The following is a 57,671-nucleotide window of genomic DNA, read 5'->3' as shown; positions in this document are numbered from 1 at the left end:
TGGTAGTAGTTGCAGCAGACGTGATAGTAATACCACGCTCCTGTTCCTGAGCCATCCAGTCCATGGTAGCGGAACCGTCATGAGTTTCACCAATCTTATGAGTTAATCCTGTATAATAAAGAATACGCTCAGAAGTTGTTGTTTTTCCGGCATCAATATGAGCATGATACCGATATTACGCGTCAAATGTAAATCTTGCTTTGCCATTTTATAAATTCCTTTACCTTAAGTTCTTAAATTATATAGTATTTAGCTTATAGTATTAGAATCTGAAATGTGCAAAAGCACGATTTGCTTCAGCCATTCTGTGCATATCCTCTTTACGTTTGAACGCGCCACCTTGCTCATTAAAAGCATCCATAATCTCAGCAGCCAATTTATCAGCCATTGATTTACCTCCTCTTTTACGAGCATACATAATCAGGTTCTTCATAGAAACTGATTCTTTACGGTCTGGGCGGATTTCGGTAGGAACTTGGAAAGTAGCCCCACCCACACGGCGAGATTTTACTTCCACTTGCGGAGTTACATTATCCAAAGCCTTTTTCCAGATCTCAAGAGGCGTTTTTTCCTCATTAGAAAGTTTTGCCTTCACAGTTTCCAAAGCGGCATAAAAAATCTCATATGATGTATTTTTCTTGCATCATACATAAGATGGTTTACAAACTTAGAAACTTTTTGATCATTAAACACGGGATCCGGAAGAATCACGCGTTTTTTTGGTTTTGCTTTTCTCATTTGTTTGAAAATAATGTTTTTGTTCTTGGTTGTCTACTTCTTGACTTCTTCAACTCTCCCTCCGGAGAATTTACTCAACCTATTAGCATCTCCAACAAACTAAAACGAAAGTTATTACTTAAAATTAAATTAGATTATTCTTATTTCTTCTTAGCAGGAGCAGCTGGTTGACCTGGTTTCGGGCGCTTAGCTCCATATTTAGAACGTCTTTGAGTACGTCCGGCAACACCAGCTGTATCAAGTGTACCACGTACGATATGATAACGCACACCCGGAAGGTCTTTTACACGACCACCACGCACCAATACGATGGAGTGTTCCTGCAAGTTGTGTCCTTCTCCTGGGATGTAAGAGTTCACCTCTTTCTGGTTAGTCAAACGTACACGGGCAACTTTACGCATTGCTGAGTTCGGTTTCTTCGGAGTAGTAGTATATACTCTCACGCAAACGCCACGTCGTTGAGGACATGAATCCAAGGCTGGAGATTTACTTTTCTCCACCAGCACTTCGCGTCCTTTTCTTACTAATTGCTGAATTGTAGGCATTTTAATTCTTTTTTTAATTTATATTATTGTTTATATTAATTTCGTAAGTATACATTTTGGGCTGCAAAAATACGAATAATATTTGAATAATCAATGCACTACGTTTATTTTTTATTTTTTAAAGTTTGCACATCTAATTTACGCCTCTCCCTGTATTCCCCCAATCGGCGGGAATGATTGCTCGTCAGATGTGCGGATTTTACCGAACACTTGCTCATATTTTGCGATATTATCTTCTAATGCACGCAACAATCTTTTTGCATGTTCAGGAGCTACAATTATACGCGACTGCACACCGGCTTTGGGAACGCCCGGCATAACTCTTACAAAGTCCAGAATAAACTCGGAACTAGAGTGAGTGATTATAGCCAAATTAGCGTATGTACCTTGAGCTACATCTTCTTTTAATTCAATTTGAAGTTGTCCATTGTTAGATTGATCATCCATGTCTTAATTCGTTTAAAAGTTATTCTGCAAAATAACACATTTTTTCTGAATATCACACGTTTTATACCGCGGTGTTTTCCAAACAGACAGAAAGCCCTAGCAAGCGGACAACAAAGTAAGTGCGCTTAAAAAAAATATTCAAAAAAAAGAGGAGCGAATGTCGCATGCGACAATCACTCCTCTTTCATATAGTCAATTGAATTGTATTATTCTACTTCATTGTAGTCAAGTACCGTTTTCTTGTTAGCCAAGATCCGATCATACTCCTCTTTAGAGCCGACTATAATTTTTTCAAATTCACGTTGTCCAGTACCTGCAGGGATTAAATGTCCACAGATCACATTCTCCTTCATACCTTCCAGCTTATCGATCTTACCATTAATAGCAGCTTCGTTAAGTACTTTCGTTGTTTCCTGGAAAGAAGCAGCTGACATAAAGCTAGATGTCTGCAAAGCAGCACGAGTAATACCTTGAAGTATCTGAGTAGACGTGGCTGCAACAGCATCACGAACCTCAATCGGTTTCAAGTCACGGCGCTTCAGCATACTATTCTCATCACGCAACTTACGGGCAGTTACAATCTGACCACGCAGTAAGTTCTGAGAATCACCTGCATCCAGCACAACTTTCTTGCCCCAAACACGATCGTTCTCTTCCATGAACTCAAGTTTATCTACCACTTGCTGTTCCAAGAAACGAGTGTCGCCCGGCTCTTCAATCTGTACCTTACGCATCATCTGACGAACGATAATCTCAAAGTGCTTATCATTGATCTTCACACCTTGTAGACGGTATACATCCTGTACTTCATTTACAATATATTCTTGTACAGCTGTAGGGCCTTTAATAGCCAAGATGTCAGCAGGTGTAGTCGCACCATCAGATAATGGAGTACCAGCACGTACATAGTCGTTTTCCTGTACCAGAATCTGTTTAGACAATGCAACTAAATACTTCTTCACCTCACCAGTCTTGGAAGTAACAATGATCTCACGGTTACCGCGCTTAATCTTACCCATTGCAACCTCACCATCGATTTCAGATACGACTGCCGGATTGGATGGGTTACGTGCTTCAAATAATTCCGTAACACGAGGAAGACCACCCGTAATGTCACCCGCCTTACCTACTGCACGCGGGATCTTCACAATTACTTCACCCGCTTTTACCTTCTGGCCATTCTCTACAATAACGTGACCACCTACCGGCAAGTTATATGTACGAATCAGTTCGCCTGCTTCAGAGAATATATGAGCAGAAGGAACCTTGGTCTTATCTTTAGATTCAATGATGATAATTTCACGAAGACCTGTTGCTTCATCAGACTCTACTTTATAGGTCACATTCTCAACAACACCTTCAAATTCGATCTTACCAGTTGCTTCACTGATAATAACCGCATTAAATGGGTCCCACTTGGCTATCAATTGATCTCTTTCAACCAAATCTCCATCGGATACATATAAGGTAGATCCGTAAGGCACATTATGCGTAGAAAGAACGATTCCAGTATTTACATCCACAAAGCGAACTTCAGCCAAACGGCCTACTACTGCTTTTGCTGCTTGTCCTGATCCATCAACCGTGTCTACCGTACGAAGCTCTTCAAATTCCAGACGGGAATCATTCTTAGCAATGATTGTAGCATTAGCTGCAATATTTGCAGCAGTACCACCGGCGTGGAAAGTACGCAGAGTCAACTGTGTACCCGGCTCACCAATAGATTGAGCGGCAATAACACCAACTGCTTCACCTTTCTGAACCATTCGGCTTGTAGCCAGGTTACGTCCGTAACACTTAGCACAAACTCCCTTCTTCGATTCGCAAGTCAATACAGAGCGGATTTCCACACTCTCAATCGGAGAGTTTTGAATTTTCTTAGCAACTTCTTCCGTGATCTCTTCTCCGCCAGTAACCAATAGTTCACCAGTAGTCGGATGAATAATATCATGAACGGAAACACGACCTAAGATACGTTCGTATAGTGTAGCAATAACCTCATCATTGTTTTTCAAGTCAGCACATACTAAACCACGAAGTGTTCCACAGTCCTCTTCCGTAATAATTACGTCGTGAGAAACGTCAACCAGACGACGAGTCAAATAACCCGCATCCGCTGTTTTCAACGCTGTATCCGCCAAACCTTTACGAGCACCGTGGGTAGAGATAAAGTACTCCAACACGGAAAGTCCCTCTTTAAAGTTCGACAAAATAGGGTTTTCAATAATCTGTCCGCCTTCAGCACCTGCTTTTTGCGGTTTAGCCATCAAACCACGCATACCGGACAACTGACGAATCTGTTCTTTAGAACCACGAGCTCCAGAATCCAACATCATATACACAGAGTTGAATCCTTGATCATCCGATGAAATAGTCTTCATCAAAATATTCGATAATTCTGAGTTCACATGCGTCCAGATATCAATTACCTGATTATAACGTTCATTATTGGTAATGAAACCCATGTTATAGTTGTTCACGACCTGCTCAACTTCATCATATCCTTTTTGAACGAGTTTTTCTTTCTCCTCCGGAATAATGATATCACCTAAGTTGAAGGACAGACCGCCCTTAAATGCGGTTTGATAACCCAGATTCTTGATACCATCCAAGAAGTCAGCAGCTTTGGCAACACCACACACTTTAATAACATTACTAATGATATCGCGTAGTGATTTCTTGGAAATAATCTCGTTGATATATCCTGCTTCAGGCGGTACAATTTCGTTCACAATTACACGTCCAACAGATGTTTCGCGCATAATATCTACAATTTCGCCATTCTCATCAAGGTCTTTCACTACAACTTTTACTGGAGCATGAATATCCACTCTACCTTCATTGTAGCAATCAGAGCTTCTTCCGGGCCGTAGAAAGTCAAACCTTCACCTTTAGCGCCAAAACGTAGTTTTGTGATATAGTATAATCCGAGAACCATATCCTGTGCAGGTACGGTAATCGGCGCACCATTCGCCGGATTCAGAATATTATGTGATTGAAGCATCAACATTTGAGCTTCAAGAATAGCTTCATTACTCAAAGGCAAGTGAACAGCCATCTGGTCACCGTCAAAGTCAGCATTAAATGCCGTACAAGCCAACGGGTGTAACTGAATAGCCTTACCTTCAATCATTTTAGGCTGGAATGCCTGAATACCTAAGCGGTGAAGTGTCGGGGCACGGTTTAACAAGACCGGATGTCCCTTCATCACATGCTCAAGAATATCCCAGATAACCGCTTCTTTGCGATCTACAATCTTCTTTGCAGATTTCACAGTCTTAACAATACCACGTTCTATCAACTTACGGATGATAAAAGGTTTGTAAAGTTCAGCAGCCATTAACGTTGGAATACCACATTCTCCCATTTTCAATTCCGGGCCAACGACAATTACCGAACGTGCAGAATAGTCCACACGCTTACCTAATAAGTTCTGACGGAAGCGTCCTTGCTTTCCTTTCAAACTATCAGATAAAGATTTCAGTGGGCGGTTGGCATCTGTTTTCACTGCGCTTGATTTACGTGAGTTATCAAACAGTGAGTCAACTGATTCCTGAAGCATACGTTTCTCATTACGCAAGATCACTTCAGGTGCCTTAATCTCGATCAATCGCTTCAGACGGTTATTACGAATAATTACCCGACGGTAGAGATCATTCAAGTCGGAAGTGGCAAAACGGCCACCATCCAATGGAACCAATGGACGCAATTCCGGCGGAATAACCGGTACAATACGTACAATCATCCATTCAGGTTTATTACGCCCACGTGAAGCACGGAACGATTCTACTACCTGCAGACGTTTCAATGCCTCATTCTTACGCTGTTGCGATGTGTCATTGCTGGCACGGTGACGCAAATCATAAGACAGTACATCCAAATCCAGACGGGCTAATAAATCATAAATAGCCTCTGCACCCATCTTAGCGATGAATTTGTTAGGATCTGTATCTTCCAGGTATTGATTATCTTTCGGAAGTGTATCCAAAATATCCAGATATTCTTCTTCAGAAAGCAAATCAAATTCAGCTACTCCGTCTTCAGCCTTTACACCCGCCTGAATCACGACATAGCGTTCGTAATATATGATAGAATCCAGTTTCTTTGTTGGCACTCCCAGCAAGTAACCTATTTTATTGGGAAGCGAACGGAAATACCAGATATGTGCTACAGGCACAACTAGCTGAATATGCCCCATACGTTCGCGACGTACCTTCTTCTCGGTAACTTCCACACCGCAACGGTCGCATACAATACCTTTATAGCGAATACGCTTATACTTACCACAATGGCACTCATAGTCCTTGATCGGACCAAAGATGCGCTCGCAGAATAAGCCATCACGCTCAGGCTTGTAAGTACGGTAATTGATGGTTTCAGGCTTCAAAACTTCACCACTCGAATTCTCTAGAATTTCTTCCGGAGAAGCCAGTCCAATTGAGATCTTCGAGAAATTACTCTTCGACTTATTTTCTTTTCTAAAAGCCATACTCTATATTTAATTGAAAATGGAAAATTAAAAACTAAAAATTAAAAAACCAGCGAAATGAAAACTGCAAACTAAAACCAAATTCGTTTTTCATTTTCAATTTTCATTTCTCAGTTTGTTAATTATTCGAGGTTGACGCTTAGTCCAAGACCTCTCAACTCATGTAACAATACGTTCAAAGATTCCGGAATACCAGGTTGTGGCATTGGTTCACCCTTCACGATCGCTTCATAAGCCTTCGAGCGTCCAATCACATCGTCAGACTTAATAGTCAAGATTTCTTGCAAGATATGAGCGGCTCCAAAACCTTCGAGTGCCCATACCTCCATTTCTCCGAAGCGCTGACCACCAAATTGCGCCTTACCACCAAGTGGTTGCTGGGTGATCAAAGAGTACGGACCTATAGAACGAGCATGCATCTTGTCTTCAACCATGTGGCCTAACTTCAACATATAAGTTACACCTACAGTAGCAGGTTGGTCAAACTGTTCACCCGATCCTCCATCACATAAGTATGTTTTGCAATAACGAGGTAAACCAGCTTTATCAGTCCACACATCCAAGTCTTCCATGGTAGCACCGTCAAAAATTGGCGTGGCAAATTTCACACCCAAAGTTTTACCGGCACGGCCCAGTACAGCTTCAAAGATCTGTCCAATGTTCATACGAGAAGGTACACCCAACGGATTCAGCACAATGTCTACCGGAGTACCATCGGGCAAGAACGGCATATCTTCCTGACGTACAATACGCGATACAATACCTTGTTACCGTGCGACCAGCCATCTTATCACCTACACCAATCTTACGTTTCTTGGCAATATATACTTTAGCCATCTGAATGATACCGGCGGGAAGTTCATCACCAATCGTGATCGCAAACTTCTTACGCTTCAGTTCAGCATCCAGTTCTTTATATTTTTTGATATAATTCATGATCAAGTCACGAATCATACTATTCGCACGCTCATCGCTCGTCCAGCCACTCAGTTGAATAGCGGTAAAGTCGAAAGTATCGAAATCAGAAACAGTGAATTTCGCACCCTTAGCAATGACCTCGGCACCTAAATAGTCTTTAACTCCTTGAGAAGGCTTTCCTTCTGTCAGACTTACCAACTTCTTAACCAAGATACGTTTCAGGTCAGCTACCTGTGATTCGAATTCATCATCTATTTTCGGAAGCAATGCCTTATCAGCTAACTTCGAGCTACGGTTCTTGACCACACGCGAGAATAACTTCTTATCAATCACTACACCTTTCAAAGAAGGAGAAGCTTTTAAGGAAGCATCTTTCACATCACCGGCTTTATCACCGAAGATGGCACGAAGTAGTTTTTCTTCCGGAGATGGATCAGATTCACCTTTCGGCGTAATCTTACCAATCATAATATCACCCGGTTGAATACGAGCACCGATTCTTACGATACCGTTTTCGTCCAGATCCTTAGTTGCTTCTTCACTTACGTTCGGAATATCAGAAGTCAATTCTTCCATACCTCGCTTCGTTTCACGAACTTCAAGCGAGTATTCTTCAACGTGAACAGAAGTCAACAAGTCTTCGCGAACTACGCGTTCGTTCAATACAATTGCATCCTCATAGTTGTAACCTTTCCAAGGCATGTATGCAACCAGCAAGTTTTTACCCAACGCCAATTCTCCATTCTCAGTAGAATAGCCTTCAGTTAAAATATCGCCTTTGCTTACACGTTGTCCTTCCGCACAAATAGGGCGCAAGTCAATGGTCATGTTCTGGTTTGTCTTGCGGAACTTCGGAATTCTGTATTCTTTCAGAGCAGGTTCAAAGCTTACAAACTCTTCATCTTCTGAACGATCATACAAAATACGAATAGTTGTCGCATCGACATATTCAATAACCCCATCGCCTTCCGCTGTAATTTGCGTACGTGAATCTCTCACCAATTGGTGTTCAATACCTGTACCAACGATTGGAGCTTCACTCCGCAACAATGGAACTGCCTGACGCATCATGTTCGAGCCCATCAGCGCACGGTTCGCATCATCATGTTCGAGGAACGGAATCAAAGAAGCCGCAATTGAAGCAATCTGCTGAGGAGCAACGTCCATCAAGTCTACTTCCGATGGTTCTACAACCGGGAAGTCTGCATCTTGACGAGACTTAACACGCATACGTACAAATGTACCGTCATCATTCAGCGGAGCATTCCCCTGAGCAATAACTTTATCTTCTTCTTCTTCAGCGGTTAAGTAGATTAACCCCTTTTCAGTAAGGTCTACTTTACCACTCTCCACCTTGCGATAAGGAGTTTCGATAAACCCTAGGTCATTGATCTTCGCAAAGACACACAATGAAGAGATCAAACCAATATTCGGACCTTCCGGTGTTTCAATTGGGCAAAGACGGCCATAGTGTGTATAGTGTACGTCACGAACCTCAAATCCGGCACGTTCACGAGAAAGTCCACCAGGACCTAGAGCAGACATACGGCGTTTGTGCGTAATTTCCGCCAACGGGTTTGTCTGGTCCATAAACTGCGACAAAGCATTTGTACCAAAGAATGAATTAATTACGGAAGAGATAGTCTTCGCATTAATCAAATCGATTGGTGTAAATACTTCATTATCGCGAACGTTCATACGCTCACGAATTGTACGTGACATACGAGCAAGTCCGACAGCAAACTGGTTAGAAAGCTGTTCGCCTACTGTACGAACACGACGGTTGCTCAAGTGGTCGATATCATCTACATCTGCTTTTGAGTTAATCAACTCAATCAGATATTTGATAATTTCAATAATATCCTCCTTTGTGAGAACGCGTACATCCATTTCAGTCGTCAAGTTCAATTTCTTATTGATTCTGTAACGGCCTACATCACCAAGGTCATATCTTTTTTCAGAGAAGAACAGGTTGTTGATAACCTCACGAGCACTTGCATCATCTGCCGGGTCTGCATTACGCAACTGACGGTAAATGTAAAGCACAGCCTCTTTCTCAGAGTTACTCGGGTCTTTCTGAAGCGTATTATATATAATTGAATAATCGGACTGATTCGGTTCCTCCTTATGCAGAAGAATTGTCTGAACACCCGATTCTAGAATTTCAGCTACATGGTCTTCCTCCAGTACGGTTTCACGATCGATGATAACTTCGTTACGCTCGATAGAAACTACCTCACCGGTATCCTCATCAACAAAATCTTCTATCCAAGTTTTCAAAACACGTGCTGCCAGTTTACGACCGAGCACTTTCTTCAGATTTGTCTTATTAACCTTAACATCTTCAGCCAGGTTAAAAATCTCAAGAATATCTTTATCGTTTTCAAATCCGATAGCACGCAACAAGGTTGTTACGGGTAGTTTTTTCTTCCGGTCGATGTACGCATACATCACGTTATTGATATCGGTTGCAAACTCAATCCACGAACCTTTGAATGGAATAATACGAGCCGAATAAAGCTTTGTACCATTAGCGTGTACGCTTTGGCCAAAGAAAACGCCTGGAGAACGGTGAAGTTGCGAAACAACCACGCGTTCGGCACCATTAATGACAAAAGTTGCTTTATCTGTCATATACGGAATTGGACCAAGGAATACATCCTGGATTACAGTATCGAAATCCTCGTGATCCGGATCGGTACAGTAAAGCTTAAGTTTTGCTTTTAAGGGAACACTATAAGTAAGCCCACGCTCTATACAATCATCAATGGTATAACGCGGCGGATCAATATAGTAATCCAAAAACTCAAGAACAAAATTATTTCTTGTGTCGGCAATGGGGAAGTTTTCAGCAAACACTTTGTACAATCCTTCGTTCTTACGCTTTTCAGGTAAGGTATCTAATTGTAGAAAGTCTTGGAATGACTTCAATTGTACTTCCAGGAAATCCGGATATTCCAGCGGATTCTTAGTTGAAGCAAAATTAACTCTTTGATTTTCAGTAGTTGAAGACATCTGTTAATGAATTTGGAGAACCTATTTTTAAATATATACACAAAAAGGTTAAGAATCCTCTTGTGAAGGATTCCTAACCGAATTACCTGATTACCAGGCCAATGTTATTTAAGTTCAACTTCAGCTCCAGCTTCTTCCAATGTTTTCTTCAATGATTCTGCTTCGTCTTTAGCTAAACCTTCTTTTACTACACTAGGAGCACCGTCTACCAAGTCCTTAGCTTCTTTCAAGCCAAGACCACATGATTCTTTAACGGCCTTAACAACTTGCAATTTAGCTGCACCAGCGCTTTTCAATACTACGTCGAAAGAAGATTGTTCTTCTACTGCAGCAGCAGCAGCAGGACCAGCGGCAACAGCAACAGCTGCAGCAGCAGGTTCAATTCCGTATTCTTCTTTAAGGATAGTTGCAAGTTCATTAACTTCTTTCACTGTCAAGTTAACTAGTTGTTCTGCAAAAGCTTTCAAATCTGCCATTTTTTGTATGATTTTAATTGTTTAAATACTTATTGATTCTTGAAAATATTAGGATTTTATCCCTCAAGGTTTTGACACCTTTCTTTTAAAAATATTATGCTTCGGTACGCTCACCAAGAGTCTTGAGGACTCCGTGGATTGTGTTACCACCTGACTGAAGAGCAGAAATAACATTCTTGGCTGGTGATTGCAGCAAGGCAATAATATCGCCAATAACTTCTTCCTTACTCTTGATAGAAACGAGAGCATCTAATTGATCTGCACCAATGTAGAAGCTTTCTTCTGCATACGCAGCTTTCAGTCCCGGTATACCATCTTTAGCCCGATCTTTAATAAGTTTAGCAGGCAAGTTAGCTATGTTGCTAAACATAATGGCAGTAGTACCTTTCAAAGAAGCGTAAAGCGGAGAGAAATCGTCCTCCATATCTTCAAGTGCTTTTTGAAGTAGTGTATTCTTCACTACCATTAGCTTAATTTCTGATTTGAAACATTCTCTTCTCAAAGCAGAAGTAGCCGTAGCATTCATAGCAGTAATATCTACCAGATAGAAGTGAGCATAATCTTTAACTGTAGCAGCAATTTGCTCTATAATTGTACTTTTATCTTCCTTTCTCATAATTTCTATTTTATTTTAGATTTCATCCACTGATTTCGGATCGATTTTCACGCCCGCACTCATTGTACTAGAAAGATAAATACTCTTTATATATGTTCCCTTTGCCGCAGTTGGTTTCAGTTTAAGTAGCGTAGAAATAAATTCCTTTGCATTATCACGAATTTGTTCAGCAGTAAATGAAACTTTACCGATAGCAGTATGCACGATACCACTTTTATCAACCTTAAAGTCAATTTTACCTTGCTTTACTTCTTTAACAGCTTTAGCAACATCCATAGTTACAGTGCCACTCTTGGGGTTAGGCATCAATCCGCGAGGACCAAGCACACGACCAAGCGCACCAATTTTACCCATAATAGATGGCATAGTGATGATTACATCAATATCGGTCCATCCACCTTTGATCTTTTCAATATATTCGTCCAGACCAACATAGTCAGCACCAGCTTCTTTTGCAGCAGCCTCAGCGTCTGGTGTACAAAGCACCAAAACACGTACCTGCTTACCAGTACCATGAGGAAGTGAAACAACACCTCTCACCATCTGGTTTGCCTTACGCGGGTCAACGCCCAGACGTACGTCAATATCCAGTGAAGCGTCAAATTTTGTAAAAGAGATTTCTTTTACAAGAGATGCAGCTTCTTTCAGTGAGTATGCTTTCCCTGCTTCAATCTTCTCTGCAGCTAACTTTTGATTTTTTGTCAGTTTACCCATTCCAATTGAAGTTTATTAATTATTAACCGGGAACTCCCCTTTTACAGCGATACCCATACTTCTTGCTGTACCTGCAACCATCTTCATGGCAGCATCTACAGTAAAACAGTTTAAGTCAACCATTTTGTCCTCAGCGATCGTACGAACCTGTTCCCAAGTAAGTTCAGCAACTTTCTTACGATTAGGCTCAGCAGAACCACTCTTTACCTTAGCTACTTCAAGTAATTGAATAGCAACAGGAGGAGTCTTGATTACAAAATCAAAAGACTTATCTGCATAGTAAGTAATAATAACAGGTAATACTTTACCTGCCTTGTCTTGGGTTCTGGCATTAAATTGCTTGCAAAACTCCATGATGTTAATTCCCTTAGAACCCAAAGCAGGTCCTACGGGAGGAGATGGATTTGCAGCGCCTCCTTTAATCTGTAATTTGATTAGTCCAGCAACTTCTTTAGCCATTTTTAAATTGATTTATATATAAACATTAAACGATGAATAACTACAGCGTAACAATTCTGCATTATTCTTTTTCCACTTGCATAAAGCCCAATTCGAGCGGCGTTTTGCGCCCGAATATCTTCACCATGACTTTTAGTTTCTTTTTTTCATTGTTCACTTCTTCAATGATACCACTGAATCCGCTAAAAGGTCCAAAAGCAACTTTCACAGTTTCTCCTACAGTGTACGGGATATTGATATCCTCACCCGCTTCTTGTAGTTCATCTACTGTGCCAAGTATACGATTCACTTCCGATTGTCTGAGTGGCACCGGTTTCTCGGAACCACCTAAAAAGCCTATCACATTCGGAGTATTGCGTAGATGATGAGTTACCTCACCAACTAAAGCAGCCTCTATTAAAACGTAACCAGGAAGATAATTTCTCTCTTTCACAATTTTTTTGCCATTGCGAACCTGATATACCTTTTCTGTTGGAATCAATACCTGAGACACGTAGTCACCAAGATTACCGTTTTTGATATCGGCTTCGAGGTATTCTCTCACCTTGGTTTCTTTTCCACTAATAGCACGCAGAACGTACCATTTTTTCTCAATCTCAGCCATTTAAAATCCTCGTTTTTTTTAATGTGGATAAACAATTTTTTCCATGAAATTCTGGAAACAGAAGTCCATCGCGAACACTACCAGTGCAATGAGCAGGGAAGCATATAAAACAACTACTGCGCTGTTAGCAAGTTCAGAATACGTCGGCCATGATACTTTATGAACAAGTTCGTCGTAAGATTCTTTGATGTAAACTATTATTTTTTTCATTTCAATAATATTAGCACGGGAGGAGAGGCTCGAACTCCCGACACCCGGTTTTGGAGACCGGTGCTCTACCAACTGAGCTACTCCCGTTTGTATAATACTCAGCTCCCGGCGAACCGGAAGCTGAGCTTATTATTGTGACAGATTAGATAATTTCTGTAATCTGACCAGCACCTACTGTACGTCCACCTTCGCGGATAGCGAAACGAAGACCAGTGTTCAATGCTACTGGGTAGATCAACTCTACAGTGATCGTTACGTTATCACCCGGCATTACCATTTCTGTTCCTTCTGGAAGAGTAATCTCACCAGTACAGTCCATTGTACGTAGATAGAACTGAGGACGGTATTTGTTGTGGAATGGAGTGTGACGTCCACCTTCTTCTTTCTTCAAGATATAAACCTCTGCTTTGAATTTAGAGTGAGGTTTGATCTGACCTGGTTTACAAAGAACCATACCGCGTTTGATTTCGTTCTTGTCAACACCACGCAACAACAAACCTACGTTGTCACCAGCTTCACCTTGATCCAAAAGTTTACGGAACATTTCAACACCAGTTACTACTGATTTCTTATCTTCACCTAAACCTAAGATTTCGATTTCGTCACCTACGTGGATAATACCAGTTTCGATACGACCTGTTGCAACAGTACCACGACCTGTGATAGAGAACACGTCTTCTACTGGCATCAAGAATGGTTTATCAACATCGCGCGGAGGAAGTGGAATCCATGTATCAACATTTTCCATCAACTCCATTACTTTGTCTTCCCATTTTTCAACGCCGTTCAATGCGCCAAGAGCAGAACCACGAACAACCGGAGTGTTATCACCGTCGAAGTTGTAGAATGAAAGAAGTTCTCTCATTTCCATTTCAACAAGTTCCAACATTTCTTCATCGTCTACCATATCGCATTTGTTCATGAATACAACCAGACGAGGTACGTTTACCTGACGAGCCAACAAGATGTGCTCACGAGTTTGAGGCATCGGACCATCAGTAGCAGCAACTACGATGATAGCACCGTCCATCTGAGCAGCACCAGTTACCATGTTCTTAACGTAGTCGGCGTGACCCGGACAGTCTACGTGTGCATAGTGACGATTAGCTGTTTGGTACTCAACATGTGAAGTATTAATAGTAATACCTCTTTCTTTTTCTTCAGGAGCGTTGTCGATTGAATCGAAAGAACGCAATTCTGAAAGACCTTTTTTTGCCAACACAGTAGTGATAGCAGCTGTCAACGTTGTCTTACCGTGGTCTACGTGACCGATTGTACCGATGTTAACGTGCGGTTTGGTACGTTCAAATTTCTCTTTAGCCATAGCTTTACTTGTTATTTATTTGATTAATAATCAGCATTCATTTTGTTATGAGCTGTTACCGGGACTTGAACCCGGGACCTCTTCCTTACCAAGGAAGTGCTCTACCACTGAGCTATAACAGCAAGAAAAAGGAGAGCGGAAGACGGGGCTCAAACCCGCGACCCTCAGCTTGGAAGGCTAATGCTCTATCAACTGAGCTACTTCCGCATTCTTGCCAAAGTTGTTACTCTGTCTGTGGGCAAAGATGGATTCGAACCACCGAAGGCGTAAGCCAGCAGATTTACAGTCTGCCCCATTTGGCCACTCTGGTATTTGCCCTTTTTTCGTATTATTACGAAGCAGAATAACAACCTTTTATTCTCTTTCTTGTTATAGGATTGACTTTCATCTTTCCTTGAGCCTCTTGTCGGATTCGAACCAACGACCCCGAGATTACAAATCACGTGCTCTGGCCAACTGAGCTAAAGAGGCGGTTTTATCAAAAAAATGCAACCGTTACGTTCTATTGCGAGCGAAACGGCTGCAAATTTAGTTATTTCTTTCTTTTCCGCAAAACATTTGCGTTTTTTTTTATTTATTACGCTGTTTTTCCTTGTATTTCACCAGCTGCTTCTCAAGTGCTTCTATATTTAAGTCTATTGCTTCCTCAAATGTGTCACACACTTTGCTTGCATAAAACTCTCCATTAGGTACGAGAATCTTTATACCAGCCTCTTTATTCACAGCAGCTTCTGGCTTAATCACCTTTAACGACACCTCTACTTTCTTTATATCTTCGTAATATTTTTCCAACTTAGACACTTTCTTTTGAATAAATGCCTGCAATTGCTCTGACGCGTCAAAGTGAATTGATTGAATTCTAACATCCATAGTTACCTCCTTTTTTAAGCTCTTGGATGAGCCTGTTTATACACTTTTTTAAGTTCCTCAAACGTGGTGTGCGTGTAGATCTCTGTAGCCGAAAGGCTTGCATGACCCAAAAGTTCCTTTACCGCTCCCAATTCTGCGTCATTATTCAGCATCATTGTAGCAAAGGTATGTCTCAATACATGAGGACTCTTCTTTTTAAGCGCTACCACTTTTGATAAGTTCCGTTTCACTAAATCATAGACTAACGTTCTGTAGAGTCGTTGGCCGTTTTCTCTTATAAAGAAAGCACCCGACCGCTCCAAAACTTCTTCATTCCTTATATTAATATAAGCAAGCATTGCATCCCGCAGTTCATCACCAAAAGGAATCAACCGTTGCTTATTTCTCTTCCCGGTCACTTTCAAGAGAGAAGCTGAGAAATCCACATCGCTGTCATTCAAACCGATTAACTCCGAGAGCCGCATGCCGGTGGCATAAAACATCTCGATAATCAAGTGATCTCGACAACCTATAAAACCCTCTCCAAAGTCGGTATCATCCAACAATTTGTTCATATCGCTCTCTTTCAAAAAAACGGGTAGTGGCTTTTTATTCTTTGGACCCGCTATTTTGCGTAACGGATTCACTTCCACTTCTCCTTGTTTCAAAAGATATCGATAAAACGATCGGAGCGAACTTAGCTTGCGATTTACAGAAGTCGACGTGTAACCCAGATCTATTAATGAAACAATCCATCCACGAATCTGTTCACTTTTCACTTCTGCGGGATTAAATTCTCCACCCTCCTCCTGCACATAATTCCGAACCTGACAGAGGTCTTCGCCGTAAGCGAGGATTGTCCGTTCAGAATAATTCCGTTCATACCGGAGATAATCGAGAAAAGATTCAATTAACATAATTCACTACATCTATAATCCTGCAACGAATGTATGAAAAAGAATTCAATAATTCAAAGGAAATTACGATTTATTAATCTTCTACTTCCTGAAGTTTTTGTACGTAAACGGCACGTTCTTTCTTAAATCTTTTAACGACAGAAGGTTTATCAAACTGCTGTCTTCTTCTCAATTCTTTAACGATACCAGTTTTTTCAAATTTTCTTTTAAACTTCTTCAGCGATCTTTCGATGTTCTCGCCTTCTTTTACAGGTACTACAATCATCTTTTTATTATTAAATATGTTATGGTTTAAAAACTCTGAGTCAAAATGCGCCGCAAAATTACACATACTTTCTTTATTCACAAAACTTTCTGCGAATATTTCTCAAAAACAATTCACCAACAAAGTATTAACCGTCGAAAGTTTGTATATTTGAAGACAATTAGATAGAGATTAACAAATACATTAAAGTATGAAGCAGAGTATAAGCGAGCGCATACACGCGTTACGGATGACATTCAATCCGAACGCTGTCCGGGGATTTATTATTCCCAGCACCGATCCTCACCTTAGTGAATACGTAGCCCCTCATTGGGAATCGCGTGAATGGATTTCCGGTTTTACCGGTTCGGCAGGTACAGCTGTCATCCTAAAAGATCAAGCCGGTTTGTGGACGGATTCTCGTTATTTTTTACAAGCGGAGGAACAACTCGAAGGAAGCGGCATCACTTTATACAAAGAAATGTTGCCGGGAGTTCCAAGTATTCCGGAATTTATTTGCCAGCATTTAAGGCCCGGCGAATCAATTAGCATTGACGGAAAGATGTTTTCCGCCTACCAGGTTGAAGAGATGCAGAAAGAACTGGCGGCTCACAATTTACGTGTCGACATTTTCGGCGACCCGTTGAAAACTATTTGGGAAGATCGCCCTCCCATGCCTCTTGCACCTGCTTTCATCTATGATATTCAATACGCCGGTACGAGTTGTACAGAGAAAGTCGCGCAGATTCGGAGCGAACTGACCAAGAAGAACAGCTACGCATTGCTATTGCCCACACTGGATGAAATAGCGTGGGTACTCAATCTGAGAGGAAGCGATGTGCATTGCAACCCGGTAGTAACAAGCTACTTACTGATTTGCCAGGATCAACTGATCTATTTCATTTCTCCGGAAAAAGTTACCCCGGAAGTGGCAGCCTACCTAAAAGAACAGCAGGTCGAATTGCGGGATTACGACGAAATAGAGACCTACTTACACCGTTTCGAAGGAGAGAGCATCTTGGTCGATCCAAAGAAAACGAACTACGCCGTCTATTCTTCTATCCAGCCGCAATGTCGGATTATCCGGGGCGAATCGCCTGTTGCCCTACTCAAAGCAATCCGAAACAAGCAGGAAATTGCCGGTATTCATGCAGCTATGCAGCGAGACGGGGTAGCGTTGGTTAAGTTTCTGAAATGGCTGGAAGAGGCGGTTCCCTCCGAGACAGTGACCGAACTCAGCGTCGACCAACAACTTCACGAATTCCGCGCCGCACAGCCACTCTATAAGGGAGAAAGCTTTGATACGATTGCAGGCTACCGGGCACATGGAGCTATCGTACACTATTCGGCAACGCCCGAAAGCAACGCGACCCTGCATCCGGAAGGCTTCTTACTCTTAGATTCAGGCGCACAATATATGGACGGGACAACCGACATTACGCGTACCATTGCCCTAGGCGAACTGACCGAAGAAGAGAAGACCGATTATACGCTCATTCTGAAAGGCACATCGGCCTTGGCCATGGCGAAATTCCCTGCCGGAACACGCGGCGCACAGCTTGATGTGTTGGCTCGTATGCCTATCTGGAGCCGAGGGATGAACTTCCTACACGGTACCGGGCATGGAGTCGGGCATTTCCTCAATGTGCACGAAGGACCTCAAAGCATACGCATGAATGAGAATCCCGTAGCTCTGCAACCGGGCATGGTTACTTCGAACGAACCCGGTGTGTATAAAGCCGGCAGTCACGGAGTACGCATCGAAAATCTGACGCTGGTTTGCAAAGACAAAGAAGGCATGTTTGGCGAGTACTTCAAGTTCGAGACCATCACGCTATGCCCTATCTGCAAAAAAGGCATTATCAAGGAGATGCTCACGCGAGAAGAGATCGAATGGCTAAACAACTACCACCAGACTGTTTACAATAAGCTTTCTCCGGATCTTAGCACAGCGGAAAAAAATTGGTTGCAGGAGGCGACTTTTCCCCTTTAAACGAACCTTGTTCGACACCCGGGTGTTGGCATGTCTGACACCCGGGTGTAGTTATGTTCAAGACCCGGGTCTCAGTCTGCTTGACACCCGGGTGTCGAACAGGCAAGGACTGCATTCAGATAAAAACATCATTAAAACTAAAATTTTATGGCTTTAATCAAATCAGTGCGTGGCTTTGACCCGCAGATTGGAGACAATTGCTACCTGGCAGACAATGCCACCATCATAGGAGACGTTGTTATAGGAAACGATTGCAGCATCTGGTTCTGCACGGTACTCCGTGGCGATGTCAACTCGATACGAATAGGCAACGGGGTAAATATTCAGGATGGAAGCGTTCTACATACGCTATACCAAAAATCGACCATCGAAATAGGCGATTATGTTTCCGTAGGGCACAATGTAACCATCCACGGGGCAACAATCAAAGATTATGCTTTAATCGGAATGGGATCGACCATCTTAGACCAGGCCGTAGTTGGTGAAGGCTCGATTGTAGCTGCCGGTTCTTTGGTACTGAGTAATACCGTAATCGAACCGGGTAGCATCTGGGGAGGAGTTCCGGCTAAATTCATCAAGAAGGTAGACCCGGAGCAGGCAAAGGAACTTAACCAAAAGATAGCGCACAATTACCTGATGTATTCGCAATGGTATAAAGAATAGATCAGAACTCCGTATAAACAGCAAGCGTCCTACCCTCAAAAAAGGCAGGACGCTTGGCGTTTATAGAGTCCAACGGTTCGTTAGAAATTAATCATCTGCATAACTTTATCGGTTGCTCCGGAGTTACTGGTCACATAATAACCAGCATTCGCTCCGGTTTCTTGCATGAAGGCTTCATCGGTCTTAAGGCGCTCGAGAAGTTCATTCAATTCTTCATAATCCTTGATCGAGTAAGCTCCTTTGGCTTCAATCAGCTGTCTGGCTTCCATAAATTTATGATACTTCGGACCGAAAACCACAGGTATACCATACACGGCAGCTTCCAGCGTATTGTGAATACCTACTCCGAATCCGCCGCCAATATAGCAATTTCACCATATCGATAGATGGATGAAAGCAGGCCGAAACAGTCGATTATCAAACAGTCGGCGCGAAGTACATTTCTCTCATCAGCACGGGTATAGCGTACGTAAGGACGCTTGAGTTTGCTGATAATTTCCACCAAATGATTTTCTTCGATCACGTGAGGAGCTATGATGAGCTTCATCTCCGGATGGTTGTTAAAGTATTCGAGGAACAGATCTTCATCGGGCCCCACGAGCTTCCGGCAACGAAAGTAAACGAATTTTCTCCTTTAAACTTCTGTACCAACGGGAGGTCTTTCGCTTCCTCGCGAATTTGCAGTACCCGGTCAAAGCGCGTATCACCGACTACGGTGACGCGATTGATACCGATTTTCGAAAGATAACGTTTCGAGGCTTCGTTCTGCACGAAGAGATGATCGAAATCTTTCAATACACCGCGATAGGTTCCTCCGTACCATTTGAAGAATATCTGATCCCGACGGAAAATTGAAGAGACACTATACACCGGAATACGTCGCTTGTGCAACTCATCCAGGTAGTTCTTCCAGAACTCGTACTTGATAAAGAATGCCATGCACGGATTCACAATTCCGAGGAACTTCTTCACGTTACGCGGCTTATCGAACGGCAGATAGCAAACGATATCGGCCCCCCGGTAGTGCTTGCGCACTTCATAGCCCGATGGCGAAAAGAAGGTCAGCAATATTTTATAGCTGGGGTATTTAGCCCGGATTTGTTCAATCAACGGACGTCCTTGTTCAAATTCTCCTAAGGAAGCAGCATGAAACCAAATATATTTCTCACCTTTCTCCACCTGCTGACGGAGGAGTTCGTATACAACCCAATGTCCTTTCATCATTTTACGAGGCTTCCGGCTAAATGGAGCGATCAGATGGACCAAAAGGTCGTAGAGACTATAGCTAAATTATAAAGCATATCAACGCAGTTACTTCAATACTTCTACGGCACGCTTGATGCGAGCCAATGTTTCTTCTTTACCCAATATCCAGGAGATGTCGAACATATGCGGACCTTTTCCTTCGCCCACCAATGTCAATCGGAACGCATTCATGATGTTTCCGGTATGATATTCCTTGGCTGCGATCCAGTCCATGACAACTTTTTCCTGCCCTTCGATGCTGAAATCATCGATGCCGGCCAATACTTCGGCTAGTTCAGTCATGCAACGGGCAGAATCTTCTTTCCAACGTTTCTTGGCGGTCTTTTCATCGTATGCGGTCGGAGCCACAAAGAAAAAGCTGCAAACATCCCATAATTCTTTCACGAAGGTCACCCGGTCTTTCATCATGCCCACTACGGCAATGACTTTCTCCAACGGAGCCTCTACACCGTGTTCTTTCAACACCGGCAAGAACAGCTCGGCAATCTCTTCATTCGATTTCAACTGTATATATTGGTGGTTGAACCAAAGTCCTTTTTTATAGTCGAACTTAGCGCCGGACTTGCTGCAACGGTGTAAGTCGAACAAGCTGATCAGCTCATCCATCGACATTACTTCCTGTTCGTTGCCCGGATTCCAGCCTAATAAAGCCAAGAAGTTAATCACCGCCTCCGGCAGATAGCCCGATTCACGGTATCCTGAAGAAACTTCGTTCGTTTTCGGATCGTGCCATTCGAGTGGAAACACCGGAAATCCCAGACGGTCGCCGTCACGCTTACTCAGCTTTCCGTTTCCTTCGGGCTTGAGCAGCAAGGGTAGGTGCGCAAAAGAAGGCATGGTATCTTCCCAGCCGAAAGCACGATACAACAGCACGTGTAACGGAGCCGACGGCAACCATTCTTCGCCACGGATGACATGGGAAACGTCCATCAAATGGTCGTCTACTATATTGGCCAGGTGGTAGGTCGGCAATTCATCAGCCGATTTATAGAGCACTTTATCATCCAGGATGGATGAATTGATAACGACTCCACCACGAATCAAATCGTTAACATGTATATCTTCATTGGGCTCGATTTTGAAACGAACCACGTATTGTTTACCTGCTGCAATCAGGGCGTCAACCTCTTCTTTGGATAGAACCAATGAGTTGCGCATCATTCCGCGAGTTGAAGCATCGTATTGGAAATTCGCTATTTCCGTTCGTTTAGCGTCCAATTCTTCAGGGGTATCAAATGCGATATAGGCTTTGTCGTTATCTAGCAGAATCTGTACATACTTCTTGTAAATCTCCCGACGTTCAGACTGACGGTACGGACCGCAGTTTCCGCCAAAGGTCACCCCTTCGTCGAAGTGAATACCTAACCACTTAAAAGACTCAATAATGTATTCTTCCGCGCCCGGAACAAATCGGTTGGAATCAGTATCTTCGATACGGAAGATCATATCCCCGCCATGTTGACGTGCAAATAGGTAATTATATAAAGCTGTACGCACACCGCCGATGTGCAATGCTCCGGTAGGACTGGGAGCAAAACGGACTCTTACTTTTCTTTCTGCCATAATATTGGGTTAGTATATAGATAAATCGCGGCAAAATTAAACCTTTTTTTCCACACTATGGTTTTTTTTCGTACTTTTCGCAAAAATTTCAACCATTATGGAATATAGAAAGATTAAAAAGAGCTTCTCTCGGAGAAATTTGATATACAAAATACTGTTATTCGTAACAAGCGTAACACTTATTGTATATTTCTTGCCTCGCGATGGGAAATTCAACTATCAATTTGACATAAATAAGCCGTGGAAATACGGTAAACTAATCGCAACTTTTGACTTCCCGATCTACAAAGAGAAAACGGTCGTAAAACGCGAGCAGGATAGTCTCATGAAGTCTTTCCAACCCTACTATCAACTCAATAAGGACATCGAAAAAGAAGCGCTTACCCGCTTGAGGAGCAATTACCAATCGACGCTTAAAAGCATACTTCCATCCACCGAATATCTGCGATATATCGAGCGAACGCTCAAGGAGATTTACGCGGCGGGAATTGTTTCGACCAACGACAATCAACACCTCTATAAAGATAGTACCCTGACGATCATGATCGTCAGCGATAAGCTCGCCAACGCTCAGCCGACCGACTATATCTACACGGTCCGAAAAGCCTACGAACATCTACTTTCGGCGGACTCCACACATTTCAACCGGGATATTCTACAGCAATGTGCTCTCAATGAATATATTATGCCCAACCTGACTTATGACAGTGAGCGGTCTGAGTCGGCGAAGAAGGATCTGCTGAACAATTACCCCTGGGCAAAGGGTGTAGTGGTGAGCGGACAGAAGATTATTGACCGGGGCGAGATTATCAGTCCGGAAACGTATGATATTTTGGAATCTCTGCGCATGGAGTCTAATAAACGAAGTGAATCGCTGGGGCAAACAGACCTGATGCTGGCCGGGCAGATTTTATTCGTAGGGGTACTTGTGCTCTGTTTTATGCTCTACCTGGATTTATTCCGCAAAGACTATTACGAACGCAAAGGGAGCCTGTCGTTGCTATTTATCATCATTGTGCTCTACAACGTAGTGACTGCCTTTCTGGTATCTCACAACCTATTCAATGTGTATATCATCCCCTACGCGATGCTACCCATCATCATCCGTATATTCCTCGATTCGCGAACCGCTTTTCTGACGCATGTCATTACGATATTGATCTGCTCCATATCGTTGAGGTTCCCGCACGAATTTATACTCACACAACTCGCAGCGGGATTAGTGGCTATCTTCAGCCTGCGGGAATTATCGCAACGTTCGCAGCTGTTCCGCACGGCTTTACTGGTTATCCTAACCTACGCCGCTATTTATTTCTCCTTCGAGCTGATGACGGAAAACGGGTTGTCGAATGACTTCTCAAAACTGAATACGGGTATGTATATCTCGTTTGTTATTAACGGGATTTTATTGCTGTTCGCCTATCCCCTACTCTTTCTGTTGGAAAAGACTTTCGGATTCACCTCCAACGTAACACTGGTAGAGCTTTCTAATATCAACAATGACTTACTGAGACAAATGTCGGAAACCGTTCCGGGTACTTTCCAACACTCGATGCAGGTAGCTAATCTGGCTGCCGAAGCGGCGATCCGCATTGGTGCCAAAAGCCAGTTGGTGCGTACCGGTGCTTTGTATCACGACATTGGCAAGATGGAGAATCCTGCTTTCTTTACGGAGAATCAGTCGGGAGGAATCAATCCGCACAAGAACCTGAGCTATGAACAAAGTGCTCAGGTGGTCATCAGTCACGTCACAGACGGACTAAAGTTGGCGGAAAAACATAATCTGCCCAAAGTGATCAAGGACTTTATCAGTACCCACCACGGCAGAGGGAAGACTAAATTCTTTTATATCTCATGGAAAAATGAACACCCCGGCGAAGAACCTAATGAGGAGCTATTCACGTATCCGGGACCAAATCCTTTTTCCAAGGAAACAGCCATCCTGATGATGGCCGATGCCGTAGAAGCCGCTTCACGTAGCTTACCCGAATATACAGAGGAGAGTATCAGTAACCTGGTAGATAAGATTATCGACTCACAGGTTACGGAAGGATATTTTAAAGTATGTCCGATCACCTTCAAGGATATCGCAACGGTGAAGACTGTATTTAAAGAGAAACTTAAAATCGCGTATCACACCCGAATCAGTTATCCGGAGTTAAAGAAGTAAGCAAGCCGGCACAAGCATCTTCGAGAATATCGAGTACGTATTCAAAGCCCTCCGAACCTCCGTAGTAAGGATCGGGCACGTGGTCGGCAGGGATGCGTGTGCAATACTCGGTCATGCGATGAATCTTCTTCCACTCTTCCGGAGAGGGAGCCTTCTCTTTCAAGTCGTCGATGTTGCGATCATCCATGCCGATAATCAGGTCGAAATTGTAGAAGTCTTCTGTTTGTACGGGACGCGAAAGATGTTCCAACTGATAACCTCTGCGGGCCGCATGAGCTCGCATACGGCTATCGGGTAACTCTCCTTGGTGATATGATAGCATACCTGCCGAGTCGATGATAAACTCCTTTTCCAATCCGGCTTCTTTCAAGAGGTGTAGCATCACACCTTCTGCCGTCGAACTGCGACAGATATTGCCCAAGCATACAAATAATATTTTCTTCGCCATATTTCTATTTATTAATTACATGGGATCCATGTCGTAGTAAACAATCAACGATTTAAACCGTTCATCTTCCAACATCTCACGCTGAATGCCCAACAGCAGCTCACGGGCACGACTCATGGAGGCATTCTGTTCGATTTTGACCACAATTTTTTTGATGAAAAGAGTCTGCACACGTGCCACCGGTGGCTTATCCGGGCCCAATACCCGGCTGCCGAATACCGCACGCAGCTTCTCAGCCATTGCAAAAGCCATCTGCTCAAGCAAGCGTTCATTTCTGTTTTTCAGATAGACATAGACCAATCTGTAATAGGGAGGATAATGGAACATTTGCCGTTCAGCCAATTGGCCTCCTACCATCTCCTGATAATCATTGGCGATTACTTGCCGGATGATGGGGTGATCGATGCTTTTCGTTTGCAGAACCACTCGCCCGCGTTTGTTTTTCCGCCCGGCGCGTCCCGACACTTGTGCCATGAGTTGAAAGGCTCGCTCGTAGGAACGGAAGTCGGGATAGTTAAGCATGGTGTCTGCATTCAAAATGCCTACGATACTCACATGATCAAAATCTAGCCCCTTGGATACCATCTGCGTACCGATGAGGATATCCGTTTTCCCTTCTTCAAAATCCGCAATAATTTTCTCGTAAGCCGAACGAGTACGCGTGGTATCCAAGTCCATACGCGCAACGGCTGCTTGGGGGAAGAGAACTTTAATGTCGTCTTCTATCTTTTCCGTACCAAACCCACGGTTCACAATGTCCGTACCTTCACATGCCGGACAGGACCTGGGCAATTGGTATGTATAGCCACAGTAATGGCAAGTCAGTTGGTTGATACCTTTATGATAGGTCAGGCTCACATCACAGTTTTTGCATTTGGGCACCCAGCCGCATGTGCGACATTCTACCATTGGCGCAAATCCCCGGCGGTTCTGGAATAGAATAACTTGTTGTTTCTGATCCAAAGCCTCCTTTATATATTGTATAAGTAAGGGGGAGAACTGTCCCACCATCCGCTTCTTCCGGTGAAGTTCTTTTATATCCACCGGGATAATTTCCGGCAATTGTATCTCTTTATAGCGTTCATTCAATGACACAAGCCCATACTTCCCGCTCGTGGCATTACTCCATGTTTCGATAGAGGGGGTTGCCGTTCCCAGAAGGGTTTTAGCGCCATACATGGCAGCCAACACAATCGCAGCATTACGGGCATGGTAACGGGGAGCCGGATCTTGTTGCTTATAGGTGTTTTCATGCTCCTCGTCTACGATGATCAAACCTAGATTCCGGTATGGCAGGAAGATTGACGAACGCACTCCTAATATAATGTCGTATCCTTCTTCTCCCAATTGTTTTTGCCAGATCTCGACCCGTTCGGCATCCGGAAACTTGGAGTGATAGATACCCAACCGGGAACCGAATACGCGTTGCAAGCGTTCGGTAATCTGTGTAGTCAGCGCAATCTCCGGCAATAAATAAAGCACTTGCTTTCCCTGCCGCAGCGTCTCTTCGATCAAATGAATGTAGATTTCCGTCTTTCCACTAGAGGTCACTCCGTGAAGGAGGCAAACGTTTTTCTCTTTAAAACTCTCCACAACCGAATCATGTGCCCGCTGCTGAAACTCATTCAATCGACTTAGTTCGGTAACGAGCTTAACTTCCCGATCGAGCCTGCCGATTTCATGATAGTAGACTTCAAAGATCTGTTTCTCAATCAATCCGTTCAGGACAGCCGTAGACACATCCGCACGTTGCAGCAATTCTTTTTTGGAGACTTCTTTAGGCGTACCGCCACCGAGCACACCCGAACATTCTACGTACTTCATCAACAGAGCCAACTGCTTCGGAGCGCGTCCCAAAAGATCAAAAAGGATATGCAGCCTCCGCTCATCCGCCGTGCCTACCAAGCGCACCCGCGCCTCAGTTTTCGGCTTGTATGTGCGGCGTAGCTCTTCTTTCACAAAAATGGCTTCTTTGTCGAGGAGTGATTTTATGATGGTAAGAATATTCTTGAACCCGCTATCTTTCTCTAATTTCGTCACGCACTGTTCCGACTCGGCCGACAACAGGTCGAGCACACGTTGCTCTCTTTCCGATAAGGGTACAACAGCCTCAAAGTCCGGATTACATTCAACAATTGTTTCACTTTCCAACTTTAAGCCTGACGGTAATGCCGCCTTGTAAACATCTCCTTGCGCACATAAATAGTAATTAGCCAGCCATTCCCAAAATTTAAACTGCATGGGAAGCAGGATGGGCGAAGCGTCGAGCAATGTCGATATATCTTTCACCTCATACTCCGTCGGAGCATAATAATGAACATTACAAACAATGGCTGTATAATACTTTTTTCGTCCAAACGGTACCACTACCCTACACCCCACTTTCACTTCTTCTGCATATTCTTCGGGTAAAGAATAGGTGAAGCTTTTGGGAAGCGGCAAGGGTAATATGACATCTACAAACTTTTTCATCGTAGCGGCAAAGATATAAAAAAAGGAGCATCCTTGGGTGGAAGCTCCTTATATTCTACTATGTTAACTCGTGGTTATATTTAGAAAATGTAGGCGGCAGACACTTGCCAGGTTTTAGTCTTATAGGAACCACTTTCGGCACCGTCCACAAGGAACTTGCCTGAATCGCCCAACGGAATATTGTAGTTTACTCCAACCTGAAGATGATTAATCAACTTCAAACCTGCGCCAAGATTAATACCAACCTCTGTTCTTTTTTTGTCTGTATCAAAGCTCTGCAACACTTGCTTGTTCTTTGCAAAATCAAAATAGAAGTCAGGGCCTGCTGCCAGATATAAACCTAAGAAGTCACCTAGCCCGATTGTATATTTCAAGTTGACTGGAATATCGAGCCCAGTCTGTTTGATCTTCTCTCCCTCAGCTTCAATTCCTCGCTGCGAAAACAGCAAAGCACCGTCCACACCTAAGCCGACTATCGGAATCGTAAATTCTGCCATCGGACCGATAAAGAACCCGGTAAAATTATCTTTTTTGAAGTTATCTCCCACATTAGAGAAGCTTGCTTTCGATAAGTTTAAACCACCCTTTACACCAAAATGTATTTGTGCCTGAGCAGGTATTGCCATTCCGGCACATAGAGCTATCAGTAATAAAACACCTAAGATTTTCTTCATAAATTCATATGTTTAATATTCGAGACAAAGATAAATATCTTTAGATAAAAAAACACATACCGAATGTTTTTTGTTCAAAACATCGGGTTTCCCATTCGATAAGTCGCATTTACGAATGCCGGTAAAACGTGTATTTACAACCGGTCTAACCCTACTTAAAGGTTGTCAGACAATCCTCGTTTATTACTAGTGGACAGCGAATAGATAAGGGATTATACGATCAAAAACAAGAGAGAAAAAACGATAAAGTTTTATTAAAATCGGCAAATCAGAGCAAGAGGTAAGTCAGCAATACTTATTTTGCCATATCTTCGCCACCTGTTTTTATTTTTCACTAATTAAATTATGAGAAGAGCTATTTTAATTTTAATTACATCTGCATTTGTTTTGTCTGCATACAGTCAAAACGCAGATTTCGACTCTTACAAAAGAATCGAATCGGATAAGGTAATGAACCTGTCAACCGACCAAATTGCAAAAATCAAGAAAATGAATCGAGAAGTCGGGGCAAAGTTCAGAGCAATCGGCCAAAGCAACCTGCCCGGATATGAGAAAGGACAGCGCAAACGGGCTTTGGCGATTGAGCATAGAAATGCCATTCGAAAAGTTCTCTCCGAAAGCCAGCTCGCAACTTGGGAAAAACGTTACGAGCATAAGTATCGAAATGAAGATCTGCGGGACAGTATCAAAGACAGTTATGAGACGCGCCTGGACAAGCTAGAGTCGAAGTATGAAAGAGAAAAAGAGCGTATTGAAGATAGCTCGGCATCCAAAGAAACCAAAAAAACGCAATTGAAGAAGTTGAAAAACAACTATAAAGCGGAGAAAGAGCGTCTTAAAGATGAACGAGATAGGAAAATTGAATCGGGCTACTTTAGCAAGTAACACCACGTATTAAACAAGAAATAATCACATAAAAAAAGAAAATAAAAAGCATGTAAGAGGAGCAAATGTCTCCTCTTATTTATTTAAAAGGAATCCGTTTTTTAATAATTTTGTATCAAAGAATAAAAATCATATATTTGCCAACCATTTCATTAAAGATAAACATAGATAAAAGGGTATATTTAAATTTAGGACATCACTATTGCATGATTGCCAAAAGACTGGATTATTTCAAAGACTTCGTTAACCAAATAATTCAAGGAATATTTGTTATCACCAATTATATCGGACTTATTATCCTATTCTCAAAAAATAAACTATGCGCAAATTAGCTGTTTTACTTCTGATATTATGCCTGGCTAATGTCAGAACGATCGCTCAATCGGAGGATGACAATATCCTGATTACTCATAAAGATGTTACTTATGAATACACGACCGATAAAAACGGGCAGATCGTTATCAAAGAAAAGTATATAGCCGAATATGAGGCAAGCCGTATGGCCAGCCATATTGATGTATACGAAATGTACAATAACGAATCGTCCATCGACAGAGTCAAAGTAAAGGGTATCAAGGGGGTAATGCCTCAGTATAAGCTATACAGTTCGAACAATATATTCTATTCGGATGCGAAAATCTGCTATTTCCGCCTGAATATGAACGAAAAGGGCAAAACCGCTCAGGTTGAGTTCGAAAAGTCCTATAACAACCCTCGCTATTTCACCATCATTCCATTAGCCGAGTCACAATTCGTGAAGAGTAAAACAGTCCGGGTTGTTGTGCCGGCTTGGATGAAAGTAGAGCTGGTCGACTACAATTTCAAAAACAATGTCACCAAAGAGATATTGACCAACCAGAAAGACCAATCCAAGACTTACGTATATACACTGAACGATCAGAACGCGATGGTAAGTGAAGCGTTCAGCCAAGGGCCTACCTTTATTTACCCACACATTCTTGTACTCAATAAGCAAGCAGATATAAAAGGGGTAAAAACCACCTACTTCGAAACGCTCGCCGACCAATACGCGTGGTATCAACATATCATAAGTGATATGAATAATGACAAAGATATCATAGCCAATAAAGCCAAAGAGATTACGAAAGATTGTGCAAATGATCTGGAGAAAATCAAAAGCATCTATGCCTGGGTACAAAGCAACATCCGATACGTTGCTTTCGAAGATGGAATAGCCGGCTTCAAACCGGACGACGCCCAAGAAGTGTTGCGCAAAAAATACGGAGACTGCAAAGGAATGGCAAATCTGACTCAAGCCTTACTGGAAGCCGAAGGATTCGACGCGCGTCTCACTTGGCTCGGGACCAACCATATTGCCTACGATTACAGTACACCTAACCTGTCGGTAGACAATCACATGATATGTACGCTTTTCTATGAAGGGAAAATGTATTACCTGGACCCAACCTACGAATATATGCCTCTGGGAGAATATCCACAAAGTATTCAGGGAAGACAGGTGATGATTCAAAATAAAGATCAGTTTATACTGGACCGCGTTCCGGTTGCTTCGCCCCAAGCGAATACAGATAGTCTACACTGTAAATTCACAATCAAAGACAACCAACTGAATGGAGAAGTGAGCCGCTATTTCATGGGCGAGGCCAAAGAAAGAATACTCTCTTTGATCCACGCCACCCCTAAAGACAAGGTGAGCGAAGCCTTGAAGAATTTTGCTGAAAGGGGTAACGTACAGGATAAAGCCGCCAACCTGAAACTGGGAGGTGAAACTCCCAAGACTCATGCTACCAGCTTGTGCTACTTGCTGGAAAATAAATCCGGCATTCAACAACTGGATAAAGAGCTTTATATCGGCATGGATCTGACTCAGGACTTCAGCAGTCAGCTCATAGACCTGAAGAAACGGAAGAATGATCTGCTGTTTCCGTATCGTTACCGCATGGTCAGAGAAATAGAGCTCATTATCCCGGCCGAATACTCCTTGACTCATACGCCCGAGAACCTGCTCATCGACCGGGAAAACTATCTGTTTATCAGCTCTTACACTCGAAAAGGCAACATACTTACATACCGAAGTGAAGTGATGATTAAAGATCCGCTACTTAAGAAATCTACATTCAAGCAATGGAATGATGATATCAATCTGCTAAAAAAGAGCTACGCAGAACAAATTGTACTACTAACTAACTAAAGTATAACATTCTGAAGTATGACTAAATTAAACCGATTTTATGTATTTATTGTGGCGATGCTTATTACGCAAGCCGCTTTTGCTGATGATTATAAGCAGTATGCTCAAACGGTACGTGACTCAATATGGGCGTGGGATAAAGCTGAGTTTAAAAATTACAATGTACCGGAGAAATATAAAGACGAGTCGGCTGTTATCCTGGCTTTGCACGAGGAGGTATATGCCACAGGCAGCACCCGCATACGATACACCGGCCGAGGGCTGCTTGGTTTCGGACTGAATAAAGAGCTTAATTACATGCACGTATTCCGTAAAATGATCAAGCTGAACGACAAGAAGGCCTTAGCCGACAACGCCGAAATCCAATTCAAGGAGTCGGATAAAACCATGGGGTATTATTCCAAAACAATCTATAAAAATGTGATTGGCGTACGTGTTATCAAACCCAACGGAACCATTAAAGAGGTGGATATTAGCGAGGCTGTTTCCATCACTGAAGGCAAGAAGGATAAAGAAAGCAATAAAAAACTGGCCGTTTCCGATCTGGAAGTCGGTGACATTCTGGATTTCTTCTACCACGAGGAAGGGCGGATTGACTACATGAATATCCCCGAGCAGGTATTTACGTTTGCCTCTAAATACCCGATTCTCTCCTACTCGGTACACTGCGAATTGAGTAAGAACATGACGAACGAGTACCGCTTACTCAATGGAGCACCCGATTTCACTCAGTCAACGAACGAAGATGGGGATATCGTATTAGACGTCAAACAAACTGATATAGCCAAGACTCCCGAGTCGAAATGGTTGTCGCCCTACCGCCAGTTCCCAACCATACGTCTATGCGTATTGTATAACTCGAATAAGAAAATATACAAACCGCTGACGGCCCGTGGAAAGGGACTACACAAGAACCTACCTCCCGAACAGATACTAAAGGATGCGATGCATGCCTATAACGGAAGCTCCTATTATCTTGCAGTCAAAACGTTGAATAAACGTATAAAGAAGCACCTCAAAAAGAATCCGTCTCTCGACAAAAAGCAATTAGCCGAGTATATCAATCTGACTCTAACTAACGAGGTTCAGCTTTATAATACGACAAGATACAAAACTTATATCTCTACGCTGGGCGCGTTGTTTAGTAAATACAAGATAGACTATAAATTCGGATTTGTAACCGATCGGTTTGATACACGTAATCAGGATGCCATTGCTTACTGGGATTACTTCGTTGTTCTGGTAGCCAATCAAGACAGCCAGGTTTTCGGTCCTCCCAGATACAGATACCACATCGGGCCATATGCCTCTTATGAGGGGGAAACCGTTCAAATGGTCACACCTAAGACATTCAACACGATTAACTTTAGTAACCTTGAGAAAAGACAAAGTGAAATGGTTATCCCGGTATCGAGTGCCGATCAGAACATGAACAAAACAGAGATGACGGTACGCCTGGCAGAAGATAATTCGCTAACACTGGATATTAACCGTAGGACACTTCTTTCGGGACATCAAGCCAACGGACGCTATTCTGATTTGATTACTGCCGCTGACTGGCGAGACTCCGTACATACTTGGCTAGGCGAAAAAACCTACATGGAGACGTTGCTAGTAAAAGCCGCTAAAAATAAGAAAGAGATCGAATCGCATGAAGCTTCTCTAGCCAAAATACGCAAGGAGAAGGAGACTGAGGCTAAAGACGAGATTAAGTCCTATCACGACCTCGAGGTGAAAGAACTTAAAGAACATTCATTCTCCGCCTTAGGTGTAACCCCTGATTCACCGCAAATGATCTATGATGTCAAATACACCCTCGACGGTTTGGTGAAACGTGCCGGAAATAATTACATTCTGGATGCCGGAAAGTTGATTGGAAGTCAGCTCACTCTGGACGAAAGTAACCAGCAACGCACACTTGATATCTATATGCCTATGCCCGCAGCTATGAGCATGAGATCAAGGTGGAAATTCCTGCCGGATATACCGCAGAAAATATCCAGACTTTAAATCAGAGCGTTGACAATGCATGTGGGGCCTTTATCTCTTCTGCCGACATAGACGGTTCGACCCTGCGCATCAAGGCTAAGAAGATCTATAAGCACAACTATGAACCGGCAGCAAACTGGAATAAGTTGGTAGAGATGATCGACGCAGCCAATAACTTCTACGGTCAGTCCATAATATTAAAAAAGAAGTAAAGCGCGAAACAAAAGCGGGAAGTCTTTGAAGTTGCAATCCGAATAGTAGCGTTCGGGTTGCAACTTTTTTTGAAAAAAGAGTCCGTTAGGAGAATAACGAAACCAAAAACTCACTACTTTTGTACCCGTAAAAGGAAAGATGCCAGAGTGATCGAATGGGCCGGACTCGAAATCCGGTGAACGGCTTGTCCGTTCCGTGGGTTTGAATCCCACTCTTTCCGCTAACAAATGAAAGCTCAAAGAGTACTGAAATAACAAGTCCCACAAATCTTAGATTTGTGGGACTTGTTATTTTTCATAAGATGAGTTCATACAACATATCTTTGTATACTCTGTGAATAACACAATTCTTTAAAATGATAGCGATCTTACCCATGAGCGAGAAATCAACAGTTCACTTTTGTTTATTTAAAGAATAGTTCATACATTTGCCACAGTTACAACTCTTTTAAATCTTACTCGTATGAAAACAGGTAATGTAATTCAGTATCTTGGAATTGGTATTATACTAATTTCTTTAATCTATATGATAATGAACTTATCTAATGCTGATTGTTTTATTACTAAATGGTTCTTATCTATAATTACAGGTGTATCACTTTCCATTTGGGGTACAGTATCTTTAATGATAGGGAAGAAACAAAACAAGGGGTAACTGGTTAATTACCCCCTCATCAAAATGACTTATTCCACAATCGATTATTACTAAATAAGTAGTCAATAAATCGTTTGTGCTACCCGATTTGTAACCTGTTGCAAAGGACAACTTGCTCTGCAATGCTAAAGTGTAGACAGAGACTTTGTCTTTCCCGCTCAAGCTATCCCTGCCCCATCAACGACTCAAAGAACGAATCCCGGTAGAAATTCCCAATAGCAATTTCATATTTGTCAATAAACACATCATTATTACTAAAGGAATTTATGCGATCTTTGTTGACTATATAGGATCGGTTTATTCGTATAAACTGACTTTGCGGCAACTGCTCATGGATCGTTTTGAGATTCATATGGGTTATCAATCGCTGACTTTCGGATTGGATTATCACATAATCTTTAAGCCCTTCGATAAATAAGATATCATCAAAGTTGACCTTGAAGAATCGGCGATCTGATTTGATAAACATAAAACTATTCTCCACTTGCTCCACATTTGTGTTACGCTCTTCCGAGAGCAACATTTCGTGATAGTAAATCGCCTTTTCAACAGCTTTACTAAACCGTTCGGGCTTTATAGGCTTCACCAAATAATCAATGGCATCAACCTCATAACTATCAATAGCAAACTCAGCAAATGCGGTTGTAAATATGATAAGAGTAGTTTCCGAAATCTTCCGGGCAAACTCTATGCCACTAATGCCCGGCATTCGAATATCCAGAAAGATAAGATCAACAGGGTTATCTTTCATAAAATCCGCTGCTGTCTCCGCACTTTCAAAAGCCCCCACGAACTCCAGAGAAGAGATTTTACTAACTAATTTCTTTATACCTCGGCGAGCGATAGGCTCGTCGTCCACAACTATACACTTCATATTTTGAGTTCCATTATTACTGTATACTTTTCCTCTTTATCAATCAGTTCGAGTTTGTAGGCATCCTCAAACAACAGGTCGAGTCTGCGTTTGATATTACGCAAGCCTATCCCACCCTCTTTGCGTGGATAACCGGTTTGCGCCTTCGGATTCTCACACTTAAGATACAACTTCCCGGCGGCAATTCGAAGAACGATGTCTACGTATGAGTCATTCCCCGGATTGTGTTTAACCGCGTTCTCGACGAATGGAATAAACAACAAAGGCGGAACCTCAATATTGCTGTCTCCTACTACGCGTATGTTGTATGTAAACCGATCTCGCCGCATCTTTTCAAGTTCCAGATAGTCTTCCAGGAATTTCAAGTCTTCATTCAGCGGAACCAGCTCTCTTGCCTCTCTCTCGACCTGATAATGCAACAACTCATTTAGTTTTGAAAGCATGAATGAGGACTTATCCGCATCCTCATCAACCAGAATATTCGCATTATTAAGCACATTGAATAGGAAATGGGGATTGATCTGATTCTGAAGACTCGCCAACTCGACCTCCATGGTCGCATTTTTCAGGTCATTAATCCGTTGGGCATTAGCCATGCGATACTTCCACAGCTGAAGCGTAGTCAATCCTATAATAAAAAGGGCGAATGCACAGAAGCCTGCCGACAGACCAATCAGGGGTGGAGTTCCTATATAATGATTGTCTGAGCCACTTTGAATCATACCCACACCCAGTATTATCAATAAGATTAATAGCGGAGTGAGAAATAGGTATAGCTTAACCCTTCCTTGCAATAGCAGGCGAGGGACAAGCAGATAAGCGTTGACGTAGATAAGTACATTGATTACACAAAAATAAGCCAACCAGTCCGCAAAGCTATTGGGAATAAGGTGCAGCGACGCATCCCACAAGGCATTGATACTAATGAGCACAACGGCCAACTGCACCAATAAATGTCTCAAAATCCAATAGTTCGACTTTAAGAGTAGGTTAGAGATCACATAGTTAAATTTACTCAGCATAGCACTAATGTTATGGACTCATCCGTTTTTACCAATTCGAACTCTCTGTTGAGTAGTTGCAGCCGTTGTTTGATTTTCAAGAGATTGCAATCTCTTAAATTAGTACCCGAGGCCGTGCATACAAGCCTCAACCGAGCATCAACCTTAAAAGCGATAGATAGATGCGAAGGTTTCTGGTTTAAGACGATGTCGATTAATGGCATGAACACTGCGGGAGCAACAAACAGGCTTGTATCACCCTCCGCCGATATGGAATAGCCGAACCGGAACAGCGAGTTTTCTTGTCGCAAGGTCAGGTTATTCTCGATGAATTTAATCTCCGATTCTAATAATACCCTTTCCCGAGCGCAATCATAGAGCTGGTATCGAAGCAGTTCGCTGAGCTTGAAGAGAATCTCCGAAGTCTGTTGAGGGTTCGACTTAGCTTTGACCGACGCACTGCTCAGCGTGGAATAAAGCAATTGCGGATTGATGCGATTCTTAAACTCCTCAATATCATTTTTAAGCTGACTGTTTTCCAGACTATCTATTTGGCGACTATCTTTTATCCACTCTCTAAACAACAAGGTCGCCGAACTACTGGCAATGCAGATACCGTATAAGGTCGAGTTTGAAAGCCAGTCCAGCAACGCGATGCCTGTTACAGCCCTTTCCACTCCCATAATATGCGATTCAACAAAGTATTTCATTGTCACAAATCCATAAACGCTTAAGAAAAACAGCAAAACATAGTCCACATACCTACCTTTTATCAGAAGCCGGGGCGTCAAAAAGAAGATATTAAAATAGGAGAAGACAACCATAGCAGCGGCCACACCCAATCCATAGAGATATATCGTGCGTATAGTTATTCCCTCGGCACTTCCCAGCACAAAGAAGGCTTGAGACAGAGCAATTGGAATCAGTGCCGACACGAAAACAAGATGTCGCCACACTTTGAATCTCGACTGTGTCAGAAAATCAAATAATATATTCTTATATTCACTACCAATCATTTCCAAATATATGAATTAAAACTCAATTCTATAGCTAATATTAAACATTGATGTCTCCGGACGGTAAGGTTCGATAACACCTGTTTGGATGTTGTACTTATGTTCTTTATACTCCTTTTGCTTAGTTGCGTTCACACTTTTAATCGCAAATTCGTGTGCCACACGCTTTCTATTCATCTTATAGCTTATCGAGAAGTCGCCTATGAACATCGGAGAAAACTGTTCGGCATACATCCGAGTCTCATCATATTGCACTTCTTTGTCGGGATGAGCCATTGTCGCCGCTTCGTCTACCGGAGAATAACGTTTGCCACCCATTAACGTCAGCTTTAGGTTTACCCCCAGCACATCACGTTTGAACATCCACTCTTTACCGATCAAGCCATTCAGGATGAAACGCCTGTTATACTTTGTGCTGTACCAACTGTTGTCAGCCGCCCGGTATTCCGAGTTAAAAAGCGAAGCGGTAACCATATAGTAGAGCCCCCGCTGAAAGTATCGTTCGAATGTTAGATCAACTCCGTAATTGCGTCCCTTACCCTCATTGACCAACAACTCCGTCAGGTAGTAATGGTCTCTATTGAGAATCGAGAACGAACCATCGGCCGTAACCGGAACATCGAACAGGTATTGATAATAGGGCTCAACGCGTAGATTCATATTATCCGAGATCCGATAGTTGTAAGAGAGTATTAAATGGTGGCTTTTAGTCAAATCCAAGTTCTTATTCGGTTGATTCCCGTTGGCATCCTTAACAAAATAGACATCCGGTTTCTCCATCCGACTATGCAAGCCATACCCAACGGCCAAAGAACTTTTCGGGGTAGCTTGCCACTTCAGGCTGGTCCGAGGTTCAACCGTTGTATTTTTGTTGAGGGCCAGATGTTGCATATTTACGCCGACAGAGAGAAGGAATTTTCGGCCAAGCGCTACTTTCGAATTGCTATAGGCCGATATTAGGGTCGTGTTTCCCGTTGCTTTAGCATAATTCGCTAGCGGATTGCCAAAGGTCGGTGTGAAATCTAAATTCATATCGTAATCTATATTGGTAACCGTCACACCTGTTTTATTGGTGTGCCGAGCACCGAACTTATGATTCACGAAGGATGTAAACACCAGATTCGTGGTATTCAACGTCATATCGGTTCGGGGGCTCCGGTTGTTGTCCAGATCCACCACTTCTTCATCGATGCTATTCCATAAATAGGTCACTGCCAAGGTGGTATTAAGCGATGTTTTCCTATTGCCGAACAGGTATTTATGCGACAAGCCACCGGCTCCGGACTTTTGCTTGGCACCGGTCAGAGAACCATCATCAAGGTATTTCCACTTTCCGAAATCTTCTAAAATCGGATCAACGTTATCGATAAATCCTAGTCCCCACAGAGAGAACACGCCTGCCTTTTGAGTCGGGAAGTTTAGTTTGAAGTTTAAGTCCTGGTAACCAAGCGTACCGCCCATATCTTCTTTCCCACGTATTTTCTCTACAAGTTGCGTGGTCGAATAACGGTAATTCACCAAATATGAAGAGCGTTGCTTTTTGCTGATAGGCCCTTCGGAGGCAAAATCGATACCTAGCACGCCAAACTGGAAAGTGTGCTCGTAGTTTTGATTATTACCATTGCGCAACTTCATATCGAATACACCCGAAACCGCATTGTTAAACTCCGCCGGAAACGCACCGTTCATGAAATCCGAATTCCCCAGTACATTGCTACTCAACGCCGATAAAAAGCCTCCTCCCAAAACATCGACATCCGCAAAGTGATTGGGATTGGGAATCTCCACACCTTCCAGGCGCCATTGCAGCAGGCTCGGAGCATTACCCCGCACGGATATGCCGTTGTTCGAAACACTCGGCGTTGCCACCCCCGCATACGAGCTAGCCAAACGTGCGGGGTCATCCATTCCCCCCGCGAAACGACTTGCTTCTTCTACGCTGAACATTTGTCCCCCAAGTAAAGCCATCTCATTAAGCGGTTTCGCTTTATTGATCTGGGGCCGAACAACCAGTCCTTCAAGTTCAATTGGCTTCTGAAGAAGTCCTACTTCCAGATAAACTTCTTTGGCTGAGCCGACAAGTATCTCCTTGATGATCGAAGTCTCATAACCGAGATAGTTCACGGAGACCGTATGCCTGCCTATCGGCACTCGACTTAAAACAAAGATTCCTTCCGCATCAGTAGTAACGCCAATTGAAGTGCCTTCTAACTTCACCATTGCTGACTGCAACAATTCTCCCGAATCGTTATCGCTAACCACACCTCGAATTGTCTGAGTCAGCTCAGTCGTATTTTGAGCAGATATGACTTGCGATAGTACAAGCAAAGCCATCATTACAAGAGTTATTTTCCGCATCTTTTTAATCTTATTTGAGTTTTAATATTTCCATGCCGCAAACATAAGCTGCATTCGCCTTCGTTTTGAGTTTAGTAGACAGACCACACTGAAAATTATATAGAACGGACTATTTCATATACATACGTTTCAACCACTTTCGCCGGCAGTTCTTCATTCGGTCGATGAAGCTAAAACAGTATGTCTCAGGATTATTGCTTATTTAAAAGAAAACGTGTATATTCGAATCGAAGAAGTTGCCGGACAGTAGCCTTTGCCCATAATCACCCGTGGAAACGCAAATGTTACTTCTCTGTCATTCCCATTTCACTCCATTCAGCTCTCTTTGCTGATAAATTAATTAGATTCACAGAACTCAATGAAAACAAGTAAACTTTTAATCTCCCTCTTGCTTCTCCTGACGGTAAGCAGCAGCGTGGTTCAAGCCTCGATGAAGGAGAAGGTGACAGTGAAAGGTGTCGTAACCGACACCGGAAAGAAACCGATAGCCGGTGTAGTGGTAACGGATGGAGCAAACTTCACGCAAACGGATGAGAAAGGACGCTATTCGTTGCTGTCCGACCTCTGTCAGTCCAAGTTTGTCTACCTGTCGGTACCCGCTGAATACAAAGCCAAGATAAAAGACGCGCTTCCCTTCGGTTATTATGCACCCCTAAACAAAACGCAGCAAATCAACCAACACAATTTTGTATTGGAAAGACGGACGGCCCCAACAGACGACTTTGTATTCATCGCGATCTCCGACCCACAGGTGAAAAACGAGAAGCAGCTAGACCGTTTCCGTACCGAAACCCTGCCGGATCTGGAAGCAACTTTAGGTTCATTGGGCGGACAAGAGATTTACGGCATGATGCTAGGTGACATTGTTTGGGATGCGATGCAACTCTTCGCTCCTTATAAAGAGTCGATCGCCAAACTCAACCTGACGATGTATCACACCATTGGCAACCATGATTTTGATCTTCAATACGCCGCGCTAAACAACACGCCAACAGCAGATGAATGGGCGGAGCATGTCTTTGAAGCGAACTTTGGGCCGACCGATTATTCGTTTAACGTAGGCAAAGCTCATATCATTTCGATGAAAGACATCGACTACTACGGACAAAAAAAATACGAAGAACGGTTCACGCCTGCCCAATTAGAATGGCTAAAGAAAGACCTCAGCTACGTAGCACCGGGTACCTTGGTATTACTCAACCTACACGCGCCCGTTGCCAACCATTCTCACAATGGCGACGGGAACGCCCGTAACGCCGCTCAACTATTCGAAATACTCAACGCTTACCAAACCCATATATTCGCCGGACATACCCATTATTACGAGAACCGTGTGGTGTCTCCCAACATTTACGAGCACAACATCGGTGCCGCATGCGGAGCCTGGTGGGCAGGAGAAGTGAACCGATGCGGAGCTCCCAACGGTTACCTCTTGCTGAATGTGAAAGGGGATCAGGTATCCTGGCAGTATAAAGCTACCGGACAGCCATTGGATTATCAGTTCCGCATCTACAAACCGGGCGAGTTCCAGTCGCAACCGGAATTTCTGGTTGCCAACATCTGGGATTACGATCCTGCCTGGACACTGAAGTATTATGAAGACGGAGTAGAGAAAAAAGGCGTGCTGGAATCATTTGACGACGAAGACCAAGCTTTCATCACGATGAATAAAGGCAAAGGAACCGGTTATCACACCTACCACCTTTTCCGCGTACGCCCCTCCCATCAGGCCCAACAGGCAGAGGTTGTCGCAACCAATCGCTTCGGACAATCGTTCCGTCAAAAAGTAGTATTGAAACCCTAAGTCAGGCCTCCCGTACCTAGAATAGCATAGGTACGATCCATTCATTTTCCCTCCGTCCGAAATGACATTATTCATTTTCGGGCGGAGGGAATCTTTGCGTCTTGCCTAAGTCTGCCTGATGAAAAAACGACCATTCCGAGAAGTAGCATACTGATACGAAAAAACAGAATAACGGTGTAGTATAAATGCATATGCAAGATATTGTTAGGCATATTCTTCTAATTGAAATAAAATATGTTTCTTTGCATTTACTAAGCACTTATAGAAAACACAAAGATGGCTCTTAATTTCAACCATGTATACAACGCCTATTACAGGAAGGCATTTTTGTTTACCCAATCATATGTACATAATGATTTAGTTGCAGAGGATATTGTTTCCGAAGCAATCATTCATTTATGGGAACTAAGTAAAAAGGGGAAAATTGAAAGTATTGAGGCTATATTAATCACTTATATTCGTAGCAAGTCACTTAATTATCTGAAACATATCCGAACTCGGCAGAATGTCTTTCAGGATTTATTGGATAAAGGGCAACGTGAATTGGAAATTCGCATATCCACACTGGAAGCATGTAATCCGGAAGAAGTCATGTCTGAAGAATTGCGGTTAAAAGCTAAATCTTTAATCGAGAATATGCCAGAGCGTACGCGAACTGCATTTATATCAGCTCGTCTGGATGGAAAGTCGCATCAAGAAATAGCTGATGAATTAGGTATCAGCGTAAAAGGGGTAGAATATCACATTAGTAAGGCAGTTAAAATACTTCGCGAGAATTTGAAAGACTATACTCCATTTCTCTTCTTTATGCTCTGAATAAGGTAAAAGAAACTCCTATTTTCAAGCTCAAAGTATACATTTCTTTAATAACAATAAAAAAAATCTTCTTTTGTACTAGGGAATATACGCCGTGGGTGGTATTCTTAATGAAGGGAGAACAAACTTCTGTTGTTATCACTCATAAAAAGACATTGTATGCATCAAGAATTACTTTTAAAATATATTTCAGGGAAAGCAACTAAGCAAGAGACAGAGGAAGTTGTGACATGGATTGACTCTGATCCTAACAATCTAAAAAAGTTTATGTCACTGCGCAAAAGCTATGATGCGCTGATCTGGCAAGATGCTGATAAACCATGTGCCAAGACCGTAAAAAAACGCACATTGCAAATAGCCATGCAAGGAATTATGCGTATTGCTGCTGTGTTTGTGATTGCTTTTGGATTGTCTTATATCGTGTTACAAGTATTACAAGAAGAAAATATAAGGATGCAGACTGTTTCTGTTCCTGCCGGACAACGCACGCAAGTGACATTGGCAGATGGAACTACAGTTTGGGTGAATGGAAAAAGTACGCTCACTTTCCCCAGCCGGTTTGCCTCTCAAACACGTAACGTACAGCTGGATGGTGAAGCATATTTTGAGGTCCAAAAAGACCCGAAAAAGCAATTTATTGTTTCTACTGCTCATCAATCCAGCATTAGAGTATTGGGAACTAAATTCAATGTAAAAGCTCACAAGGATGCCGAAGATGTAATAACAACTCTGATTGAGGGGAAAATTAATTTTGAATTCAACAATGCCAGCCATCAACAGGAATATATAACAATGAAACCGGGCCAAAAACTAGTTTATAATTCCCAAAATAGAAAGCCCCAACTGTATACGACTTCAGGTGAAAAAGAATTTTCTTGGAAAGATGGAAAGATTATTTTTGACCAAACTCCTTTAAGAGACGCATTGAATAATTTGGCCGAAACATATAATGTAACATTTGTGATTCTGAAAAATGTTCCTGATGATGATTCATTCTCTGGAGAGTTTATAAATAAAAGCTTGGAACAAATACTCAATTATATCAAGGCCTCTTCAAAGATAAACTGGCGCTATTTAAATAATGAGCAAACCAATAAAGAAAAAAGCAAAATAGAAATATTTATTAGTACTAATAAATAAACCTTAATCCCTTAAAAACATATTGCGATGAAAAACAAAGATCCCTAGTTTACCAAAAACATACGGATGATATTTGCCGTATCCTCCCGTATGAAAAATCAGTCGTATGATCCTTACTTGTTTTGCCGACAAGTAGAGTTTACCAATTTTCTAACTAAAATCGTTTCAAAATTATGCAAAATCATTGTATCATCCAATTTTTTGGAAGATTAAAGTCGCCTGCACGCACTTTAAAAAAAATGCCACTATCTATGAAACTACTATTCATAATACTAATTTGTTCCGTCGGATTGGGGTATGCATCCGAAGGGCATGCTCAAAAAACTTCTATTAGCTTGAAAGCAACCGACTGTACGGTTGGGGAGGTACTACACCGAATTCAGAAAGAATCGGGATTTGGCTTTTTTATTAATAATAAAAACATCGATTTTAATCGTCGAGTATCGGTTTCTGCTTCAGAAAAGAACATACTATATGTTTTGGATCAGGTATTCGCAGGAACCAATGTTAGCTATACTATTATAGATGATAAAATTGTGCTAGCAGCAAAAAAAAACGTCATCGTCTCAAAGGACGAGAAAGTAGTGAATGGCGCGGTCAAAGATCAGAATGGCGAACCATTAATAGGCGTTTCTATTTTGGAAAAGGGAACGAATAACGGAGTGATAACCGACCTTAATGGTAGCTATAAAATCACAACTCAAACTGCGGATCAGATACTTATTTTTTCCTATATCGGTTATCAAACCCAGGAGGTTTCAGTAAAAGGAAAAACCAGTTTAAATATCATATTGAAGGACGAGGCGCAGAAGCTGGACGAAGTAGTCGTAACGGCATTAGGTATCAAGCGTTCAACAAAAGCTTTGAGTTATAATGTGCAGGAAGTAAAAGGCGATCAACTTACGGCAGTGAAAGATGCGAACTTTATAAATTCGTTGGTCGGTAAGGTAGCAGGTGTTACAATCAATTCCGGTGCAGCCGGCCCAGGTTCTGCTACTCGTGTGGTAATGCGTGGTATGAAATCCATTGAGAAAGGCAATACAGCCCTTTACGTTATAGATGGTATTCCTATGTACAATAGAAACTTCGATGGTGGAGGCGGAGTATTTGGAGGTTCTACGGGATCAGAAGCGGCAGCCGACATAAACCCTGAAGATATAGAATCTGTCAACATGCTTACCGGACCGTCAGCAGCTGCCCTTTACGGGTCTGATGCAGCAAACGGTGTTGTCATCATCAATACAAAGAAAGGAGCAGAAGGTAAGACCTCTGTGACAATCAATAACTCCACTACGTTTTCTAAGGCGTACATGATGCCTGAGATGCAGAGCCGCTACGGCAAAACTGCCGCTGATTATGAAAGCTGGGGTGATCCTCTTCCGAAAAGTTATAGTTACGATCCTAGCAAGTTCTTTAACACAGGTACGAATATTATCAGCTCAATTTCTCTTTCCACAGGAAACGCGCGTAACCAGACTTATCTTTCGGCTTCCACTACTAATTCTGCGGGTATTGTTCCAGAAAGCAAATATAACAGGTATAACTTCTCAGCCCGCAATGTTTCCAAATTTGCAAAAGATAAGTTGATTCTTGACTTCGGTGTCAATTTCATCATACAAAACAATAAAAACCTCGTCTCACAAGGAGTTTATAACAACTCTATTGTAGGTCTCTACCTCTTTCCGAGAGGAGAAAACTTTGATGAAGTCAGAGTATTTGAAAGATGGAATGATGCACGTGGAATACAGATGCAATACTGGCCTTACGGTGCAGGAGCTCATACCATACAAAATCCTTACTGGATACAAAACAGGATGAATAGGGAGATGCACAAACGCCGTTATATGCTCAATGCTTCACTCCAGTATAATGCTACCGACTGGCTCAATATCATAGGGCGTGTGCGAATGGACGAATCTACTACACAGCAAAATAACAAGTTCGCAGCATCTACTAATACTACTCTTGCTGGCCTTAACGGAGGCTATCGTGTGGAAAATGGAAACGACCGTACCGTATATGCGGATGTAATGGCCAATTTAGATAAGAGTTGGGATAAATTCAGACTGGTGGCCAATGTCGGTGCTTCACTGAACGATCAATACTTTTATAGTGTCTATATGTCAGGTGACCTTGTCGTTGCCAACCATTTTGCTGCCAATAATCTAGATTTAGCATCCCATTTTAAGAGAAACGAGAAAGGATGGCACGACCAAACTCAGTCTATATTCGTTTCAGCGGAAGGAAGTTGGAATGACGCCATTTACCTTACTCTTACAGGACGTAGCGATTGGGCTTCACAGCTTGCATTCTCAAATCAAAAGTCTTTTTTTTATCCTTCAGTAGGTCTTTCGACCATTATTTCTAATTTGGTTTCACTCCCCGAATGGATTCCATACCTTAAAGTACGCGGATCTTATTCAATGGTTGCGAATGCATTCTCAAGATTCATTTCGAATCCCAGCCTTGTATTCAACGAACAAACTGATACATGGGGCCAAAACTCTACATATCCTTACAGAAATTTGAAGCCTGAAAATACTCACTCATGGGAAGTAGGAATGAATGCAAAATTCTTCGAGGGTCTCAGTCTTGATGCGACTTACTATCGTTCTAATACGTTCAACCAGACAGTGTATGGTTCACTTCCTGCATCGTCGGGCTACTCAAACTTCATCGCACAGACTGGTAATGTTCAAAATGAGGGTCTAGAATTGGGGCTCGGCTACGACAACAAATGGGGAGACTTTAGATGGGGAAGCCATTTTACATTTACTTTCAACAAGAACAAGATTGTTGACCTCGGCGACGACATCGTAAATCCGCTTACAGGAGCAGTAAACCGAATCACGGAAATCCGCAAGTCTTGGCTTGGAACTGCAAACGTAGCACCTCAGGTGATTCTTCGCGAGGGTGGATCGCTTTCAGATATTTATGTAAATCATTTTATAAAACGCGACTACAACGGCTCTGTAGCTGTCGACAATAACGGTAATATCTCTATGGAGGCGGTCGATCCAGTCAAGGTGGGTTCTCTCTCACCCAAGTGTAATCTTGGATGGAGCAACAACTTCGATTACAAAGGTCTTTCTCTCGGAGTAGTTATCACCGCTCGTATCGGAGGACTTGTATATTCAGGTACTCAGGGGGTACTAGATTATTACGGTGTGTCTGAAGCATCAGCATTAGCAAGAGAAGGAACGCCTATAAAGGTCAATCAGGGTGCTATCAGTCCCAAGAGCTACTATCAAACCATTTCTGCAGGTAATGGAGGTCACGGTGCATACTATCTTTACAATGCGACGAATGTTCGTTTGCAAGAACTCTCCTTAAACTATACGCTTCCTAAGGCTTTGTTTAGCAATAAGGTAGGACTTACATTTGGTTTCGTGGCACGAAATCTTGCAATGATTTATTGCAAAGCACCGTTCGACCCTGAGCTTTCTGCTTCTACAGGAAACAACTACTATCAGGGAGTCGATTACTTTATGCTCCCTAGCAACCGTAATTTTGGATTCAATATCAAATTCCAATACTAAAACATTTAGCAGGTTATGAATAAAATAATAAAGACAACAGCTTTGGCAGCTTTCACAGCAATAGCGGTGAGCAGTTGTACAAATAAGTTTGAAGAATATAATACCGATCCTTTTGCCCTACGTACAGAAGATCCCTCTGTACTGATTGCAACCATGTTTGAACCTTTGATGTATGTTCAGCAGAACTCTTCTCAGATGGTCGATCAGATGATTGGTACTTATGGAGGATATTTCGCATTAAATGCTCGCTGGAATGGTCAGAACTTTGATACATTCAACATTTCAGACAATTGGGCCGGTAGTGCTTACAATAGAGCATTCAATACCATTTATGCCAACTATTTTAAGATAGAGCATATAACAGAAGGTCGAGGACACTATTTTGCCTTTGCAAAGCTTCTTAAAGCAGTGTCAATGGCACGTGTAGTCGATATTCATGGTCCGATTCCTTACTCTCAGGTGCAAGACGGAGATATGACCGTAGCATACGATTCGGCCGAGGATGTATATTTACACATTATCGACGATTTGAAGTCATCCGCAGAAGTGCTGACCAATTTTGTAACTTCTGCTCCGGGATATAGACCGTTAGCTGGCAGCGACCCGATTTATGGCGGAGATTATTCTGCTTGGGCTAAATTTGCAGAATCCATCATCATGAGAGTCGCAATGAGAACTGAAAATAAAGAAGCCTTTGTAGATGCCATGAATTCTCCTATAGGTTATATTATGTCCAATTCAGACAATGCTTTGCGCGATCCAAAGTCAATGGGTAACCCGTACAATATTGCCGGTTCTATTTGGAATGAGCTTCGTCCGGCATCTTCCCTCGTGAGCTACATGGTAGGATACAATGATGGACGAGCAGACAAATGGTTTACACCAGCAGCTGCAGCATGGCAAGCACAATATGGAAAATATGTAGGAATGCGAAGAGGCAACGAAATCTTACCTGGTTATGATGCTAATAGAAGCAAGCTGACTTTCAAACATGAGGATTTACTCCCTGTCTTTGTAGCTGCAGAATCGCAGTTCCTTTTGGCAGAGGCTGCACTCAAAGGATGGATTTCAGGAGACGCAAAAAAATTCTATGAGAATGGTATTAAGTTATCTTTCGAACAGTGGGGTGTAGCTAGCGTTGATGCTTATATTGCAAACAAAACCAGTATTCCAGCAGGCCATAAAGAGGCTGCAGCCGCACAGAATTATGACCGAAAAACCCAAGTCAAGATAGCATGGACAGCCGAATCGACTATTGAAAAACATCTTGAGCAGATTATTACTCAAAAATGGATTGCCAACTATCCACTTGGGTTGGAAGCATGGGCCGACTTTCGACGTACAGGCTATCCGGAACTTGCTCCGAGTGTAAGCAATCTTAGTGGAGGCATCATTACAAATGTAGTTCGTGGAGCACGCAGAGTCCGATATCCGTATCAAGAAAAAGACCTCAATACGGAGAACTACCAGGAGGCGCTCACTCTTCTTGGTGGAGCCGACAATGAAGCTACCGATTTATTCTGGGCACAAAAATAGTAATAAAAAATAAAGATTATGAAATTCAATATATTGAGAATGAGCTTAGCTGCAGTGTTATTTCCTGTATTTTCAGGGTGCAGTGAGTGGACGGACATAGAGGTAAATGTGTACGACGATTGTCCGCTGGATAAGATAGATAGAGATGATGCCTATTATCAAGCTCTGAGAGATTACAAAGCATCAGAACATTCCGTTGCTTTTGGCTGGTGCAGCGGCTGGGGGGAAGGCAGTGCAAATATTTCTGCTATGCTTTCTGCGATTCCAGATTCTATGGATATTATTTCATTGTGGGATAATAGCCGTAATCTTACCCCGACAAAAAAAGCTGATCTGGAATATGTACAGAAAGTGAAAGGCACTAAAGTAGTAATCTGTGGTTTCGTGCATGTAATAGGACAAGGATATACACCACCCGAGTTTAATGGTAGCGAGCAGCAAAGAGAAGCATTCTGGGGATGGGATGACGGTGATGAGGAGGCAATCCACTCGGCGATTGCAAAATATGCAAACGCCATTTCTGATTCCCTCTATAAATCGGGGTACGATGGTTTTGATATAGACTATGAGACAGGCGGGAAACTGGATCAGAATAAAAAATATTTTGGATGGTTCGTTGAGGAAATGGGACATTACTTCGGTCCAATGTCCGGTACAGGAAGATTGTTCCTAATAGACGGATATGTCAACCAACTTGCTCCGAATCTGGCTCAGTATGTAGATTATTTTGTATCACAAGCATATTCTGTTTCAGGTGGTACTCCCTCACCTTCTGCAGGTACTACTGCAGCAGACAAAGACAGACGTCTCGCACAATGTGTAAAAGCCTTCAGCACTGTAATGACCGAAGAGGAGGTAACCAATAAATTCATTGTTACCGAAAATGTGGAATCGGCAATGGATTGCTTGAAAGGAGGGTTCTTTTGGACAGATATTAAGAATCGTAAATGGAGCAAAGATGTGATGCCTTCTATTGTGGGATTTGCATCATGGGAACCTTCTAACGGATTCCGCAAGGGGGGATTCGGCGGATACAAGTTCAATAATGAAGCTGTAAGTAGCACTCCGTATAAGTGGTTCCGTAAGGGTATTCAGCAGCAGAATCCTGCACCGGGAGCAAAAATTATTACTGATGATGATTTTGTAGCAGCAAAATAATTAAATAAGATATGAAACGATATATAAAACATGTTTTTAGTGTATTACTTGCAACAGCATTTGTTGCAGGTTGTAATGATGCCGAATACAACGTAGCCGAAACGACTGTTTTCCTTCAGGAAAGTCTCGGAGAAGCCGGCATCGCAGGGCAGGTGACTATGATTCCAGCAGATGGAAAGAAGATCTCTCTTACTATGGCTTTGAGCGACAAGGTCAACGAGGATGTAATTCTTCGATTCGCAGTAGACGAAACTGCCCTTGCCACCTATAATAAGGAACAGTCGGGCGAGTACCTGCTTATGGACAAGGACTTGTATGACCTAGGACAAGATATAAAAATTACTGCGGGAAATTATGTATCTGAGCCAGTAGAAATCATTTTAAATAAGATTCCTGATGAAATAGCCGATCGCCCACTTGCACTGCCTCTGACAGTGGAGGTTGTTAAAAGCCATGTGAAGGTGGCTCCAGTAACTTCAAAGTATGTGATAGCTGTTACACCTGTGTTAATTAATGAGCTTGCACAGTTCTCGGGAGGCCCAAATCTCACAAATGAGAATTTTACCACCTTCTATCCGCAATACACCATCGAGTGCCGTTTCCAAATGCAGAACAGTGCTAATCGTAATCGCTTTGTATTCAATAACGGTTACTTGTCGGGGCGTTTTGAAGATCCCCAGCAGGCACAGGATGGACATGATGCCCACGCATTGGTACAGTTTCATGTAAATCCGGACAAATGGATTAACCCTGAACTTTCGTTCAAGTCTAATAAATGGCAACATTTGGCCGTATCCTATAATGGTACAGCCATTACCATCTATGTGAACGGAGCATTTGCGGGCACTAAAGAATATCCAGTAGAGAATGCCGGTCAGTTTAACTTTCTCAAGTGGTTTGAGTCAAGTACATATTGGGGGAGTTGCAAGCTACTCATCACGGAAGTACGTGTATGGTCTGTATGTAGAACCGAGAAGCAAATTCAGTCAAATATAAAATCAGTACTTCCGACATCTGCCGGACTTGAAGGATATTGGAGAGTCAATAAGACTACCTATAATGCAACAGATAAATCCTTTGCTGACCTTACAGAAAAAGGCCATCCACTAACTACAAACGCCACTAGTATCCAATGGGTTTCTGGTGTGTCATCCGAAGATACTAAAACAGATTGGAAATAACAAAAACAATTGAGAACTATGAATCTATTTATATTGAAACATAAGATGTTGGTACTCTTCGCAGCTACAGTAATGCTTACCGCTTGCGGAGAAGATGCCATTGAGGAAGTGGGTATCATTACCCTTGACCATGAGTTGTATGAGTGTAGTAAAGAAGGAGGCACTGTAGAGGTAAAAGTCAACAGCCCGGAAGATTGGACTCTGAAAGGTTATAGTTATTGGGCTATACCATCGGCTACCGAGGGAAAAAATGGTGATGTGATTACATTTACTGTTGAGGAGAATCTTTCTCTGCAGCCTCTTAAAATGGAATATATCTTTGTGGCAGGAAATGCCACAAAGCCGTTTACAATTAGACAGACAGAAGGTGAGTATGTAGAAGATGCCATTACCTTATCAGAAAATGCTCTGACAATCGGGCCTGACGGTGGAACGCTTGAGGCTACAATAACCAGTTCAAAAGGATGGTCAGTGAACAACTCTTCCAACAGTTGGTGTCGCATATCGTCCACAAAGGGTCAGAGCGGAGATAAAGTGACTTGGACAGTAGACCCTTCTTATCAAAGTTTGGATCGCAAACTGACATTCACATTCACACGAGGGTATGCGTCGGTTTCACTGACAATCACACAGAGCAAACGTGCATCCACTCCTAATGACATCGTCCTTTCAATGGAATCTGATAATGTTGGGGAAGAAGGCGGTACTATCATCTTGGCAGTAGAGTCAGCGTTGTACGACTGGACTATGTCGGTGGGAACTGGCACATGGTGTCATATTGATGACGCACATGGCGGTTCCAAAGATGACAAAAATGTCCAATTCACTTATACCGTTGATCCGAATACGACAGCATATGCTAGGACGAACACTACTACATTTAGAGCCGGCCCTACGACAAAAACATTTAAGATTACCCAAAAAGCTTGTCCGAAATCTCCTGATGACATTGTCCTTTCCGGTGAAACATTTGATATGCCGGCAGAAGGCGGAACGGTGGAGGTAGTTCTTAAGTCTGTAAAATATGATTGGACGATGACGACCTACCCCCCTAGTGGATGGACTTTGGATAATACAACGAGGAAAGGAAGTAAGGACGACAAGGATATAGTCTTTAACTTTACTGCGCCGATAAATACAGCTAAAAACGCAAAGACATGTAATATGTCATTCACTGTAGGGCCTACAACAAAGACAGTTAAGATTGTTCAGCAACCGGCCTCGATAAAATAAAGTACAGGATTCCGGTTGGTAAATTGAATGGCAGATGAGATTGGTCTTTTCTCGATTTCATCTGCCTTTTGTGAAGAAATGCCAAGGGACCAAATTGTAAACGATTGAATAATAGCCGGAAATAAATACCTAGTAATGAACCTAAATAACAAAAACAATGGTGAAAAACATTTTGATAACAGCTTGCATACTGATGATTTTATCCCCTTATTGGCTTTTTGCCGGAGAACTTACCATTATTCCGGTACCCACTAAGTGTGAGCAAAAGAAGAGCGAATTTATTGTGGATAGGCAAACAAGAATTCTTCTGCGAGAGGGCGCAAATGAAGAGATGCAAAATGCCACAGAGATATTCACAGAACTTTTTTCTACAGCAGCGGGGTATTCGTTACCTATATCTATTACAAATACGAACGAGTCGAAAAATGTGATAGAATGTCGTATTAATAGGAATTTGAAAAATATCGAATCGTACAAATTGACTGTTCGCCCATCTAAAATAGTATTGGAGGGGAAAACAGCGACGGGTATATTTTATGGTTTTCAGACATTAAGACAATTATTACCGGCGGAGATCGAAAGTAATGCAGAAGACAATACGAAAGTAAAATGGAGTATTCCATGTGCTGACATTGAAGACTCTCCGACATTTTCTTATCGGGGGCTTATGCTGGACGTATCGCGCCATTTCAAATCGGTTGAGGAAATAAAACGTAGCATCGACTTGATGGCTTTTCATAAATTAAATGTTCTGCATTGGCATCTAACAGACGACCAGGGGTGGCGAATTGAGATAAAAAAATATCCGAAACTAACAGAGGTTGGCGGATTTCGTGATAAAACAATTATCGGACATGCCAGCAAAAGACCGTATCAGTGGAATGTGAACCGCTATGGTGGTTTTTATACCCAAGAAGAAATCAAAGATGTGATAGCGTACGCACAAAAGCGCTTCGTGACAATTATTCCCGAAATAGAAATGCCAGGGCATTGTGTGGCTGCTTTGGCTGCTTATCCTGAATATTCATGTACAGGTGGACCTTTTGAAGTAGAAGGTCGCTGGGGAGTGTTTAAAGATGTGTATTGTACCAAAGAAGAAACATTTAGATTTTTAGAAGACATATTGGATGAAGTGGTGGCTTTATTCCCGTCAAGATACATTCATATTGGAGGTGATGAAGTTCCTAAAACTCGTTGGGAACGGTGTGCCGCTTGTCAAAAGCGTATACAGGAGAGCAATTTGCCAGATGAGGCTCATCTGCAGTCTTACTTCATCAACCGTATGGAAAAATTTCTGAACACCAAAGGGAAATCAATCATCGGGTGGGATGAGATATTGGAAGGAAATTTGTCCCAAAGCGCTACAGTGATGTCATGGCGGGGAATTAAGGGAGGAGTACGTGCAGCCAAAGAAGGTCGCGATGTCATTCTAAGTCCCAATAGCCACTTCTATTTCAACCACTACCAACTCGATCCTAAAACAGAACCTCTTAGTAACACCGGATATACTCCATTGGAAAAAGCCTATAGCTTTAATCCGTTACCTAAAGAATTAAACAGTGATGAGCAAAAGCGTATAATTGGCGTGCAAGCAAATCTCTGGAGCGAATATATGGATTCACAGGAAAAGAGTGATTATTTTCTTTATCCACGTGTCGCCGCTTTGGCAGAGGTAGGTTGGTCTCAATCGCAAAATAAAAATTTCATGGATTTTTATCAACGATTATTGCATATCGAAAAGCACTATGAAGCAATAGGAATCAATTATTGCAAGGGACATAAGCCGGAAAGCGCTGTACGGATCATGAGTTATAACGTGCGTAATGGAGTGGGGATAGATGAAAAAAAGGATTATGCACGGATAGCCAAAGTGATCAATGAGTATGCTCCCGATGTGGTGGCTGTACAGGAGTTGGACAGTGTAACCAAACGTAGTGGAGGTGTGAATGTACTTGCAGAATTGGCGAAACTCACTAACCGTCATTCGCTCTATGCAGCAAGTATTGATTTTATGGGAGGAAAATACGGAATAGGACTTCTTTCTAAAGAAAAACCACAGCAACAATATACAGTGCGTTTACCGAATTCAGAAGGAAAAGAAGCACGTGTAGCATTACTGGCAGAGTTTGAAGAATACATCGTTTGCTGTACGCATCTTTCTTTGTCGGAAAAAGAAAGATGCGAAAGTATTCCGGTAATTGAAAATGCACTGAAAGCATTGAACCGAAAGAAGTCGGTATTCTTGGCGGGAGACATGAATTCGAGTGCGGGGGATTTGACACAAAAAACGATTTTGCGTTCGTTTGATTACTTGAGTGCCAGTACACAACCTACTATTCCGGCAAATGAGCCGAAGGTCTGTATCGACTTTATTTACCAGTATAAGAAAGCCGGCAAGAAGGTTTCTGTAATGAATAAAGGAGTTGTGAATGGTGTTTATGGTTCTGATCACTTACCCATATTTGTTGATCTAACCATAAGATAATAAAGAAAGATATGCAAAAAATGAATATAGTATCTGCCATGACAGGCGTCATAACTTGTGTGTCTGTCGTCTCTTGTGCCAGTGGCGATAAAAAAAAGGAGCAGAAACCGCTGAATATTGTATATATTATGACCGACGATCATACTGCCCAAATGATGAGTTGTTATGATACGCGTTACATGGACACTCCGAATCTTGATCGCATTGCAGCCGACGGAGTGCGATTTACCCAAAGTTTTGTGGCTAACTCTTTAAGTGGCCCTAGTCGCGCCTGTATGATAACAGGGAAACACAGTTGTAGTAATAAATTTTATGATAATACCACTTGTGTATTTGACAGCTCGCAGCAGACTTTTCCGAAGCTTTTGCAGCAAGCCGGTTATCAGACTGCGTTGGTCGGGAAATGGCATCTTGAAAGTTTACCATCCGGATTTGATTATTGGGAAATTATTCCCGGACAAGGTTACTATTATAATCCCGATTTCATTACGCAGAACAATGATACCATTCAGAGACATGGCTATATTACCAATCTCATCACCGACGATGCCATTGATTGGATGGAAAACAAGCGTGATCCGAAGAAACCGTTTTGTTTGTTGATCCATCATAAAGCAATACATCGTAACTGGATGGCGGATATTAGTAACCTGACTTTGTATGAGGATAAAACTTTCCCGTTACCGGATAACTTCTTTGATGATTACGAAGGGCGTCCGGCTGCTGCAGCTCAAGAAATGAGTATTGTGAAGAACATGGATATGCTTTATGATTTAAAAATGTTGCTCCCGGATAAGGAATCACGTTTAAAGTCTCTTTATGAAGAATTTCTCGGAAGAATGGATAAAGAACAACGTGATGCGTGGGATCGATTTTATGTTCCGGTTATCAATGACTTCTATTCTAAAAATCTACAAGGGGAAGAACTTGCTAACTGGAAATTCCAACGTTATATGCGTGACTATATGAAAACAGTGAAATCTCTTGATGATAATGTCGGACGTGTACTCGATTATCTGAAAGAAAAAGGACTGTTGGATAATACACTAGTAGTTTATACTTCGGACCAGGGATTTTATATGGGTGAACATGGTTGGTTTGACAAGCGCTTTATGTACGAGGAATCGATGCGTACTCCTCTTATTATGCGTCTGCCTCAAGGTCTTGAACGGCGAGGAGATATAACTGAAATGGTACAGAACATTGATTATGCGCCTACTTTTCTCGAATTAACAGGAGCGGAAATCCCGGCAGATATTCAGGGAGTATCTCTTGTACCTCTTCTGAAAGGTGAACATCCCAAAGAATGGCGAAAGGCTCTTTATTATCATTTTTATGAATACCCAGCAGAACACATGGTGAAACGACATTACGGCATACGTACGGAACGCTATAAATTGATTCATTTCTACGATGATATTGATGAATGGGAGCTATATGATTTACAGTCTGACTCTACAGAAATGCATAACCTTTATGGGAAAACTGGCTATGACTCCTTGACTATAGAATTGAAAAGAGCACTTTTGAATTTACAGGTGATGTATAGCGATTCTATATATCGCAGATAAATTTAAATAAAAAGTAAAGCATGAAATGTGTGAGAATTATAATGTATTAAAATAATAGATCAATGAGTTATTATCAAATAGTAAGAATCGAAAGGTTGGGACTTTGTCTGGCAGGAGGTCTGGTATTAACTTCGCAATCGTTAATGGCAACTACTGGACATCCGAGTAAAAAAACACACATCATCCTGATTATGACAGATCAGCAACGGGGAGACGCTTGGGATGTGCCGGGAATGAAGCTGTTATTTCACCTCATATTGACCGATTAGCTGCCGATGGTCATTTATTCAGGAATGCCTATACAGCTTCTCCCAGTAGCACTCCTGCCCGTGCCGGGCTACTGACCGGTATGTCTCCCTGGCATCATGGATTACTAGGGTACGGACAGGTAGCAGAACATTATCAATATGAGATGCCGCAAATGCTAAAAGATCTAGGTTACCATACTTTGGGGATAGGCAAAATGCATTGGCATCCTCAAAATGCATTGCATGGTTTCGAAGCAACCCTTATAGATGAAAGTGGGCGGGTAGAGTCACCTTATTTTATGAGCGATTATCGTAAATGGTTTAATACAGAGGCCTTCGGATTGAACCCAGATAGTACCGGACTGAAATGGAATGCACATGGTGCAAAGATATATGCTTTACCTGAAAGATTGCATCCTACCGTATGGACAGCAGACCGTGCAATAGAAGCAATCAAGGGATATACCTCCGATCAACCTCTATTTCTGAAAATTTCGTTTGCGCGACCTCATAGTCCTTATGATCCTCCTCAACGGATATTAGATATGTACCAGGGGAGAAATATACCTGATCCCGTCATCGGAAACTGGTGTGAGAGTTTGCCGAAAAGTGCTCAGCCGGAAAGAACTCCCGAAGCCTATTCAGGAAACTTTGGTACGGAATATGCGCGAAACTCCCGAAAACACTATTACGCTTCTATCACTTTCATTGACGAACAGGTGGGACGCATTATCGAGGAACTGAAGAAGAAAGGGATGTATGAAGACGCACTTATTTGTTTTGTAGCAGACCATGGAGATATGCTAGGTGACCATTATCTATGGCGTAAAACCTATGCATATGAGGGTTCAGCTGCTATTCCGTATATTATTAAGTTACCACATTCACGCAAAGAAGTCCTTAAAGCAGGTATCCCCATTGATGAGCCTGTTGAACTACGTGATCTTTTACCTACTTTTTTGGCAATAAACGATGTGGAGATTCCCGAAGCGATGGATGGAATGTCATTATTGCCATTGATAGAAAAGAAGGATCATTTATGGAGAAAGTTTATTGATATTGAACATGCATCTGCTTATTGGCAAAATAATTATTGGTGTGCCCTCACTGATGGAAAAGTTAAATATATATGGTTCTTTCTTACTGGAGAGGAACAGTTATTTGACTTAGTACACGATGCTGGTGAAGTAAATGATTTATCCAAAGATTCTTCTTTTCAAGAGTTGATGGAATCCATGCGTAAAGCAATGGCGGAGCATCTGCAAGAACGCGGAGAGGAATGGGTAAAAGAAGGCAGACTTGTGATACGCAAAGAAAGCTTGTTATATAGTCCTAATTATCCGGATAATAAAAGGAATAAATGATGAAGATAGTTTATATGTCATTGATCTGTTTCTTTGTAGTTGAGGCTTGGGGACAGAATAAGTATGAGGCTGAAGCCGTTGATTTATCACTCATACCAAAGGATAATTCTATATTTGCTACCGGGTTTTCCGGATTTTCTTTAGAAAATCACTTTGTGTGGTGTGGGTCGGCAATTCGCGCTGTAGAAGATGGAAAATATTATCTCTTTTATTCTGCCATGGATGCAGGACCACAATATCCGGCATTTGGTGAAGCTTGGCTACTAGGCTCTAAAATAGGTGTAGCAGTGTCCGATTCTCCGCATGGAGGCTATCGAAATATAGGTTTTGTGTACAATAAAGACGGATATACACCTGACACAAGTACATGGGACGCGCAAACCGTATCTAATACTCATATTAAACTGTTCAATGGAAAGTATTATTTGTACTATTGTGGTTCTGTTGACCCGGGTGAGAATGCTTGTATTAAAGGAAAGTTGAGTAGAAGTCAGCGCATTCAGCAGAATCAGAAATTAGGAGTACTGAGTTTTAACACGATTAGAGAATTGCTTGAAGGCAAATATACTTGTCATGTAGAGCCGTTATTGATTCCACGTACCCGGGTAAAGGCTGATAA

At 42.3% G+C, this 57,671-nt stretch carries 38 protein-coding genes, 6 tRNA genes and 6 pseudogenes (2 of these 50 cut by a window edge); 20 read left to right on the top strand and 30 right to left on the bottom strand.

Annotated elements, in window-relative coordinates:
• The 21 genes and pseudogenes from fusA to rpsU form a co-directional block, all read right to left on the bottom strand.
• Positions 1–207: pseudogene (gene fusA, locus JCM10512_RS04500) on the bottom strand (elongation factor G); it reaches 1,910 nt to the left of the window's first position.
• A 55-nt stretch (positions 208–262) separates the two neighbouring features.
• Positions 263–738, bottom strand: a pseudogene (rpsG, locus tag JCM10512_RS04495) (30S ribosomal protein S7).
• Positions 739–878: 140 nt separating this feature from the next.
• Positions 879–1,283, bottom strand: a complete 405-nt coding sequence (gene rpsL, locus JCM10512_RS04490; RefSeq protein ID WP_044160777.1) for a 30S ribosomal protein S12 — start codon at positions 1,281–1,283, stop codon at positions 879–881.
• A gap of 138 nt (positions 1,284–1,421) precedes the next feature.
• On the bottom strand, positions 1,422–1,730 hold the full coding sequence (locus JCM10512_RS04485) for a DUF3467 domain-containing protein (RefSeq protein WP_044160776.1): 309 nt from the start codon (positions 1,728–1,730) through the stop codon (positions 1,422–1,424).
• 206 nt (positions 1,731–1,936) lie between these two features.
• Positions 1,937–6,219, bottom strand: a pseudogene (gene rpoC, locus JCM10512_RS04480) (DNA-directed RNA polymerase subunit beta').
• 122 nt (positions 6,220–6,341) lie between these two features.
• Positions 6,342–10,152 (bottom strand): annotated as a pseudogene (gene rpoB / locus JCM10512_RS04475) (DNA-directed RNA polymerase subunit beta).
• Between the two features lie 104 nt (positions 10,153–10,256).
• Complete coding sequence (rplL, locus tag JCM10512_RS04470) at positions 10,257–10,628, bottom strand: 50S ribosomal protein L7/L12 (RefSeq protein WP_044160774.1); 372 nt, start codon at positions 10,626–10,628, stop codon at positions 10,257–10,259.
• Positions 10,629–10,722: 94 nt separating this feature from the next.
• On the bottom strand, positions 10,723–11,244 hold the full coding sequence (gene rplJ / locus JCM10512_RS04465) for a 50S ribosomal protein L10 (protein WP_044160772.1): 522 nt from the start codon (positions 11,242–11,244) through the stop codon (positions 10,723–10,725).
• Positions 11,245–11,259: 15 nt separating this feature from the next.
• Positions 11,260–11,958 (bottom strand): 50S ribosomal protein L1, encoded by a 699-nt coding sequence (gene rplA, locus JCM10512_RS04460; protein WP_044160770.1) that lies wholly within the window; start codon positions 11,956–11,958, stop codon positions 11,260–11,262.
• A 15-nt stretch (positions 11,959–11,973) separates the two neighbouring features.
• Entirely contained in the window at positions 11,974–12,417 is a 444-nt protein-coding gene (gene rplK, locus JCM10512_RS04455) for a 50S ribosomal protein L11 (protein ID WP_044160767.1), read from the bottom strand.
• Positions 12,418–12,478: 61 nt separating this feature from the next.
• Complete coding sequence (gene nusG, locus JCM10512_RS04450; protein ID WP_044160765.1) at positions 12,479–13,021, bottom strand: transcription termination/antitermination protein NusG; 543 nt, start codon at positions 13,019–13,021, stop codon at positions 12,479–12,481.
• A gap of 18 nt (positions 13,022–13,039) precedes the next feature.
• Positions 13,040–13,231, bottom strand: a complete 192-nt coding sequence (gene secE, locus JCM10512_RS21900; protein ID WP_044160909.1) for a preprotein translocase subunit SecE — start codon at positions 13,229–13,231, stop codon at positions 13,040–13,042.
• 14 nt (positions 13,232–13,245) lie between these two features.
• A tRNA-Trp gene (locus JCM10512_RS04440) sits at positions 13,246–13,318 on the bottom strand.
• A gap of 55 nt (positions 13,319–13,373) precedes the next feature.
• On the bottom strand, positions 13,374–14,555 hold the full coding sequence (gene tuf / locus JCM10512_RS04435; RefSeq protein WP_044160763.1) for an elongation factor Tu: 1,182 nt from the start codon (positions 14,553–14,555) through the stop codon (positions 13,374–13,376).
• Between the two features lie 50 nt (positions 14,556–14,605).
• A tRNA-Thr gene (locus JCM10512_RS04430) sits at positions 14,606–14,677 on the bottom strand.
• A gap of 12 nt (positions 14,678–14,689) precedes the next feature.
• A tRNA-Gly gene (locus JCM10512_RS04425) sits at positions 14,690–14,762 on the bottom strand.
• A gap of 28 nt (positions 14,763–14,790) precedes the next feature.
• Positions 14,791–14,873 (bottom strand) — tRNA-Tyr (locus JCM10512_RS04420).
• A 79-nt stretch (positions 14,874–14,952) separates the two neighbouring features.
• Positions 14,953–15,026: transfer RNA gene (locus tag JCM10512_RS04415), tRNA-Thr, on the bottom strand.
• A 99-nt stretch (positions 15,027–15,125) separates the two neighbouring features.
• Positions 15,126–15,425 (bottom strand): ribosome hibernation-promoting factor, HPF/YfiA family, encoded by a 300-nt coding sequence (gene hpf / locus JCM10512_RS04410; protein WP_044160761.1) that lies wholly within the window; start codon positions 15,423–15,425, stop codon positions 15,126–15,128.
• Positions 15,426–15,439: 14 nt separating this feature from the next.
• Positions 15,440–16,321: a tyrosine recombinase XerC gene (locus JCM10512_RS04405; protein ID WP_044160759.1), complete on the bottom strand. Its 882-nt coding sequence runs from the start codon at positions 16,319–16,321 to the stop codon at positions 15,440–15,442.
• 73 nt (positions 16,322–16,394) lie between these two features.
• The gene (rpsU, locus tag JCM10512_RS04400; protein WP_044160904.1) at positions 16,395–16,586 is read right to left on the bottom strand and encodes a 30S ribosomal protein S21; all 192 of its coding nucleotides are present in this window, start codon (positions 16,584–16,586) and stop codon (positions 16,395–16,397) included.
• Between the two features lie 190 nt (positions 16,587–16,776).
• Between rpsU and JCM10512_RS04395 the strand changes: the two genes are divergently transcribed.
• Together JCM10512_RS04395 and JCM10512_RS04390 are read left to right on the top strand one after the other, a co-directional pair.
• Entirely contained in the window at positions 16,777–18,558 is a 1,782-nt protein-coding gene (locus JCM10512_RS04395) for an aminopeptidase P family protein (RefSeq protein WP_044160756.1), read from the top strand.
• Positions 18,559–18,705: 147 nt separating this feature from the next.
• On the top strand, positions 18,706–19,221 hold the full coding sequence (locus tag JCM10512_RS04390; protein ID WP_044160754.1) for a gamma carbonic anhydrase family protein: 516 nt from the start codon (positions 18,706–18,708) through the stop codon (positions 19,219–19,221).
• An 80-nt stretch (positions 19,222–19,301) separates the two neighbouring features.
• On the opposite strand, the pseudogene JCM10512_RS04385 reads toward JCM10512_RS04390, so the two are convergent.
• Together JCM10512_RS04385 and gltX are read right to left on the bottom strand one after the other, a co-directional pair.
• Positions 19,302–20,522, bottom strand: a pseudogene (locus JCM10512_RS04385) (3-deoxy-D-manno-octulosonic acid transferase).
• Between the two features lie 10 nt (positions 20,523–20,532).
• Complete coding sequence (gene gltX, locus JCM10512_RS04380) at positions 20,533–22,050, bottom strand: glutamate--tRNA ligase (protein WP_044160752.1); 1,518 nt, start codon at positions 22,048–22,050, stop codon at positions 20,533–20,535.
• A 97-nt stretch (positions 22,051–22,147) separates the two neighbouring features.
• Between gltX and JCM10512_RS04375 the strand changes: the two genes are divergently transcribed.
• Positions 22,148–24,220, top strand: coding sequence for an HD family phosphohydrolase (locus JCM10512_RS04375; RefSeq protein ID WP_044160749.1), 2,073 nt, complete (start codon positions 22,148–22,150; stop codon positions 24,218–24,220).
• On the opposite strand, the gene JCM10512_RS04370 is transcribed toward JCM10512_RS04375, so the two are convergent.
• The 3 genes from JCM10512_RS04370 to JCM10512_RS04360 all read right to left on the bottom strand — a co-directional run bounded on the left by JCM10512_RS04370 (position 24,195) and on the right by JCM10512_RS04360 (position 27,814).
• A complete protein-coding gene (locus JCM10512_RS04370) occupies positions 24,195–24,668 on the bottom strand; it encodes a low molecular weight protein-tyrosine-phosphatase (RefSeq protein WP_044160746.1) in 474 nt (157 codons plus the stop codon). The genes JCM10512_RS04375 and JCM10512_RS04370 overlap by 26 nt on opposite strands.
• A gap of 15 nt (positions 24,669–24,683) precedes the next feature.
• Positions 24,684–27,140 carry a replication restart helicase PriA gene (gene priA / locus JCM10512_RS04365; protein WP_044160745.1) on the bottom strand — a complete coding sequence of 819 codons (2,457 nt, stop codon included), beginning with the start codon at positions 27,138–27,140 and terminating at the stop codon, positions 24,684–24,686.
• A gap of 80 nt (positions 27,141–27,220) precedes the next feature.
• Positions 27,221–27,814, bottom strand: coding sequence for a porin family protein (locus JCM10512_RS04360; protein WP_044160743.1), 594 nt, complete (start codon positions 27,812–27,814; stop codon positions 27,221–27,223).
• A 489-nt stretch (positions 27,815–28,303) separates the two neighbouring features.
• On the opposite strand from JCM10512_RS04360, the gene JCM10512_RS04355 reads away from it, so the two are divergent.
• The 5 genes from JCM10512_RS04355 (at position 28,304) to JCM10512_RS22380 (ending at position 33,294) form a co-directional block, all read left to right on the top strand.
• Complete coding sequence (locus tag JCM10512_RS04355) at positions 28,304–28,699, top strand: hypothetical protein (protein ID WP_244436897.1); 396 nt, start codon at positions 28,304–28,306, stop codon at positions 28,697–28,699.
• A gap of 319 nt (positions 28,700–29,018) precedes the next feature.
• Positions 29,019–30,872, top strand: coding sequence for a transglutaminase-like domain-containing protein (locus tag JCM10512_RS04345; RefSeq protein ID WP_044160737.1), 1,854 nt, complete (start codon positions 29,019–29,021; stop codon positions 30,870–30,872).
• Between the two features lie 18 nt (positions 30,873–30,890).
• Entirely contained in the window at positions 30,891–32,882 is a 1,992-nt protein-coding gene (locus JCM10512_RS04340; protein ID WP_081741219.1) for a DUF3857 domain-containing protein, read from the top strand.
• Positions 32,837–33,073, top strand: a complete 237-nt coding sequence (locus JCM10512_RS04335; protein WP_044160734.1) for a DUF3858 domain-containing protein — start codon at positions 32,837–32,839, stop codon at positions 33,071–33,073. The genes JCM10512_RS04340 and JCM10512_RS04335 overlap by 46 nt, the downstream gene beginning before the upstream one ends.
• Before the next feature lie 133 nt (positions 33,074–33,206).
• Positions 33,207–33,294, top strand: a tRNA-Ser gene (locus JCM10512_RS22380).
• 597 nt (positions 33,295–33,891) lie between these two features.
• Here JCM10512_RS22380 and JCM10512_RS04325 read toward each other — a convergent pair.
• The 4 genes from JCM10512_RS04325 to JCM10512_RS04310 are packed head-to-tail and all read right to left on the bottom strand — an operon-like array spanning position 33,892 to position 38,977.
• Positions 33,892–34,602: a LytR/AlgR family response regulator transcription factor gene (locus JCM10512_RS04325; RefSeq protein ID WP_044160731.1), complete on the bottom strand. Its 711-nt coding sequence runs from the start codon at positions 34,600–34,602 to the stop codon at positions 33,892–33,894.
• Positions 34,599–35,624, bottom strand: coding sequence for a sensor histidine kinase (locus JCM10512_RS04320; RefSeq protein ID WP_044160729.1), 1,026 nt, complete (start codon positions 35,622–35,624; stop codon positions 34,599–34,601). Before JCM10512_RS04320 ends, JCM10512_RS04325 begins: the two co-directional genes overlap by 4 nt.
• Entirely contained in the window at positions 35,618–36,619 is a 1,002-nt protein-coding gene (locus tag JCM10512_RS04315; RefSeq protein ID WP_081741218.1) for a histidine kinase, read from the bottom strand. The genes JCM10512_RS04320 and JCM10512_RS04315 overlap by 7 nt, the downstream gene beginning before the upstream one ends.
• 15 nt (positions 36,620–36,634) lie before the next feature.
• Positions 36,635–38,977 carry a TonB-dependent receptor gene (locus JCM10512_RS04310; RefSeq protein ID WP_044160725.1) on the bottom strand — a complete coding sequence of 781 codons (2,343 nt, stop codon included), beginning with the start codon at positions 38,975–38,977 and terminating at the stop codon, positions 36,635–36,637.
• A 358-nt stretch (positions 38,978–39,335) separates the two neighbouring features.
• Between JCM10512_RS04310 and JCM10512_RS04305 the strand changes: the two genes are divergently transcribed.
• The 12 genes and pseudogenes from JCM10512_RS04305 to JCM10512_RS04250 all read left to right on the top strand — a co-directional run.
• The gene (locus JCM10512_RS04305; RefSeq protein WP_044160723.1) at positions 39,336–40,781 is read left to right on the top strand and encodes a calcineurin-like phosphoesterase C-terminal domain-containing protein; all 1,446 of its coding nucleotides are present in this window, start codon (positions 39,336–39,338) and stop codon (positions 40,779–40,781) included.
• Positions 40,782–41,057: 276 nt separating this feature from the next.
• Positions 41,058–41,597: an RNA polymerase sigma-70 factor gene (locus JCM10512_RS04300; RefSeq protein WP_044160721.1), complete on the top strand. Its 540-nt coding sequence runs from the start codon at positions 41,058–41,060 to the stop codon at positions 41,595–41,597.
• A gap of 159 nt (positions 41,598–41,756) precedes the next feature.
• Positions 41,757–42,737 carry a FecR family protein gene (locus JCM10512_RS04295; RefSeq protein WP_044160719.1) on the top strand — a complete coding sequence of 327 codons (981 nt, stop codon included), beginning with the start codon at positions 41,757–41,759 and terminating at the stop codon, positions 42,735–42,737.
• Positions 42,738–42,976: 239 nt separating this feature from the next.
• Positions 42,977–46,276 carry a SusC/RagA family TonB-linked outer membrane protein gene (locus JCM10512_RS04290; RefSeq protein WP_439644354.1) on the top strand — a complete coding sequence of 1,100 codons (3,300 nt, stop codon included), beginning with the start codon at positions 42,977–42,979 and terminating at the stop codon, positions 46,274–46,276.
• Positions 46,277–46,291: 15 nt separating this feature from the next.
• Complete coding sequence (locus tag JCM10512_RS04285; protein WP_044160715.1) at positions 46,292–47,812, top strand: SusD/RagB family nutrient-binding outer membrane lipoprotein; 1,521 nt, start codon at positions 46,292–46,294, stop codon at positions 47,810–47,812.
• A gap of 18 nt (positions 47,813–47,830) precedes the next feature.
• Positions 47,831–48,970, top strand: a complete 1,140-nt coding sequence (locus tag JCM10512_RS04280) for a glycoside hydrolase family 18 (protein WP_044160713.1) — start codon at positions 47,831–47,833, stop codon at positions 48,968–48,970.
• An 11-nt stretch (positions 48,971–48,981) separates the two neighbouring features.
• The gene (locus tag JCM10512_RS04275; protein ID WP_044160712.1) at positions 48,982–50,151 is read left to right on the top strand and encodes a DUF1735 and LamG domain-containing protein; all 1,170 of its coding nucleotides are present in this window, start codon (positions 48,982–48,984) and stop codon (positions 50,149–50,151) included.
• A gap of 18 nt (positions 50,152–50,169) precedes the next feature.
• The gene (locus JCM10512_RS04270; RefSeq protein ID WP_081741216.1) at positions 50,170–51,384 is read left to right on the top strand and encodes a BACON domain-containing protein; all 1,215 of its coding nucleotides are present in this window, start codon (positions 50,170–50,172) and stop codon (positions 51,382–51,384) included.
• 157 nt (positions 51,385–51,541) lie between these two features.
• On the top strand, positions 51,542–53,869 hold the full coding sequence (locus JCM10512_RS04265; protein ID WP_081741215.1) for a family 20 glycosylhydrolase: 2,328 nt from the start codon (positions 51,542–51,544) through the stop codon (positions 53,867–53,869).
• Between the two features lie 38 nt (positions 53,870–53,907).
• Positions 53,908–55,440: a sulfatase family protein gene (locus JCM10512_RS04260; RefSeq protein WP_394354201.1), complete on the top strand. Its 1,533-nt coding sequence runs from the start codon at positions 53,908–53,910 to the stop codon at positions 55,438–55,440.
• 143 nt (positions 55,441–55,583) lie between these two features.
• Positions 55,584–57,052: pseudogene (locus tag JCM10512_RS04255) on the top strand (arylsulfatase).
• Positions 57,049–57,671 carry the 5' portion of a glycoside hydrolase family protein gene (locus JCM10512_RS04250; RefSeq protein WP_044160707.1) on the top strand. Its footprint extends 589 nt past the window's final position, so 623 of the gene's 1,212 nt are visible here — the first part of the coding sequence; the start codon lies at positions 57,049–57,051; its stop codon lies beyond the right edge, outside the window. The pseudogene JCM10512_RS04255 and the gene JCM10512_RS04250 overlap by 4 nt, the downstream one beginning before the upstream one ends.

The organism is Bacteroides reticulotermitis JCM 10512, from assembly GCF_000517545.1.
In the GTDB taxonomy this organism is placed as follows: domain Bacteria; phylum Bacteroidota; class Bacteroidia; order Bacteroidales; family Bacteroidaceae; genus Bacteroides; species Bacteroides reticulotermitis.
This window is presented reverse-complemented; position numbering and strand designations above follow the sequence as displayed.

Coding starts and splice junctions, on each gene's coding strand:
- rpsL (WP_044160777.1), bottom strand. CDS start 1,283: ATGCCTACAATTCAGCAATTAGTAAGAAAAGGACGCGAAGTGCTGGTG.
- JCM10512_RS04485 (WP_044160776.1), bottom strand. CDS start 1,730: ATGGATGATCAATCTAACAATGGACAACTTCAAATTGAATTAAAAGAA.
- rplL (WP_044160774.1), bottom strand. CDS start 10,628: ATGGCAGATTTGAAAGCTTTTGCAGAACAACTAGTTAACTTGACAGTG.
- rplJ (WP_044160772.1), bottom strand. CDS start 11,244: ATGAGAAAGGAAGATAAAAGTACAATTATAGAGCAAATTGCTGCTACA.
- rplA (WP_044160770.1), bottom strand. CDS start 11,958: ATGGGTAAACTGACAAAAAATCAAAAGTTAGCTGCAGAGAAGATTGAA.
- rplK (WP_044160767.1), bottom strand. CDS start 12,417: ATGGCTAAAGAAGTTGCTGGACTAATCAAATTACAGATTAAAGGAGGC.
- nusG (WP_044160765.1), bottom strand. CDS start 13,021: ATGGCTGAGATTGAGAAAAAATGGTACGTTCTGCGTGCTATTAGTGGA.
- secE (WP_044160909.1), bottom strand. CDS start 13,231: ATGAAAAAAATAATAGTTTACATCAAAGAATCTTACGACGAACTTGTT.
- tuf (WP_044160763.1), bottom strand. CDS start 14,555: ATGGCTAAAGAGAAATTTGAACGTACCAAACCGCACGTTAACATCGGT.
- hpf (WP_044160761.1), bottom strand. CDS start 15,425: ATGGATGTTAGAATTCAATCAATTCACTTTGACGCGTCAGAGCAATTG.
- JCM10512_RS04405 (WP_044160759.1), bottom strand. CDS start 16,321: ATGTTAATTGAATCTTTTCTCGATTATCTCCGGTATGAACGGAATTAT.
- rpsU (WP_044160904.1), bottom strand. CDS start 16,586: ATGATTGTAGTACCTGTAAAAGAAGGCGAGAACATCGAAAGATCGCTG.
- JCM10512_RS04395 (WP_044160756.1), top strand. CDS start 16,777: ATGAAGCAGAGTATAAGCGAGCGCATACACGCGTTACGGATGACATTC.
- JCM10512_RS04390 (WP_044160754.1), top strand. CDS start 18,706: ATGGCTTTAATCAAATCAGTGCGTGGCTTTGACCCGCAGATTGGAGAC.
- gltX (WP_044160752.1), bottom strand. CDS start 22,050: ATGGCAGAAAGAAAAGTAAGAGTCCGTTTTGCTCCCAGTCCTACCGGA.
- JCM10512_RS04375 (WP_044160749.1), top strand. CDS start 22,148: ATGGAATATAGAAAGATTAAAAAGAGCTTCTCTCGGAGAAATTTGATA.
- JCM10512_RS04370 (WP_044160746.1), bottom strand. CDS start 24,668: ATGGCGAAGAAAATATTATTTGTATGCTTGGGCAATATCTGTCGCAGT.
- priA (WP_044160745.1), bottom strand. CDS start 27,140: ATGAAAAAGTTTGTAGATGTCATATTACCCTTGCCGCTTCCCAAAAGC.
- JCM10512_RS04360 (WP_044160743.1), bottom strand. CDS start 27,814: ATGAAGAAAATCTTAGGTGTTTTATTACTGATAGCTCTATGTGCCGGA.
- JCM10512_RS04355 (WP_244436897.1), top strand. CDS start 28,304: ATGAATCGAGAAGTCGGGGCAAAGTTCAGAGCAATCGGCCAAAGCAAC.
- JCM10512_RS04345 (WP_044160737.1), top strand. CDS start 29,019: ATGCGCAAATTAGCTGTTTTACTTCTGATATTATGCCTGGCTAATGTC.
- JCM10512_RS04340 (WP_081741219.1), top strand. CDS start 30,891: ATGACTAAATTAAACCGATTTTATGTATTTATTGTGGCGATGCTTATT.
- JCM10512_RS04325 (WP_044160731.1), bottom strand. CDS start 34,602: ATGAAGTGTATAGTTGTGGACGACGAGCCTATCGCTCGCCGAGGTATA.
- JCM10512_RS04320 (WP_044160729.1), bottom strand. CDS start 35,624: ATGCTGAGTAAATTTAACTATGTGATCTCTAACCTACTCTTAAAGTCG.
- JCM10512_RS04315 (WP_081741218.1), bottom strand. CDS start 36,619: ATGATTGGTAGTGAATATAAGAATATATTATTTGATTTTCTGACACAG.
- JCM10512_RS04310 (WP_044160725.1), bottom strand. CDS start 38,977: ATGCGGAAAATAACTCTTGTAATGATGGCTTTGCTTGTACTATCGCAA.
- JCM10512_RS04305 (WP_044160723.1), top strand. CDS start 39,336: ATGAAAACAAGTAAACTTTTAATCTCCCTCTTGCTTCTCCTGACGGTA.
- JCM10512_RS04300 (WP_044160721.1), top strand. CDS start 41,058: ATGGCTCTTAATTTCAACCATGTATACAACGCCTATTACAGGAAGGCA.
- JCM10512_RS04295 (WP_044160719.1), top strand. CDS start 41,757: ATGCATCAAGAATTACTTTTAAAATATATTTCAGGGAAAGCAACTAAG.
- JCM10512_RS04290 (WP_439644354.1), top strand. CDS start 42,977: ATGCCACTATCTATGAAACTACTATTCATAATACTAATTTGTTCCGTC.
- JCM10512_RS04285 (WP_044160715.1), top strand. CDS start 46,292: ATGAATAAAATAATAAAGACAACAGCTTTGGCAGCTTTCACAGCAATA.
- JCM10512_RS04280 (WP_044160713.1), top strand. CDS start 47,831: ATGAAATTCAATATATTGAGAATGAGCTTAGCTGCAGTGTTATTTCCT.
- JCM10512_RS04275 (WP_044160712.1), top strand. CDS start 48,982: ATGAAACGATATATAAAACATGTTTTTAGTGTATTACTTGCAACAGCA.
- JCM10512_RS04270 (WP_081741216.1), top strand. CDS start 50,170: ATGAATCTATTTATATTGAAACATAAGATGTTGGTACTCTTCGCAGCT.
- JCM10512_RS04265 (WP_081741215.1), top strand. CDS start 51,542: ATGGTGAAAAACATTTTGATAACAGCTTGCATACTGATGATTTTATCC.
- JCM10512_RS04260 (WP_394354201.1), top strand. CDS start 53,908: ATGACAGGCGTCATAACTTGTGTGTCTGTCGTCTCTTGTGCCAGTGGC.